At 49.3% G+C, this 57,671-nt stretch carries 52 protein-coding genes, 1 tRNA gene and 1 riboswitch (2 of these 54 cut by a window edge); of the genes, 11 read left to right on the plus strand and 42 right to left on the minus strand.

The features are described from left to right. The 7 genes from WBM30_RS08140 to WBM30_RS08170 form a co-directional block, all read right to left on the minus strand. Positions 1-135 carry the 5' portion of a protein-glutamate methylesterase/protein-glutamine glutaminase gene (locus WBM30_RS08140; protein ID WP_424900236.1) on the minus strand. The gene continues 885 nt to the left of window position 1, outside the view, so only the first 135 of its 1,020 coding nucleotides appear in the window; it begins with the start codon at positions 133-135; the stop codon falls past the left edge of the window. Between the two features lie 20 nt (positions 136-155). Further along, positions 156-638, minus strand: coding sequence for a chemotaxis protein CheD (locus WBM30_RS08145; protein ID WP_424900237.1), 483 nt, complete (start codon positions 636-638; stop codon positions 156-158). 34 nt (positions 639-672) lie between these two features. Continuing rightward, positions 673-1,116: a chemotaxis protein CheW gene (locus WBM30_RS08150; protein WP_424900238.1), complete on the minus strand. Its 444-nt coding sequence runs from the start codon at positions 1,114-1,116 to the stop codon at positions 673-675. A 187-nt stretch (positions 1,117-1,303) separates the two neighbouring features. Further along, complete coding sequence (locus WBM30_RS08155) at positions 1,304-3,061, minus strand: methyl-accepting chemotaxis protein (RefSeq protein ID WP_424900239.1); 1,758 nt, start codon at positions 3,059-3,061, stop codon at positions 1,304-1,306. 152 nt (positions 3,062-3,213) lie between these two features. Further along, positions 3,214-4,584, minus strand: a complete 1,371-nt coding sequence (locus tag WBM30_RS08160; RefSeq protein ID WP_424900240.1) for a CHAD domain-containing protein — start codon at positions 4,582-4,584, stop codon at positions 3,214-3,216. Between the two features lie 197 nt (positions 4,585-4,781). Continuing rightward, positions 4,782-6,164, minus strand: coding sequence for an MATE family efflux transporter (locus tag WBM30_RS08165; RefSeq protein ID WP_424900241.1), 1,383 nt, complete (start codon positions 6,162-6,164; stop codon positions 4,782-4,784). Positions 6,165-6,415: 251 nt separating this feature from the next. Beyond that, a complete protein-coding gene (locus WBM30_RS08170; RefSeq protein WP_424900368.1) occupies positions 6,416-7,234 on the minus strand; it encodes a MurR/RpiR family transcriptional regulator in 819 nt (272 codons plus the stop codon). A 146-nt stretch (positions 7,235-7,380) separates the two neighbouring features. On the opposite strand from WBM30_RS08170, the gene WBM30_RS08175 reads away from it, so the two are divergent. Continuing rightward, positions 7,381-8,070 (plus strand): N-acetylmannosamine-6-phosphate 2-epimerase, encoded by a 690-nt coding sequence (locus WBM30_RS08175; protein ID WP_424900242.1) that lies wholly within the window; start codon positions 7,381-7,383, stop codon positions 8,068-8,070. A gap of 12 nt (positions 8,071-8,082) precedes the next feature. Continuing rightward, positions 8,083-9,591, plus strand: coding sequence for a PTS transporter subunit EIIC (locus tag WBM30_RS08180; RefSeq protein ID WP_424900243.1), 1,509 nt, complete (start codon positions 8,083-8,085; stop codon positions 9,589-9,591). Between the two features lie 77 nt (positions 9,592-9,668). Here WBM30_RS08180 and sstT read toward each other — a convergent pair whose 3' ends face one another. Next, entirely contained in the window at positions 9,669-10,889 is a 1,221-nt protein-coding gene (sstT, locus tag WBM30_RS08185; protein ID WP_424900244.1) for a serine/threonine transporter SstT, read from the minus strand. 218 nt (positions 10,890-11,107) lie between these two features. Here sstT and WBM30_RS08190 point away from each other — a divergent pair. From WBM30_RS08190 to WBM30_RS08205, 4 genes are all read left to right on the plus strand, one after another. Next, a tRNA-Ser gene (locus WBM30_RS08190) sits at positions 11,108-11,197 on the plus strand. Positions 11,198-11,659: 462 nt separating this feature from the next. Continuing rightward, positions 11,660-12,331, plus strand: a complete 672-nt coding sequence (locus WBM30_RS08195; protein ID WP_424900245.1) for a class D sortase — start codon at positions 11,660-11,662, stop codon at positions 12,329-12,331. Positions 12,332-12,343: 12 nt separating this feature from the next. After that, positions 12,344-13,261 carry a hypothetical protein gene (locus WBM30_RS08200; protein ID WP_424900246.1) on the plus strand — a complete coding sequence of 306 codons (918 nt, stop codon included), beginning with the start codon at positions 12,344-12,346 and terminating at the stop codon, positions 13,259-13,261. A gap of 44 nt (positions 13,262-13,305) precedes the next feature. Then, positions 13,306-13,719: a hypothetical protein gene (locus WBM30_RS08205; protein WP_424900247.1), complete on the plus strand. Its 414-nt coding sequence runs from the start codon at positions 13,306-13,308 to the stop codon at positions 13,717-13,719. Between the two features lie 188 nt (positions 13,720-13,907). On the opposite strand, the gene WBM30_RS08210 is transcribed toward WBM30_RS08205, so the two are convergent. The 3 genes from WBM30_RS08210 to WBM30_RS08220 are packed head-to-tail and all read right to left on the minus strand — an operon-like array spanning position 13,908 to position 15,608. Continuing rightward, the gene (locus WBM30_RS08210; protein WP_424900248.1) at positions 13,908-14,300 is read right to left on the minus strand and encodes a hypothetical protein; all 393 of its coding nucleotides are present in this window, start codon (positions 14,298-14,300) and stop codon (positions 13,908-13,910) included. Further along, complete coding sequence (locus tag WBM30_RS08215; RefSeq protein WP_424900249.1) at positions 14,297-14,812, minus strand: Panacea domain-containing protein; 516 nt, start codon at positions 14,810-14,812, stop codon at positions 14,297-14,299. The genes WBM30_RS08210 and WBM30_RS08215 overlap by 4 nt, the downstream gene beginning before the upstream one ends. 49 nt (positions 14,813-14,861) lie before the next feature. After that, positions 14,862-15,608, minus strand: a complete 747-nt coding sequence (locus tag WBM30_RS08220; protein WP_424900251.1) for an NAD-dependent protein deacylase — start codon at positions 15,606-15,608, stop codon at positions 14,862-14,864. Positions 15,609-15,995: 387 nt separating this feature from the next. Here WBM30_RS08220 and WBM30_RS08225 point away from each other — a divergent pair, with 387 nt between their 5' ends. Further along, positions 15,996-18,572 carry a vitamin B12-dependent ribonucleotide reductase gene (locus tag WBM30_RS08225; RefSeq protein ID WP_424900369.1) on the plus strand — a complete coding sequence of 859 codons (2,577 nt, stop codon included), beginning with the start codon at positions 15,996-15,998 and terminating at the stop codon, positions 18,570-18,572. 173 nt (positions 18,573-18,745) lie between these two features. Here WBM30_RS08225 and WBM30_RS08230 read toward each other — a convergent pair whose 3' ends face one another. Then, positions 18,746-19,987 (minus strand): MFS transporter, encoded by a 1,242-nt coding sequence (locus tag WBM30_RS08230; protein ID WP_424900252.1) that lies wholly within the window; start codon positions 19,985-19,987, stop codon positions 18,746-18,748. A 142-nt stretch (positions 19,988-20,129) separates the two neighbouring features. Here WBM30_RS08230 and uvrC point away from each other — a divergent pair, with 142 nt between their 5' ends. After that, positions 20,130-21,914 (plus strand): excinuclease ABC subunit UvrC, encoded by a 1,785-nt coding sequence (gene uvrC, locus WBM30_RS08235; RefSeq protein ID WP_424900253.1) that lies wholly within the window; start codon positions 20,130-20,132, stop codon positions 21,912-21,914. A 139-nt stretch (positions 21,915-22,053) separates the two neighbouring features. Continuing rightward, positions 22,054-22,905 carry a DegV family protein gene (locus WBM30_RS08240; protein WP_424900254.1) on the plus strand — a complete coding sequence of 284 codons (852 nt, stop codon included), beginning with the start codon at positions 22,054-22,056 and terminating at the stop codon, positions 22,903-22,905. A 65-nt stretch (positions 22,906-22,970) separates the two neighbouring features. On the opposite strand, the gene WBM30_RS08245 is transcribed toward WBM30_RS08240, so the two are convergent. The 9 genes from WBM30_RS08245 to WBM30_RS08285 form a co-directional block, all read right to left on the minus strand. After that, positions 22,971-23,474 carry an AbrB family transcriptional regulator gene (locus tag WBM30_RS08245; RefSeq protein ID WP_424900256.1) on the minus strand — a complete coding sequence of 168 codons (504 nt, stop codon included), beginning with the start codon at positions 23,472-23,474 and terminating at the stop codon, positions 22,971-22,973. Between the two features lie 137 nt (positions 23,475-23,611). After that, positions 23,612-25,612, minus strand: coding sequence for an HIRAN domain-containing protein (locus WBM30_RS08250; protein WP_424900257.1), 2,001 nt, complete (start codon positions 25,610-25,612; stop codon positions 23,612-23,614). 169 nt (positions 25,613-25,781) lie between these two features. Next, on the minus strand, positions 25,782-26,972 hold the full coding sequence (locus WBM30_RS08255) for an iron-containing alcohol dehydrogenase (protein ID WP_424900258.1): 1,191 nt from the start codon (positions 26,970-26,972) through the stop codon (positions 25,782-25,784). A gap of 322 nt (positions 26,973-27,294) precedes the next feature. Next, on the minus strand, positions 27,295-29,508 hold the full coding sequence (locus WBM30_RS08260; protein WP_424900259.1) for a heavy metal translocating P-type ATPase: 2,214 nt from the start codon (positions 29,506-29,508) through the stop codon (positions 27,295-27,297). 197 nt (positions 29,509-29,705) lie between these two features. Beyond that, positions 29,706-30,590, minus strand: a complete 885-nt coding sequence (ypfJ, locus tag WBM30_RS08265; RefSeq protein ID WP_424900260.1) for a KPN_02809 family neutral zinc metallopeptidase — start codon at positions 30,588-30,590, stop codon at positions 29,706-29,708. A gap of 334 nt (positions 30,591-30,924) precedes the next feature. Next, positions 30,925-31,674: a hydrolase gene (locus WBM30_RS08270; RefSeq protein ID WP_424900261.1), complete on the minus strand. Its 750-nt coding sequence runs from the start codon at positions 31,672-31,674 to the stop codon at positions 30,925-30,927. Positions 31,675-31,720: 46 nt separating this feature from the next. Then, entirely contained in the window at positions 31,721-32,548 is an 828-nt protein-coding gene (locus tag WBM30_RS08275; RefSeq protein WP_424900263.1) for a DUF975 family protein, read from the minus strand. A gap of 116 nt (positions 32,549-32,664) precedes the next feature. After that, on the minus strand, positions 32,665-33,039 hold the full coding sequence (locus tag WBM30_RS08280; RefSeq protein WP_424900265.1) for a zinc ribbon domain-containing protein: 375 nt from the start codon (positions 33,037-33,039) through the stop codon (positions 32,665-32,667). Continuing rightward, positions 33,039-33,590 carry an O-acetyl-ADP-ribose deacetylase gene (locus WBM30_RS08285; RefSeq protein WP_424900266.1) on the minus strand — a complete coding sequence of 184 codons (552 nt, stop codon included), beginning with the start codon at positions 33,588-33,590 and terminating at the stop codon, positions 33,039-33,041. Before WBM30_RS08285 ends, WBM30_RS08280 begins: the two co-directional genes overlap by 1 nt. A gap of 190 nt (positions 33,591-33,780) precedes the next feature. On the opposite strand from WBM30_RS08285, the gene WBM30_RS08290 reads away from it, so the two are divergent. Continuing rightward, a complete protein-coding gene (locus WBM30_RS08290) occupies positions 33,781-34,986 on the plus strand; it encodes an MFS transporter (protein WP_424900267.1) in 1,206 nt (401 codons plus the stop codon). A gap of 65 nt (positions 34,987-35,051) precedes the next feature. Here the strand turns inward: WBM30_RS08290 and WBM30_RS08295 are convergent, their stop codons facing one another. The 12 genes from WBM30_RS08295 to WBM30_RS08350 all read right to left on the minus strand — a co-directional run bounded on the left by WBM30_RS08295 (position 35,052) and on the right by WBM30_RS08350 (position 46,268). Continuing rightward, positions 35,052-35,261, minus strand: coding sequence for a YdbC family protein (locus WBM30_RS08295; RefSeq protein WP_119094125.1), 210 nt, complete (start codon positions 35,259-35,261; stop codon positions 35,052-35,054). A gap of 194 nt (positions 35,262-35,455) precedes the next feature. Beyond that, positions 35,456-36,817, minus strand: a complete 1,362-nt coding sequence (locus WBM30_RS08300) for an MmgE/PrpD family protein (RefSeq protein ID WP_424900268.1) — start codon at positions 36,815-36,817, stop codon at positions 35,456-35,458. Then, entirely contained in the window at positions 36,805-37,971 is a 1,167-nt protein-coding gene (locus WBM30_RS08305; RefSeq protein ID WP_424900269.1) for an amidohydrolase, read from the minus strand. Before WBM30_RS08305 ends, WBM30_RS08300 begins: the two co-directional genes overlap by 13 nt. 179 nt (positions 37,972-38,150) lie before the next feature. Beyond that, positions 38,151-38,894, minus strand: a complete 744-nt coding sequence (locus tag WBM30_RS08310; protein ID WP_424900270.1) for an amino acid ABC transporter ATP-binding protein — start codon at positions 38,892-38,894, stop codon at positions 38,151-38,153. A gap of 11 nt (positions 38,895-38,905) precedes the next feature. After that, positions 38,906-39,577: an amino acid ABC transporter permease gene (locus tag WBM30_RS08315; protein WP_424900272.1), complete on the minus strand. Its 672-nt coding sequence runs from the start codon at positions 39,575-39,577 to the stop codon at positions 38,906-38,908. Between the two features lie 27 nt (positions 39,578-39,604). Continuing rightward, entirely contained in the window at positions 39,605-40,450 is an 846-nt protein-coding gene (locus tag WBM30_RS08320; RefSeq protein ID WP_424900273.1) for an amino acid ABC transporter substrate-binding protein, read from the minus strand. 15 nt (positions 40,451-40,465) lie between these two features. Then, on the minus strand, positions 40,466-40,966 hold the full coding sequence (locus WBM30_RS08325; RefSeq protein WP_424900274.1) for a GNAT family N-acetyltransferase: 501 nt from the start codon (positions 40,964-40,966) through the stop codon (positions 40,466-40,468). Continuing rightward, on the minus strand, positions 40,963-42,348 hold the full coding sequence (purB, locus tag WBM30_RS08330; RefSeq protein WP_424900276.1) for an adenylosuccinate lyase: 1,386 nt from the start codon (positions 42,346-42,348) through the stop codon (positions 40,963-40,965). Before purB ends, WBM30_RS08325 begins: the two co-directional genes overlap by 4 nt. 241 nt (positions 42,349-42,589) lie before the next feature. Beyond that, positions 42,590-44,041 (minus strand): UDP-N-acetylmuramoyl-L-alanyl-D-glutamate--2,6-diaminopimelate ligase, encoded by a 1,452-nt coding sequence (locus WBM30_RS08335; protein WP_424900277.1) that lies wholly within the window; start codon positions 44,039-44,041, stop codon positions 42,590-42,592. A 223-nt stretch (positions 44,042-44,264) separates the two neighbouring features. Next, on the minus strand, positions 44,265-44,930 hold the full coding sequence (locus WBM30_RS08340; protein WP_424900278.1) for an SIMPL domain-containing protein: 666 nt from the start codon (positions 44,928-44,930) through the stop codon (positions 44,265-44,267). A gap of 104 nt (positions 44,931-45,034) precedes the next feature. Beyond that, the gene (locus WBM30_RS08345) at positions 45,035-45,268 is read right to left on the minus strand and encodes a hypothetical protein (RefSeq protein ID WP_424900279.1); all 234 of its coding nucleotides are present in this window, start codon (positions 45,266-45,268) and stop codon (positions 45,035-45,037) included. 226 nt (positions 45,269-45,494) lie between these two features. Beyond that, entirely contained in the window at positions 45,495-46,268 is a 774-nt protein-coding gene (locus WBM30_RS08350) for a hypothetical protein (protein WP_424900281.1), read from the minus strand. A 253-nt stretch (positions 46,269-46,521) separates the two neighbouring features. After that, a riboswitch (Fluoride riboswitch) is annotated at positions 46,522-46,597 on the plus strand. A 44-nt stretch (positions 46,598-46,641) separates the two neighbouring features. Between WBM30_RS08350 and WBM30_RS08355 the strand changes: the two genes are divergently transcribed. Then, on the plus strand, positions 46,642-47,844 hold the full coding sequence (locus WBM30_RS08355; protein WP_424900370.1) for a cation:proton antiporter: 1,203 nt from the start codon (positions 46,642-46,644) through the stop codon (positions 47,842-47,844). 48 nt (positions 47,845-47,892) lie between these two features. Here WBM30_RS08355 and WBM30_RS08360 read toward each other — a convergent pair whose 3' ends face one another. From WBM30_RS08360 to WBM30_RS08400, 9 genes are all read right to left on the minus strand, one after another. Continuing rightward, entirely contained in the window at positions 47,893-48,600 is a 708-nt protein-coding gene (locus WBM30_RS08360; RefSeq protein WP_424900283.1) for a response regulator transcription factor, read from the minus strand. Then, a complete protein-coding gene (locus tag WBM30_RS08365; RefSeq protein ID WP_424900285.1) occupies positions 48,590-51,325 on the minus strand; it encodes a DUF4118 domain-containing protein in 2,736 nt (911 codons plus the stop codon). The genes WBM30_RS08360 and WBM30_RS08365 overlap by 11 nt, the downstream gene beginning before the upstream one ends. A gap of 25 nt (positions 51,326-51,350) precedes the next feature. Then, a complete protein-coding gene (gene kdpC, locus WBM30_RS08370; RefSeq protein WP_424900286.1) occupies positions 51,351-51,908 on the minus strand; it encodes a K(+)-transporting ATPase subunit C in 558 nt (185 codons plus the stop codon). 9 nt (positions 51,909-51,917) lie between these two features. Further along, a complete protein-coding gene (gene kdpB / locus WBM30_RS08375) occupies positions 51,918-53,975 on the minus strand; it encodes a potassium-transporting ATPase subunit KdpB (RefSeq protein WP_424900287.1) in 2,058 nt (685 codons plus the stop codon). Between the two features lie 20 nt (positions 53,976-53,995). Then, positions 53,996-55,681: a potassium-transporting ATPase subunit KdpA gene (gene kdpA / locus WBM30_RS08380; protein WP_424900288.1), complete on the minus strand. Its 1,686-nt coding sequence runs from the start codon at positions 55,679-55,681 to the stop codon at positions 53,996-53,998. Then, positions 55,678-55,776 (minus strand): potassium-transporting ATPase subunit F, encoded by a 99-nt coding sequence (locus tag WBM30_RS08385; RefSeq protein ID WP_424900289.1) that lies wholly within the window; start codon positions 55,774-55,776, stop codon positions 55,678-55,680. Before WBM30_RS08385 ends, kdpA begins: the two co-directional genes overlap by 4 nt. Before the next feature lie 161 nt (positions 55,777-55,937). Then, on the minus strand, positions 55,938-56,693 hold the full coding sequence (locus WBM30_RS08390) for a class I SAM-dependent methyltransferase (RefSeq protein ID WP_424900290.1): 756 nt from the start codon (positions 56,691-56,693) through the stop codon (positions 55,938-55,940). Positions 56,694-56,739: 46 nt separating this feature from the next. Then, positions 56,740-57,378 (minus strand): NAD(P)-dependent oxidoreductase, encoded by a 639-nt coding sequence (locus WBM30_RS08395; RefSeq protein WP_424900291.1) that lies wholly within the window; start codon positions 57,376-57,378, stop codon positions 56,740-56,742. Between the two features lie 171 nt (positions 57,379-57,549). Further along, positions 57,550-57,671, minus strand: the 3' portion of a protein-coding gene (locus WBM30_RS08400) for an MATE family efflux transporter (RefSeq protein WP_424900292.1). It continues 1,279 nt past the right edge of the window; the window shows 122 of its 1,401 coding nt (coding positions 1,280-1,401); its start codon lies beyond the right edge, outside the window; it ends in the stop codon at positions 57,550-57,552.

A 57,671-nucleotide genomic window follows, 5' to 3' on the forward strand; every position in this document is an offset into this window, starting at 1 on the left:
TTTTATTTTTTGAAAAGCTTCTTGGCTATTCCTTGCTGTTGCGACAACATTCAGCCCATCAATTTCCGATATTTTCTCTTTTAATATCTGCCGCATGAATGCTGAGTCATCCACTAATAAGATGTTTATTTCCATTACTGTTCCCCCGTTGAACGTCATAAATCAAAAACTTCTCGATTCCCCATCCTAACTTTCACTTCCAGCGTGTGAAGGTCGAAGAACATAGATCTACCCATTGAGCCTCCCGTATGATTTGCCAGAATAGGGATTCCTTGTTGTTTAAGAATGGTTTCAACAGCCGCTACGTTGCGTAACCCGATATTCGCTTGAGGTGTATTCAAAGAGTTTTTGAACATGCTTGAGCCCCCAGCTATTTTCGCAACTAACCTTCTTTTTGGTGTTTTTTTGGCAAGTTCCGAAACCATATGCGGAATGGCCAAATCAGCAAACTTTTCGATTTTTTTTTCCCCATTGAACATACTGCTGTCCGGGAGCATAATATGACTTAATCCGCCTACGCGCGTGGTTGGATCATAAATCGCTATGCCTACACATGACCCTAGTCCGATGGTAAATAAGGACTGTGGTGCTTCCCCGATCTTGTAATCAGAAATCCCGACCTTTAGTTCCTTCTCCAAAGTACGTAATCAACCCCTTTTTGAACTTAACCCGTTATCCATTTAACGCAGCTAACTCTTGCATGCCATCAGAATGGAATAAAGCATTGATGTCGATATGGATGATGATGTCTGTATCAGTCTTGAATAGGTGCTCGATATATTGGACTTTATTTTCGAGACTGCCGTTTACGGTCGGAAGTTCTTCATCGAATTCACTGACTGAAACGACACTGTCCACTGCAATTCCAAATCTCAGTTCTTTGTCCGACACCACAATGATTTTGGAGTGTTCCGTAATCTCCATATCGTTATCGAAGAGCCGCTTGCTCAAATCGATGATAGGCATTGTGGTCTCAGCGTATTGGATAACACCACTGACGTATGGTGAAGCTTCCGGAATTAGTGTTAGCTTTCCTAATGGTAATATTTTCTCAATGATTTCAATTGGAATGGCGAATTGCTGTTGGTTACAGATAAACACGATAAATTTTTTCATGATGTGACTCCCATCAATTTTTTGGTATATGATTCATACTATTTATGATTCTGGTATTCTTATCTTAATCGGCAGACTTTTGAAATTATTTAGTCCTTCTGCATAATTACAGTTCTTCATAAAAAGTAAAAGAGAGGCAACCGTCTTATTAAGAACAGTTGTCTCTCTTTTATAGGAATCAATTTTATTACTGAAATTTAAAATGGTTAACAATCGCATGCAGCATTTCTGCCAACCCAGAAATCTGTTCAGAATTGATTGATACTTCCTCCATGGAACTGTTGATTTGCTGTGTAGCAGCGGAAGTCTCTTCGACACCAGCTGCAGACTCTTGGGAAATGGAAGCTATTTCCTCTATCGCCACACTCATACTTGCTGTATTTTCAGTCAAACTGGACATTTTATCGGAAACAAGCAGAATATTCTGAATCATATCATTTAATGAATTTTCCATTTCATTCAACATATCTGTTGTTCTTTGAATTTGTTCCGCTCCTGCTTTAACCTCCGTATATCCTTGCTCCAAAGATACACTCACATCTCTGGACTCGCTCTGAATCTTCCCGACAAAGCCAGTAATGTCTTTTACAGAAACTGCAACTTGCTCAGATAATTTTCGGACTTCATCCGCAACGACTGCAAACCCTCTACCATGTTCCCCTGCTCGGGCTGCTTCTATTGCTGCATTTAGAGCAAGAAGATTGGTCTGATCCGCTATATTTTGGATCAATCTCACTAGCGTGGTGATTTCTTGTGTTTGGAATTCCAAAGATTGCATTTTGCTTACAGCTTGCTTCATGATTGTTTCTATTTTTTCCATTTGTTGACTTGACAGATTCATCAACTGTTCACTCTCATTTGATTGATCGATCACCTGACGGGAAGCATCTGCAATAATCAAAGAATTTTCGTTAACGGCTTTGAATTCTTCATTAAAGGTTTCCATCACATTTGCAAGTGCGCTAGCATTGCTTGCTTGAGCCTCGGACCCCGTTGCCAATTCTTGCATGGTTAAAGCAACTTGCTCAGATCCAATTTTCACTTCATTTGCAGATTGAGTCAATTCTTCACTATGACCTGCTAATTGTTTAGATGAATCCAGGATATTGACAACAATTGCAGTTAATTGCTCATGCATTGTATTGGTTGCAATTGCCAACTCAGCCAGTTCATCTCGGCCTGATATTTCTATCGGTTCGACATTTAACCTACCATCAGCAATTAATCCCATACGCTCCTTGATCAGCTTGATTTTGCTGGAGATTTCATTTGAAAGCACGAATGCAATAACGATACTCATAATTACAGCAGCCCCAGAAAGTAAAACAACCAGCCTCAGCGAATTTTGGCCTCTCGCGATGATTGCTTTTCCATTTTTATCGATTGTCTGAACTTTTTGTTCAATCATGGTGCTTACAGATTCGATTTGCTCTCGAACGGCAGGATCCGCAACGTTCACCATAGTAAGTACTGCTTCTTCTGTATTACCCGCTTGATAAGATGTAAGAACCTCTGATTCCATTACTTCTGCCCATTGGTCATTCGCTTCAAATAACGCGGCTACTTCTTTTGAATTGTCTACAGCCAGTATTTCTTCTTTAGCAGCATTGCTCTCTTCACTAAATTGTGTAAACATATCTTTGAAAGCCACATCTCCGGTCATCAAGTATGCCCGCGCTACTGCTATACGTTGGGAAATCAGAAATTTGAACTCTTCCCCGCTCTCTAAAACAATAACATCCTTTTCAATAATGTCCTTTGTATTATCGTTGATTTCTTTCGTCGTTACGTAACTATTGATTCCTAAGACTGCTATCAAAGTAATGATAGTGAAGTACCCAGCTAACAATTTTATGCGGATACTTTTAAAATTCAATAGTTTTGACAGATTTATTTTCTTACTGTTGCTCATGATATTACTGATAAAAGTTTCTCTTACTTCCAAATTTCCCACTCCCATTTCTATGATGCTTCTGTTTGCCTTTTATGTAATCGGTATCTTTTTGATTTTGTTTATATCTGGATGGATATTTTATTGCAACAAAAAGATCCATAACCCGTAACAGGTATGGACCAAAGCAACTATTCTTAAATTTTTCAATCCGCTTCGTCGGCCAGGATAGCTTCCCTGCGCTGGAATTGGTGTTCGCTGAGCTTTCTGAAGTGGTGCTGCAAATCGGGATCATCGGTCTTATCGGCCATCTCCAAAAGCAGGTGCCCATTGATGTCGAGGTCGCAGAGCGTACCGAGTGCGGTCTGCACTTTCTTCATCTCTTTGATAGTGTCCTTGTCCTTCTCTCCCAGGATCGGTGCGAGGTAAGTCGCGGCATAGCGCAGTTTTTTGGCGTTGATGCGCAGGCAGTGGGTCTGTTCATGGTTTGAGAAATCGACTTCTTCCCACTTGCGCATCAGGCGTTTCTTCATTTTTTCCAGTTTTTTGATTGTCGCTTTTTTCTGCTGTTCATCATCCAGACTGATGGATTTCAGGAAGTGGGCTGTTGCTGCTTCCGCATCGAGGATGCGTTCGGTGAGGGCACCGCTCGTGATCAATTCATGAATGCTGGCTTGTTCGCCTTGGCGTTCTTTCATCAACCAAGTCATGACTTGGCCATCCTCGGCAAGCATGTCCGGATACAACCCGCGTAGCTCACGGCACTCTTCCATCAGCACATCCAGCTCGCGTAGGTATCCGAACGTAGTGGCGATATCCCGCCAGTCTTCGCCCGCTTCCCGGTAATATTTCTCTTCACCGTTCGCTTTGTTAAAGTTCAATAGCGCCCGCAGTTGGCGGATTGCGACGCGCAGCGCATGCGCCGATTCCGGCTCGACGGGGTCTTGCTTATAGGTGGAATAGGCGTGCTGAATCCCGGCTATTTGTTCGTTGATGATACCGGCGTACACCGTGTCTTCCCCATCGCACGGGCCACAATCAGCTCCCCCTTCATGCTTGTCAGCCGCATGTTTTTTATCGGCGGCATCTTCATGTTTGCGTTTCGCCGATTCGCCTGGCGCCAGGAGCCACTCCAGATTGCCGATTGGTTCTGCGGTCATGTCGACTGTAAAGAAGGCGACTGCCCCTTTTTTAAACGGAATCGCAGCACCAATCAATTCTTTCGTCCAGATGCTCATGTAAGGTTCGTGCCCGACAAGCGCCAAATTGAAGCCATCATCCTCCTGTTTCAACGCCTCCATAAAAGCGGCAGAATCACCGGTCTCCAAAAATTCTTGCGGTTGGATCACTTCGACGGCAGTGGCTTCAGCCACCAATTCAGCAGTCTGACGCGCCCGGACCAATGGGCTTGTCCATATCTTCAGGTTTCCGCTCTCAATCAATAAGGGTGCGATGTCGGGCAGGAATGCACTCAGTTCCTCTACGCCTTCGTCCGTCAGTTTTCTGTAGAAGTCATCCCCTTCCGGTGTGCGCTCCTCCGCGATTCCATGCCGAATCAGTATCAGTTGTCCTCCCATACTGCTCATCCTCCTTTATATTGGCCTCTTCATTACGGCTAACAGATCACACTTTGTAACCGTTCTCTCATTGGATAGTATACCATTTTTCAGCAAAGCATGTGAAAAAAATCCCCCTCTTTTTCAGAAAGAGGAGGACAAATTGTAGCTTGTTGAATTTTTGGAGGACGAACAGATAGCTCTTTCTCTTGGTCTATTTACGCCAGTTTCATCTTTTTCCATTTTCCTGAGCGGAAGCGCATCGCAATCAGGAACCAACGGATGATCTGATCCAACATAACGGCCAGCCAGGCACCGAGGATACCCAGTCCGAGCACCTGAACGAAGAAAGTGGCGGCTGCGACGCGGATGATCAAAATCCCAAGGAAAGTTGAGATGAGGGGAAAAATCGTATCCCCGGCCCCACGCAATGAACCCGCGACGATCAGTTGATGCGACTGGAAAGGCTGCGTGATAGCAGCAACCCGGATGGCAATTGCGGCATTCCTGATGATCTCCGGATCGCTGGAATAGAAGCTGACGATGTACTCGGCGCCGAAAAAGAAAGCCACCCCGAGGATTGCACCCCACAGACTGCCGATTTTACCGGTCCGCGAGGCATATTTTTCGGCCAGATTTGCGTCACCGGCACCCAATGCCCTACCGACCAAAGCGGACGCCGCAATACCGAAGGCTTGTCCGAGCGTGAATGACAGGGACAGGATATTCATGCCGATGTTATGGGCGGCAAAGACGACGGTCCCCAAGCCTGACACTATCTGGATGAACAGAATCATCCCAGATCGCAGCGCCAGTTGTTCCAGTGCTGAAGGCAGTCCGATTTTCGCCAAACTTTTCATCGTTTTCATCGAAAAGTGGAAAGGATGCGCGAAGGAAAAATTTAGCTTGCTCTTGCCGGAACGCAGGTAACGGATCAGCAGGAAATTCGCCACAAGATTGGCGATGACGGTCGAAATCGCCGCGCCCTCGATGCCCAAAGCAGGAACCCCGAAAAGTCCATAAATCAGCAAGGCATTGCCGATGACATTCAGGAAATTCGCTTGCAAATTCACGCCCATCGGAATCTGTGTTTCGCCGATCCCGCGCAAGGACCCGGAAATGCTGAAGTTGAAGGATTGCAGCAAGTAACTGATACAGATAATGCGGAAATAGAGCCTCCCGACTTCGACCGTATCGGGCTGCGCACCCATAAAGGACATGATCTGATCGGAATAGACAAAGGCGGCCAGGGCTAATGGGGCGGAAAGGATCATGCTGATGATCATGACATGCTTCATGACGTTTTCCATCCGGTCGTGTTTTCCGGCTCCGAAGTAACGGGCGATCAAGGCTGTGCCTCCGATGTTCAGCGCCTGTACTACGGCCAACCCGAGGAACAGCGGTTGGTTCGTCACGCCGACCGCCGAAACGGCCGCCGCGGCATAGGCATGGTCTGTGATGTTCCCTAGCATCATCATGTTGATCATCCCGAACAACGAACTCAAGACCAGTTCGATCAGAACCGGCCACGCGATGTTCATGATTTCCTTGTTGATCGGACTTTTCAGCTGTTTTATGTCCGTTTGCTTCTCTTCCCCCATAATCAACCTCCTACGACTCGTGCTCTGATGCAAAGTACCGAACACTCACTTATCCATCCTCATTCTTTCTTCAAGTATAGCATATTTTTGAGCAACTATTCTTCTCAAAAATTTCTGTTCAACAAAGTGTCACAAACGACCTGTTCCCTTCCATCCATGCAAAAATAGCGCGCCTGCCCATAATATAATTACACTATAGGCTGCGTCGCTAGTGACTGTTTCAGAGACAAGTGGATGATGCCGCTGCAAAATTAATCCAGTATTTTATCAATAATGGAACGCAATACTTTTTCCCGTAATTCGACCGTTTTGATTTTATTCTTAATTTCATATCCCCGCACCAGAGTCTCCGAAATGTACAATTGTGAAATTTTCCCGGCCAGCGATCCTCCATCAAAAAATTCCTCATTGGCGGTTTGCAGGACAATGTCACCCAATTCAGCAATAGGCGAGGATTTGAAATTGGTGATGGCAATAATAGGTGTATGATTTTCTTTGGCTATTTTCAAAGAATCGTGGATATCCTTTGTACGACCGCTCAAAGAGAAACAGATCACGAGATCTTCCGGTCCCAGCAAGGCTAAGGCATGGGCTTGAAAATGCGGATCAACGATATGGTTCGCATGCACCCCTACCCGGAGCAACATCTTTTCCAATGAAGAGGCCGACAAGCCACTCGATCCAACTCCAATGATGTATATCCGTTTGGCTTTGGTGATGGCTTCGATTGCTTGCAAGACCACTTCCGAATCGAGCAACTGCCGAGTCGATTCCAAAACTTTGATTTGGTTCTCCAAAATTCGGTCGTAAAATTGATGGTCATTATCAGCTTCATACTGACTGGTGAATTCCTCTTTGGCGATGGCGATTTTCAAGTCAGAAAAACCATTAAACCCAATCTTTTGGGAGAAACGGATAAGAGTAGCATCTCCTACCTTCACCGCTTCGGTTACATCCTTCATTGTTTGATACACGGCTTGTTCTTTGTTGGTCAGCAAATAATCCGCAATCCTTTTCTCGGATTTCGTCAACGCATGGTATTTTTCTTGGATCAGGTGAGCTAGTCCCATAAAGTCAGTCTTTTTCATGTTTATGTCTCTCATTATACACGAACTTTTATAAATGCAAATTCCCTATTTACAAACATGAAAGCGTATGCTATATTTCATTTACGGAGATAAACTCCGGAATAAAATAAATAACGGAGGAAATATCCATGAATAAAGAAGCATTCATCAAGCAAATCCGTGGCGGCATCATTGTTTCTTGTCAAGCGCAGCCAGGAGAACCTTTATACACCGAAGAAGGCGGCATCATGCCTTTGATGGCTCTTGCAGCTGAACAAGCTGGTGCAGTCGGCATTCGCGCTGAATCGGTACGAGATATTCGTCAAATTCAGGAAAAAGTTGATTTACCGATCATCGGGATCATCAAACGTGATTACCCTCCTCAAGCGCCATTCATTACGGCTACCATGAAGGAAATAGATGAATTGGTTGAAACGGGGGTAGAAGTCATTGCATTGGATTGTACCTTGAGGGAACGCTATGATGGCAAAACAATCAATGCCTTCATCAAAGAAATCAAGGAAAAATATCCCGATCAATTGTTCATGGCGGATATCTCCACTTTTGAGGAAGGCCTCAATGCTTTCCAGGAAGGAATCGATTTTGTCGGCACAACGCTAAGCGGTTACACTGAGGAAAGCACCTCACAGGATGGGCCGGATATCGCCTTGATGAAAAAACTGGTGGAAGCCGGTGTGGATGTCATCGCTGAAGGTAAAATCCATACGCCTGAACAAGCTAAAGCAATCCAGGAATTGGGTGTTGTGGGAATCGTCGTAGGAGGGGCAATCACACGGCCAAAAGAAATAGCAAAACGTTTCATTGACAACTTAAAATAAGGAGTGATAAACATGTTTAAAAAATTCTCTCAAATCGGAAGAGCCATGATGCTCCCGATCGCCATTTTACCTGCTGCCGGTCTCTTGCTTGGTTTTGGTGGCGCATTGACCAATCCAAGTACATTAGCTGCTTATCCTTTCCTTGATATTGGCTGGTTACAAGTGATCCTGAGCATCATGAGTTTTGCCGGAAATGCCGTCTTTGCCAATTTAGCGCTCATCTTCACCATCGGGGTCGCTGTCGGTCTCGCGAACGGAGATAAAGGGACTGCTGGTTTGGCCGGCGGTGTGGGTTACGTTGTTTTCGTCGCAACCATCAGTGGTTTTCTGCAATTATTTTCCGCAGAAGGTGCTTCGATCGACACTGGGGTTGTTGGTTCAATAGCTGTCGGAAGTACCGTTGCCTTCCTGCATAATCGTTATCGTAAAATCGAATTACCGCAGTTTTTGGGTTTCTTCGGAGGCTCGCGTTTTATTCCGATTGTAGCATCATTTGCAGCTATCATTCTTGGGGCATTCTTTTATCTGATTTGGCCACCGATCCAAGGCGCACTGACATCCGCCGGTACAGCCATAGCAGCTATGGGCAGTTTTGGAACCTTTTTATATGGATTTTTGCTTCGTTTGACAGGCGCGGTCGGTTTGCACCATACCATTTATCCGCTGTTTTGGTATAGCTCTTTGGGCGGAACCGAAGTTGTAGCGGGTGAAACCATTGCTGGTGCCCAAAACATCTTCTTCGCGCAATTGGCCGATCCAAATCATACAGGTCTTTTCACTTATGGAACGCGTTTCTTCGCAGGTCGTTTCGCTACAATGATGTTCGGTTTGCCGGCTGCTTCTTTAGCAATGTACCACTCCATTCCGAAGCAGAACCGCCAAAAAAATGCCGGTCTGTATTTCAGTAGTGCTCTTACTTCATTCTTGACCGGTATTACCGAACCACTTGAATATATGTTCTTGTTCGTCGCACCTTGGTTGTATGTGGTTCATGCCTTCCTTGATGGTGTTTCCTTCTTCGTTGCTGACTTGTTGAGCATCCGTATCGGAAATACTTTCTCCGGTGGACTGATTGACTTCTTGCTGTTTGGTCCGTTGCAAGGCAATGCCAAAACAAACTGGATATGGGTGATCCCGATCGGAATCGTTTGGGCATTGATTTATTACTTCGTATTCCGCTTCTTCATTACGAAATTCAAAGTAATGGTGCCTGGTATGGATGAGTCAGAATCTGACGCAAGCGTTCCGCTTACAGCTTCCGGCAAGGCTTCTACTTTGAATGATGAAGCGCATATCATCATTGAAGCATTAGGAAATGAAGCAAATATCGAATCCGTCACTGCTTGTGCAACCCGTCTGCGTGTTTCCGTTAAAGATGGTTCAATCGTTGATAAAAATTCCATCAAGAATCTCGGAGCAACTGCTGTATTCGAAGTTCAAGGCGGCATCCAAGCTGTATTTGGCGGCAAGGCAGACTTGTTGTCACAAGAGATCAATCAAATTTTAGGGACAGAAGACTGATTCAAATATTAATTGACCATAAAAAAACCACTGATCCGAAATGGGATCAGTGGTTTTCTTTGCTGTACGGTCTTCAATCAGGCTTTGATGCCTTCCTTGCGTCGTTTCGCGAATTCTGCAGTCGCAGTGAAAAGGACATCTGTTGATGAGTTAAGGGCTGTCTCGAATGAATCCTGCAGGACACCGATGATGAAACCGACGCCGACTATTTGCATCGAGACATCGTTCGGGATGCCGAACAGACTTGCTGCCAAAGGAATAAGCAGTAGAGAGCCACCGGCAACACCCGATGCCCCGCATGCGCTGATCGCTGCCAGGATACTAAGGATGAAGGCTGTTGCGAAATCCACAGGGATATTCAAGGTATTGACCGCTGCCAAGGTTAGGACGGAAATCGTTACCGCCGCACCGGCCATATTGATTGTCGCACCAAGCGGAATGGATACGGAATAAGTGTCCCTGTCCAATCCAAGGTCCTCACACAGCGTCATGTTCACGGGAATGTTCGCAGCAGAGCTTCTTGTGAAGAAAGCTGTGATGCCACTTTCTCTCAAGCATCTGAAGACGAGTGGAAACGGATTGGAACGGATATAGATGTAGACGATGATTGGGTTTACGACCAATGCGACGAACAGCATACAGCCGATCAAAACAGCAAGCAGTTTTCCATAGCCCAACAGAACGCCGATTCCACTTGTCGCGATGACATCGAAGACAAGTCCCATGATCCCTAAAGGAGCAAAGGCAATAACGATCCTGACCATTTCCGTCAGCGCATCAGAAACATTGGACAGCATCAGCTTTGTTGAAGCTGCGGCATTCTTCAGGGTAAAGCCGAGCATGAGAGCCCATGACAAGATGCCGATATAATTGGCATTGTAGAGCGCCTTGACCGGATTGTCCACGACGTTCAGAAGCAGTGCCTTCAGGACTTCCACTACCCCGCCTGGAGCTGTGACATCCTCGGCTCCGGCCCCCAATGTCAAAGTCACCGGGAAAATGAAGCTTGCGACCACTGCTACGAGTGCCGCCAAGAATGTCCCTAAAAGGTAGAGCACGATGACAGATTTCATGTTTGTCTCTTGGCCTTTTTTGTGTTGCGAAATCGCGGATGCAACCAAGAAAAAGACCAGCATCGGCGCGATTGCTTTCAAAGCACCGACAAACAGCGCTCCAAAAATAGTGATCGGTTTTGCTGTATCCGGAATAGTTACGGCAAGAATAATACCTATTATCAGCCCAGCGATGATACGTTTGACAAGGCTCAGCTTGTACCAGTGATTCAATAGTTTATACAATTCAAATTCCTCCTGATGTATGTAAAAAATTACAATGAAATGAGTACATAGGGTTCCATATTACCATAATTTAATCCCTCGCGGAAGAAAACCGTTCAATTTCCGGTTTAGCGTAATACTTCAACAGGTCCCCTTCCCAGAAATGTTTCTGCTTTTTTTAGTACTTTTTGAAAAATATTCTTTTCTGATTGTCCGAAAAGCGTTATAATATCATTTATGGAGAATTACTCAAGTCCGGCTGAAGAGGACGCACTCGAAATGCGTTAGGTGTCGAAAGGCGCGCGGGGGTTCGAATCCCCCATTCTCCTTAAAAAATTTTAAATATTTTCTGATCAAAAGGCCAGCACTCCCGAAAGGGGTGCTGGCCTTTTGTTTTTTTGAAATAAACATGTTCCCTCTATTTTATGTTGACTTGGAGTCCACTTCAAGTGCTAGTTTGACCCAAATGATGGGATGCCACGGATACCAGTACTTCCTTACTTTAAGGCTTAAAAATGCTGTTGTAGCAAGGTTAGTAATAGTCATTTGATACTGTATGAATTATTCAGTTGGGCTATAGCCTAATAAGATAATTTAGGTAGAAGTCGTTTATAGTCCTATATGACTATAAACGGTAGGAATCATGATATCCATGGAATAATATCATTACATTTGAAAGTAAAACGTCATTTTCTGTTTCATTTTATTTTTCAACAAATACCAAATAGAGGGAAATCATTTTTTGATAAAATAGCATGCTCTGCATGACCTAAAATGAATGGAGTGGAATGATGGGAAAAAAAATAAGTCAAAAGAATCGGGCAAAGCGAAGTAGGATCGGTATGCTGATTGGTATCCCGGTACTGCTCTTCGTATCCGGCATTACGCTGCTTTCCTTGGCTTTTTTTGATAATGTCTCCTACGCTTTTTACATGTCGCGGATGTTTTTCCCGCAGGAAGTCGCCATTGCTCAGACGAATCTGAGCGACAGCAGCACGGTTGTGGAAGAGACAACCACAACGACCCAACTCTCATTCCCGAAATATGGGGATGAATACGGGACGCTGCGCGTGGATGCGGCAGGCATCGTCTCGCCTGTTTTCGTCGGCGACGGTGCAACCCAATTGTTAGATGGTGCCGGCCAATATTATGGTTCCGTTTTTCCGGGGGATATCGGAAACACCGTCATCACCGGGCACACCAATTCGGTCTTCAAGACGCTGGATGAAGCGCAGATCGGTGATGAAATCCGCCTGGAGCTGACTTACGGAACCTACGTGTATGAAATAAGCAACATCGAAATCAAGAGCAATACCGACGAAAGTATTCTGGCACCTTCCGAAGAGCAAATTTTGACTTTGTACACTTATTATCCTTTCGACTACATCGGTAACACACCTGACAGATATGTCGTGACCGCAAAATTGGTCGAAGGTAAGCCGCTGTCGGAAATCAATTTTTAAAGGAGGAACTTGATGCGAAAAATAAAAAAAATTGGCAGAGTGATCCTCAGCTTTCTCCTGATGTTTGTAGTGATTGCCTTGATCGGAGTCATCTTCATGAAACAGGTGCTGATGAGCGCAAGCGCCCTCAATCAGCAGTTGGAAGACAGCTCCTATTACACTCAAATAGAGGAAAGCCTGTCCGCTGAATTCAAGACGTTGAGCTTGGAAACGTCCGTACCTGAGGAAATCTTCGTGGAAGCCGCGATGGACCAATATGGCCTGCAACAGCTTGCCCGCACGAACAATGAACAAGCACTCAACTATCTGATTGATCCTGGCGCAACTTACGCAACCACGATCGATCGCAGAGTATTTGTGGAACCCGTGACGACTTATGTTGAGAGTTATGCCGCAGAGCACAACCAGCCATTCGATGAAAGCTTGCAAGCGCAGACGGATACTATCATTGAAGAAGCCACCGCCATTCTCGGTAGCCACACTACCTTGTTCAATCTGGATCACGTCATTGCCTACCCGCAATTCCAGGCCGGACGGAAAATGCTGCAAATCGTTCTTTCGTATTTCTATCTCGTCCCGTTGACCTTCTTTTTGATTATCGGGGCGCTCATCGTCTTGAACTGGAAACTGCCTCACCGCTCCTTGATCTGGATCGGCAGCGGCTTAGTTTCCGGATCTGCCTTCGTCATCATCCCTGCAATCGTAGCATTGAGTCTTGAAGTTCCGCAGCGCATCACTGTTTCAACGGATTATATCAACACCGCCCTGCGCACGTTGGTTATGCATTACACTACATTTTTATTGGCCGCCGGGGCACTGGTCTTCTTTTTGGGGATAGCTTGCCTTGTTGGCTACAATATGATCAGCAAAGCCAAGCGAACGACCTACCGCCAAAATCGCGAATATGGGACCGAAATGGACCAATACTGATTCATCTTCGGAAGACAGATGCATGGAAAGGAGGTGAAAAATATATGAAAAAAGTCATCGTATCTCTCTTGTTTGCATTCGTGTTGTTCGTCGGAGCGCAACCGAATGTTGTTGCTGCAACTGAAAATGATATCATCGGCACTTTGGTAGCCAGTAGCTTACCCTCCAATTATGTGCAGCAAGCAAAAAATTATTTAAAGTCCAATAATGTGACTACTGAAGAAGCGGATCAGATTATTGTCCACATCAATAATGCACAAGCTATCGTGAATGCACGTGGAGCGAAAAGCATGAATCAGCTTACTAAAGCTGATAAACAAGCCATTTTGGCTGAGCTTACTGCAACTGCTGCTGTATTGAATATTACTGTTACTGTGACTTCAAAACAAGTCATTTTTAATGATTCAGTAGGCACTGTTGTCGCTGCTTTCCCGACAAAGGGAAATGGTGTTAAATAGACTGGAACAAACAATTTCTACTTGGCAGGCGGAATCTCTTTATTGGAAGCTTTGGCGCACGTCGCTGAGTTTGCATAAACGCTTGTAAAACACCCCCGCATAGAATGGAGGCTCCATCATGGGCCTCCGCTATGCAGGGGTGTTTTTTTGCGTGGCAATTTTCAGTTCGGGGCCGTAGGCTGGCTAATTCAGAATAGCCCTCCGGAAAAATCCCGGTAAGCTGCCTTCAATTCCACATAAAAATCTGGGTAGGTCTCACTCAATGAGGACAGGATTCCGATCGCAAGCTGGGAGCTGTGGATCGTCTGGATTTTATGGACGCGGATGTAGGAGACTTCCGCATTCAGGCTAAGTTTGGGGTAGCGTTCCTTTTCGACTTTGATGTCGTGGACGGGGTCGATGTTTTGGCTCGTCGACACTTTCGAAATCGGAAAGGCCGTAAAGTCGCACGGCAGCGTATCGTATTCGGCACCGATGATCAGGAATGGGCGCGATTTGAAGGCGATTTTGTCCGTTTCAAGGTCATGATAGGCAAAACGGGTCTTCACAATGGCACCGATGTAGGCTTGCGTTTCATTCATGGCTCCAGCACCTCCCCTTCGAATTCCTCCAATTCATCCAGATAAACATCGAACAACGTGTCATAAATCCGCACTTTTTTCGCGTCCTCGAAGATATCCGCAAGTTCCAGGAATTTTGGTTCGGTAGATTCCGTGGCGGCATTATTCCTGCTGTTGCGCCAGGATGTTTCGCGGCGCGCCAAATCCGACAGATACCAGCCTTCATACTGTCCGTATGCAAATACGATTCGGTCGAGGATGAACTGTTCGCGCTCCGTCAACTTTTTCATCTCCAATGGTTCGAAGGGGTCGTAGCCTTCCTCGAAGAAGAAATGCAGTTCCAGCAGCACCGGCCCCTCTTCCCAGCCTTCAAAACTCTCCTCGAACAACGGCTCCCCGACCACAGCCAGACATTCCCGTTGCGCGAAATAGAGCATCGCCTGCAGCTTCAGTTCATTGTCTCCGAACCGGGCTGCCACATGGTTTTCATAGGAATAGACCAGATAGCTCGCCAGCTGTCTAAGCTTCGGCATAACGACTTCCCCTTTCAAGAATCCTCTTTTTGTTAGAGCGCCATATTATTCATTTTGCAAAATATTCTTCCCATACGTCCGCCAAAAAGGCACCTGCATCGGTCTGTACGGCCAATTGGAAGGACAGCGATTGCGGTACGGGCGTACGGTTCAGCAGCACTGCATAGGGTCCTTTGAAATAGTGGACGAAGCTCGCGGCCGGATAGACGGCCAATGAGGTACCGATGACGACCAACATATCTGCCGCGCCAATTGCCGCGGCCGCGCGCTCCATCGCCTCCTCGTCGAGCATTTCGCCGTAGAGCACGATATCTGGACGCACCATCCTCCCCTTGGGATCGCGTTGGATGCCTTCCGCGTCCAGGATGATCCCGGTGGCATCGGCGGGTTCGGCCGTGTCGGACGTCCGCCATCTCGTCCCGTTGCCGTGCAGTTCGATAACAGTGCTGCTGCCGGCTGACTGGTGCAGATTGTCGATGTTCTGGGTGACGATGGTGACTACTTTGTCTGTCTGCTCGAGATCCGCAAAGAAATGGTGCCCGGCATTCGGGAGCGCCTGCAAAAAATCGAAATGCGCCGCATAATTGTGGAAGAATAGTTCGGGATACGTCTCCAGAAACCCGATGCTGAGCGTCTCCTCGCCGGTAAAATGGCGGCCGCTCAGCCGATCAAACATCCCGCCCGCCGAACGGAAATCTGGGATCCCGCTCTCGGTGCTGATACCCGCCCCCGTGAAGGCGACGATGCGCTGCGAATGGCGGATCATGTCCGCGAAGCGTTCTTTATCATCATTCATGCTTGAGCTCCTTTCTTTTGTTGTTCTTTCTGCTTTCATTATAGCTTTCGCGAGGGTTGAGTGGGTACTATTTCGCATTATGGGCAGGATCGGATTTTCTGGGGTTATCGAATACAAACAACGGCTTGTCATCTCGGCTGTTCGGCATTCATTCTTTCCTCGACAGTCGTCAACTACATCCCGACGCGCAACGTCCTCTTCTTATTGGCCGATATATTTTTATAAACGCATCCCCTTCCATCCAAACAACGTTTTCATTCGTTTGCATGCTCCAATTCTCTGCCTGTTCCCCTTGATTTATCCGGTGAACAGAATTAGTATATATGGTATGAGAAATAAACAAACAGCACAACATCTAGTGTTTTCGCCATAAATAAGGGAGTGATTATTGTGGATGCAACAAAAACCACATTTAAAGCAGGATTCGAAAAATTGAACAAGGACATCGAGCGGTTTCCACATGTATTTCCGATCACAGATGATATGCACGTCACCTATGAGGGCGTGTCCCGCCTCGTCATGCTGGATCGCTACTCCTACAAGGATTCCACCAAGGAGACCCTATCCGAAGGCGATCTCGTCATTCTGACGGTCAAGGAAGATCCGAAATATCCAGCCCGCGGAACAGGAACCGTCCTTTCCGTAAACCACAAGGAACAGACTGTACGCATCAAAGTTTCTGAGGAATACCAGCACAACATCGATGATTTCGAAGTCGAGGAAGGCGGCATCGTGACGCGCCGGATCCTGACGTTGGACAAACCACTGGAGCTTTTCTACGAACAGATCGCGATGCGCAACGCCCATGGCTTGGCCGAGGTCGAAATCACGCCGGAACTTCGCCATGAAGCATTTCTGAAGTTCTACGAAGAACAAAAAGCCTTGAACTTCATCCCGGCCGGGCGCGTGCTCTACGGCGCTGGCTCGGGTACCGATGTTACCTATTTCAACTGTTACGTTATGCCTTTCGTACCCGACTCGCGCGGAGGCATTTCCGATCACCGCAAAAAAGTCATGGAAATCATGAGCCGTGGTGGCGGCGTCGGTTCGAACGGTTCGACGCTGCGTCCGCGCCACACGTTGGTTAAAGGCGTCAACGGGCGCTCTTCCGGCTCCGTTTCCTGGATGGACGACATCGCCAAGCTGACGCATCTGGTCGAACAAGGCGGTTCCCGACGCGGCGCGCAGATGATCATGCTGGCCGACTGGCATCCGGATATCTTCGAATTCATCATTTCCAAGATGCAGAATCCGCGCATCCTGCGCTACATCATCGAAAATTTCGAGGATGAACAGATCCGCATGTTGGCGAAAGAGAAACTGCATTTCACGCCGTTTTCATCAAAGGACATCAACATGTATACAGGCATCGTCAACTACAAACACATCCCGGGGCATGGCGGTTTTGACGCCTCGGTCATCCATGAAGCCGAGAAGAAATTGCGCGATGGCGGAACCTATACAGTCAACAATCCTGAATTCCTGACTGGCGCCAACATTTCCGTCTGCATCACCGACGACTTCATGGACGCCGTGATGAGGGGTGAAGAATATGCGCTGCGTTTCCCGGATGTCGAACATTACGACGCGGACGCGATGGCGCACTATGACGCCGAATGGACCAACTGCGGCGATGTCCGCGAATGGGAAGCTACCGGCAACGCTGTCCGCACCTACCGGACCGTCAAAGCCCGCGAATTGTGGCGGCTGATCAATGTCTGCGCCACTTACGCGGCAGAGCCTGGCATCTTCTTCATCGACAACGCCAACAAAATGACGAATGCAGTCGCCTATGGTCAAAAAGTCGTCGCGACTAACCCTTGCGGCGAACAGCCATTGGCAGCCTATTCCGTCTGCAACTTGGCCGCCGTCAATCTGGCTGAAATGGTGAACAAGGACCTGCAGATGGTCGATTTCGCCAAATTGGAACAGACTGTCCGAACCGGCATCCATATGCAGGATAACGTCATCGACTCCACCCCTTACTTCCTGGAGGAGAACAAAAAACAAGCACTTGGTGAACGACGGATTGGCTTGGGTATCATGGGCTTGGCGGACATGCTGATCTATTGCGGCGTCCGCTACGGTTCACTGGAAAGCCTGCAGCTGATCGATCAAGTCTTCGAAACGATCGCAGTGGCGGCCTACGAGGAAAGCATCGAGTTGGCTAAGACACGTGGCAGCTTCCCGTTCCTGGTCGGACAGACCGGAAAAGAGACCCAGATCCTGCGCGAGCGTTTCATCAACACAGGCTACATGAAAAAAATGCCGGAGCATGTCCGTGAAGGCGTCCTGAAATACGGCATCCGCAACTCGCATCTGTTGACGGTAGCACCTACCGGATCGACAGGCACGATGGCCGGCGTTTCCACCGGTTTGGAGCCCTACTTCTCGTTCACGTATTACCGCAGCGGCCGTCTCGGCAAATTCATCGAAGTGAAGGCGGATATCGTCCAAGAATATCTGGATCGTCATCCGGATGCCGATCCGAATCAGTTGCCTGATTATTTCGCGACCGCCATGACGCTTGCTCCTGAAGAGCACGTCGATGTGCAGACGACGATCCAGCGCTGGGTCGACAGTTCCATCTCGAAAACGGTGAACACGCCGAAAGGCTATACCGTCGATCAAGTCGAAAAAATCTACGAGCGCCTTTACCTGGGCGGAGCCAAGGGCGGAACGGTCTACGTCGACGGCAGCCGCGATTCGCAGGTGCTGACGCTGAAAGCCGAAGAAAACGTTTGGGATGACGAAGCCAAGCTTGAGGAAGAAAAAGAGCACGTCAAAATCAACAAGGACAAAACTTTCCTGGTTGATTCGATAGCCAATCTCACGTCAACCGATGTCACAATCGGCAACGAAATCGGCGACACCTGCCCGATCTGCCGACAAGGTACGGTCGAAGATCTTGGCGGCTGCAACACCTGCACCAACTGCGGCGCGCAGCTGAAATGCGGATTGTAAACTGATCAAATGAAGAAGAACCCGTCTGATTTTTGGACGGGTTCTTCTTTGTGGTTTGCCGACAATTATGCTTTGTTGCTCGTCTTGCGCTTCAGTGTCCGATAACTATAAAGTATCAGACAACCATAAAAAAGAGCTGCCCGATGCGGCAGCTCCAGTCTTTAGCTTCATTCTTATTCGATGTCAGAAGGTTCTGGCTTGCCGGCTTCCAACAGGACCCGGTCGCGGATAGCGAAGAAGGCCACGACCATCAGGAACACGCCCGATACGGCCATCAGGATTTCGATCGCCATCCGGTCCGCCAGCGGTCCGAAGATCAGCATCCCTAAAGGCATCATCGAGCTTGCGACCATGCTTTGGACGCCGAAGACGCGGCCAAGGAAATCTTCCTCCACCTTTTCCTGCAGCAACGTCATGCTCGGAGCGTTCAGGAGCGGGATGACGAGACCGATGAGACCCATCAGGAAGAGGTAAATCCAGAAATTCGGGATTACACCCATTCCGAAGGTACACAAGCCCATCGCCCCGATTGCAAATGCGATTGAATGGATACGGTTCTTGAAGCCGCCCCATGACGCAATCCAGAGGCCGCCGCCTATCATCCCGATGGAAAAGGCAATTTCGATCGCCGTCAAGCGCCAAACATCTTCGCCGAATGAGCGGGCCACCTGCAGTGGCGAAAGGAACGACACCGGAGCGGCCATCAAGAACGCCAAGGAAAAATACAAGAACAGCCTTTTGATGAAGGCGTGATTTTGGATATAGCTGAAGCCAAGCTTCATGTCCTCCAGATAATTGCTGACCTGTTCTTTGCTGGCTTTTTCATGTGTAGGGACTTTCAAAAAGATCACCATGATGGCGATCGCCAAAGCCGCGGTCACGATATCAATCATGAAAATACCTTCCATAGGCGCAAATTGGTAAAGCGCGCCGCTGATCATCGGTGAAATCAGCATGATGACTGCCTGGACGCTGCCGTTTAGTCCGTTGATCCGGGTCAATTCCTTTTCCGGCACAATCTGCGGCAGGATGGCGCCGACCGCCGGCATCTGGAGGCCCGCCCCGACCGCGCGGATGGCCGATGTCGCCAGCAGGATCCAAATCGAACGCTGCCCCGCCAGAAACAGCAGGACCAGCACCAAGGTCGAGAGCGCGGTGATACCGTCGGAAAGGACGATCAGGCGCTTCCGGTTATAGCGGTCGGCCCACACCCCGGCGAAAGGCGAGATGAAGAAAGTCGGCAGAAAGCCGAAGATGGTCGATAAGGTCATGATGACGCCGGACTGCGTTTCCAAGGTAAGATACCAGAATATCGCGTATTGGACAAGTGATGAGCCGAACAGGGAAATCGTCTGGCTGCCCAAAAAGAGAGCGGTTTGACGCTGCCACTTTTCATATTTCATTTGCTTGATCACACAGTTTGCACTTCCTTGCTGGAGAAACGGTTATTTTCCCCTGAATGACTGCGTCCACCGTCCTTTTCGGAATCAAACGGCTGAACGTGTGTTTCCATCCATGTTATACTATAATCAACAAAAAGTAAAAGGATTGAAACGGATGAGCAGAGAAGAAATCAACCAAAAATTGGCGTTGCTGCCCGACTTGCCCGGCTGCTACATCATGCGGGACAAGGATGACGAAATCATCTACATCGGCAAGGCCAAAAATTTGAAGAACCGTGTGAAATCCTACTTCCACAGCAAACACGAAGGCAAGACGCAGCTGTTGGTCGCGGATATCGATCGGTTCGAAACGATTGTCACCAAAACGAACAAGGAATCGCTGCTGTTGGAGATCAACTTGATCAAGCGTTACCAGCCGAAGTACAACATCAAGCTGAAACAAGGGACGATGTATCCTTATCTGAAGGTCACGAACGAAAAAGATCCCCAGCTCCTCATCACCTCGACAGTCGAGGATGACGGCGGCCTTTACTTCGGTCCCTATCCGCACGTCTACGCCGCGACGGAGACGCAGGAGTTCATCCAGAAGATCTACCCGCTGCGTAAGTGCGCCAAAAATTCCAAACGCGCCTGCCTCTATTACCATATGGGCCAATGCATCGGCTGCTGCGACCATGAAGTTTCGAAAGAGGAATACGATGCGCAAATCAAACGGATTGCCGCTTTCCTGAACGGCGAGGTCAAGGAGATCAAGAAAGATCTGCGGGAAAAAATGCACCGTGCCGCCGACATCCTTAACTTCGAACAGGCCGCCGATTACCGCGATCAGATCAGCTACATCGAGGCGACCGTGGAAAAACAGACAGTCATGTCGCGCGACTACACGAACCGCGATGTCTTCGCCTTCCATATGGACAAAGGCTGGCTGTCTATCCAAGTCTTCCTGTTGCGCCAATCCTCGATCATCAAACGCGAAGCCGCCCTTTTCCCCTGCTATGACACGCCTGAGGAAGAGTTGGCTTCCTTCATTATGCAATTCTATCAGGATCCCAATCACATCCTGCCGCAGGAAGTCCTTGTACCGAAAGGCGTCGACACGGAGCTGCTGCAGGAAGCACTCGGAACGAAAGTGCACACCCCAGTCCGCGGCAGCAAGCGCAGCATCCTTGAACTGGCGATCACAAATAGTGAGTTGGCATTGACTGAGAAGTTCATGCTGATCGAGCGCGACACCCACAAGACGGTCGGCGCCATCCAGGAACTTTCCGAAGCACTCGGCATCGAATACTTGGAGATAATCGAGTCATTCGACCATTCCAACATCCAAGGCACCAATCCGGTTTCGGCGATGGTCGTTTACAGGGACGGCAAGCCGGAACGAAAAAACTACCGCAAATACAAAGTCAAAACGGTCGAAGGCAGCAATGAATTCGCGACGACACAGGAAGTCATCCGCCGCCGCTACAGCCGTTTGCTGCGCGAAGGACGCGCCATGCCGGATTTGATCCTGATGGACGGCGGTAAAGTCCAGGTACATGCCGCCAAGGAAGTGCTGCAGGACGAGCTCGGACTGGACATACCGGTGGCGGGCATGGTCAAGGACACGAAGCACAAGACTTCCTCACTCATCTTCGGCGAGAAGGATGAAATCGTGGAGTTCAGTCCGAACAGCCAGGCCTTCCATCTCGTGCAACGGATCCAGGAAGAGGTCCACCGCTTCGCAATCACTTTCCATCGCCAAGTGCGCGCCAAGAACAGCATCTCTTCGCAATTGGACGAGATCGAAGGCGTCGGACCGAAAACACGCACGAAGATCCTTAAGCATTTCAAGACGATGAAGAACATCCGCGAAGCCAGCTACGAAGACCTCAAAGCGTTGGGCATCCCGGAAAAGACGGCACTGCTGATCAAGGAGGAACTCGGCGAACTGGACGATTGACCAACTTTTTCGGCATCCGCTCCGTACCACTTCATGAAGCGGTAGCGCTGAAATTTTCCAAACGGCTGAAACGTGCTATACTGTAGAGTAATCCACGGAATATCCCGTGATAGAACTCGCGCTAGAGGAGGCGTTAATTATGAAAATATTTACCGATAGTGCTTGTGATTTGGCTTATGACTTTCTGCAGGAAAATGATGTGGAAGTCTTCCCGTTGACGACTCTGCTGGATACCGGCGAATACGAAGATATGATCGGAATCCAAGCCGACAAAGTCTATGAAATGATCGCACGCGGCGGTCATCCAAAAACGAGCCAAGTATCCTTGGAAAAATTCCTTTCCGGTTTCCGGAAAGTAGCCGAAGCCGGCGAATCGGGCATCTACATTTCCCTTTCCGCCAAGCTTTCCGGCACCTACCAAGCGGCCTTTCTGGCTTACCAGCAACTAAAAGAAGAGTTTCCAGGCTTTGATCTGCGCTTGGTCGACTCCATGAGCGCCTCTGTCGGTGAAGGCTTGTCCGTCGTCGAAGCGATCGAGATGCGCGAGGCCGGTTTTACTTTGGATGAGATCGAATCGCGGGTTCGTTTCACGGCTGCCAACGTCGTGTCTCTGTTTACGGTCAAGGATCTGAATTATCTTGCCGATGGCGGCCGACTTTCGAAGTCCAGTGCCTTTCTCGGGGGACTGTTGAATATCCAACCTTTGCTTGAAGTGGTGAACGGCGAACTGATCCCCGTCGAAAAACTGCGCGGACGCAAAAAAGTCATGAACCGGATGTACGAACGCTTGCGCGATGAAGCGGATATGATCCAGGAACAAAACGTTTTTCTTTGCCACAGTGACGATCCCGAAGCCATTGAGGAAATGCGCCAATACATCGAAGAGCATTTCCATCCGCGCCGCATCTACGTGAACACGATCGGTTCCACAATCAGCTCGCATACCGGGCTGGGGACATTGGGATTGTTCTTCCTGAAGAAATACGAATAACAGCAATTGTAAAAAAAAGTGAGGCGGAGAATCCGATTCGGATTTTCCGCCCCACTTTTTTTTGCTTATTTATTGACGTACGTGCTGATGATCCGGACAAAAATCGGCATCAACAGGATAACCGAGAAGAGCCGGACGAGATGGATGGAGGAAACGATGATCGTGTCCGCCTCAAAAGCCGCCGCGAGGATGGTCATGTCCGTCAATCCACCCGGGGAGGTCCCCAGCAAGGCCGTGATCAGATCGATTCCGGCCACTTTATGCAGGATATAGCCCGCAATCACTCCGACCGTCAACAAAATCAGGACGGAAGTGACGGCGGGGAAAAACACCTGTTTCATTTCTGTTAAGCTGCTCTTCGTGAAATTCATACCGATGGTCCCGCCGATGATGATCTGGCCGACGATCTTCAGATTGGCCGGCATATAGCCCATCTGCGAAAAATAATTGTAGATGGCGACTGCGACCAACGAACCGATCATCCCTCCTGCCGGCACACGGAAACGGATCCCTGCCCAGCCTCCGATGAATGCCACAATCAATGTACCCAATAGTTTCCCAAAATTCATATATGTACGCTCCCTTATGTCAGAATGACTCTCTCTCTTCCCATTTTCGACTTTCCAGCGAAATAGTCAAGTTCATTTCCGCGCAAAAAGAGGAACACCCTGTTCTTTCGGTGTTCCTCTTCGTTCCGCTTTTCTTCTTATTCGTATTTCTTTTTCTTGGGCGGTGGGAACGGCAGGATGATGCCTTGGCCCTGCTCATTCGGTTGCGCTTGGAAAAAGGTGCGTTTCAGTACGATGGTGATTTTCGGCCGCTCCATCTCGACTGTCGGCGATTCAAGGATCGCGTAAAGGCGCTCTTCGGCATCCAACAAGTTGGCCAGAACAGCATTCTCCGACCGTGGCACATAACCCAACATGTAGCCGGCTTGCGTCGCAACGGCGATGGCATTCGCGTCATAAGCATTATCGGTCTCGCGGACGAGTTGCAGCAGGTCCCCCGGTTTCAGGAAATCAGCGACACCGCTCAACTCCTGGAATTGCGTGCCGGCGATATACGTATGCAGCAATTCCTTATCCGTATGGGCATGGCTCAATGGCGGCTGCTTTACCTTCAGATAACGGCTTTCTTTTTTATTCTTCAGATTTTCCGGTTGCAACAGTCTGTCGATTTGCCGCTTCAGTATGATGTTCGGCTCTCTTTCAAGCGCAACCTGGAGTTCGTGTTCCACCTGGTCGGACCATTTTTTTCTATGTTGTTGCAGTACTTGGACTGCCTTTTTGCGCACGCCGGCATGGCGGTAATGGATACCGCGGATGCACCAGGCTTCATTGTATTTGCGTTTCTCGCTCATCACTTCGAACAGGCGCAGCAACCATTCGTCGGCGCGCATCAGATCCGTTACGCTCGAATTTTCCGGCTCTTCGATTTCCAAAGGGAGCGCATAGAGATCCGGATTCAGAATCGTTTCGAGGTATTCACAGACATCGTCGAAATAGAATTCGGGATTGATTTTCAGGAAGAAATCGAGCATGTTGAATCCCAAAGGTTGCCGACTCAGCACTTCCATGAAGGCCGGAAAATCGGGATGCATGTTCAGATAAACGAGCACTTTCATGATCAGGCTATCCGATTCATTCGGGGCGGAAATCTCTTGATAAACGATATGACGCCATTTGGGTTGGTGCAGGAAACTTTCGACTTTATGCACCAACTTTTCGTAGCGGGCGATGCGGGTATCCCACATGGTTTTGGTACGGCGGTATTTCGTCTCATTTTGACTAATGAAGTCGTAATCCTGCTGCCAAAAGTCGACTACCTGATACCAGATGCTGACGAGCGCGCCCAGATCGATGAAGCCTGCCGCATAATCGCGTTTGTCGATGAACCTATACAGGAAGTCCAGCTGGGCATCAATGGTCAAACTATCATTGTTGAAGTCCGCATAACAGATCAGATACGCGAAATCCGTGAAATTGGCTGCAGTGATTTCGGTCTTTTTGAAGTAGGCGCGCATATCCGTTTTCTGGATGCAGAGATTGGCGTAGATGTTGGCGAGGAAATCGCTCTTGATGCCTTCATGCATCATCCAGTGTTGCTGCTCCCACCTGACCGGCTTCAGCAAGAACATGGCCGCCAACTTTCCATAGCCGACCGTGTGCTTGGCCAGTTCAAAGATGAAATTGTTCTGCAGGGGGAAAATGAACTGGATGCTCTCGAGCACGTACAAGGTGTACTCGCTGTGGTAGCCCAGTGTGCGCATGATTTGTTTGGTCGTATCGTACGGAAAGAAACCCAAAAGGATGATGCCCAATTTCACCTGTTCCGGATCGGTACCGCTGCGTGCGAGCCGCATGCCGAGGTGATAAAGACGCTCCCGCGCTCCTGATTCCGCTTCCAAAGTAATGCGCACTCTTTCGCGCAATTCCAGGAAATAACTGCAGATCGGATAATGCTCCAGAAAATGGCGCAGGACAGGATCTGTCAGGATTGCTTCTTCTTTGTTGACGAGGTCCTTCAGGATGCCGCAGCACTCCTTCGCCAAGTCCTCTTTCCGCCAAAAAGGGATCCCTTCAGATGCAAGTACATAAAGCACATCTTTTTGTCCAGCCGTCCGCTCATCCTGGAATCGATAAGGTAGACCAGGCTGTTCTTCCCGCAACCGGCAAATCGTATCGAAAATGCTCTGGTTATTTTCCAATTGGCAATCCTCCTTTCCATTGACTCCGATGCTCTCTTTCTTCAATATTACCATATAATGCAGAGTGTCACTATGCTAGTTTTAAAAATCATTAAATTAACATGAGCAAGATGCACAAAAAAACTCCCCGGTTGAAGGGAGTTCGATGTGATGAAAGATAGATAAGATTTTAAAGTGCGGCTGTATAGACGGCTCTTGCATCCTCTGTGGTGAAATCACCTCGTTCGGAAATGTTCTCTTTCTTGTGGCGGACGAGTGCTTCCACCAGCTCCGGAATGTCGCTCTCACCCAGCTCGACATCGGAGAAGCGAATCGGTGCGCCAAGACTGGCGAAGAAGTCTTCGGTCTTTTTGATCGCCAAAACGATTTTTTCTTCATCGGTCAGATTGGATTCGCTGCGGATATCCCACACGCGTTCCGCATACTGAAGCAGTTTGTTCCATTTCTGTTGCTTGCGGACTTTCATCATGGCTGGAAGGACAATCGATAAAGTGCGCGCATGGTCAATCCCGAATGCCAACGTCATTTCATGGCCCAATTGATGCGTCGCCCAATCCTGGGGAACACCTGGGGAAATGAAGCGGTTCAGCGCATTCGTGGCCGTCCACATGAAGTTGGCGCGGGTCGCATAGTCGTGGTTGTCCTCCTCGACAACGTCCGGGCCGATTTCGATCAATGTCTGCAGCAGCCCTTCCGCCCAGCGATCCTGGACCTTTGCATCGATTGGATAGGTTAGATAGGCTTCCATCACATGGATGAAGGAATCGATGACACCGTTGGCCAGTTGGCGTTTCGGTAACGTGTAGGTCGCTTCCGGTTCCAGGATGGAGAATTGTGGATAAGTATGTGGACTGGCGAAACTGATCTTCGCTTGCTTTTCCACAAAGGTGACAACCGAATTGTTGTTCATTTCCGATGCCGTGGCCGGCAGCGTCAATACAGTCCCGAAAGGCAGCGCTTTTGTGACAGGCAATCCCTTGCCTACGCCGCTTCCGAAGATATCGACAGGATCGCCCGCGAACACAGCAGCGGCCGCAACGAATTTCACTCCGTCAATGACGCTGCCGCCGCCGACCGCCAATAAGTAGTCATATCCTTCCGCTTTGATCTTATCGACTGCTTGTATCAGCGTTTCATAGGTCGGATTCGCTTCAATGCCGCCGAATTCAGCCCACTCACGGTTTCCCAAGGCTTCGATGACGCGGTCAAATGTGCCGAATTTCTTGACGCTGCCGCCACCGTATAAAATCAGCACTTTCGCATCTTGCGGGATCAGGCTGCCGATATGCTTAATCTGGTCTTTGCCAAAAACTATTTTTGTAGGATTTTGAAACTCAAAATTGCGGATTCCGTTTTCCAATCTCATCACTCACTTTTCGTATATTATTTTCTAATTGTAGCACAGCTATGATTAGAAACGGCTTTGGACGCTCAGGCAGTCGCGGATGCCGGCATCGACTTGCGCGAACTTCGGTGAACATGACCCTCACCGGAGGACAGATGCCCCTTCAAGACCTCACCTCCGATGAAGGCAGCTTCCCCGGAGTTCAGCCAAATTTGCTTCGCACTACGTTCAGTGAGCCATGCGCTCATCGGAGCTGACGCCCTTTTGCAACGCGGTGCTCCGGCGGGCGCCTGAGCAGACAAAAAAGGGGCCGCTGGCGGCCCCCACATACGAACGATTATTTTTTCAAGATGCGGATGCTGTTGAGGACAGCTAGCACGGTCACGCCGACATCGGCGAAGACGGCTTCCCACATGGTGGCGACGCCGAACGCGCCTAGAACGAGGAACACCCCTTTGACCGCCATGGCGAAAATGATGTTCTGCCAGACGATTTTGCGTGTTTCCTCAGCCACGGTTATTGCGGTCAAAATCTTGGATGGTTTATCATCCATGATGACGATATCGGCCGCTTCGATGGCGGCGTCGGATCCCAATCCACCCATCGCCATCCCGATGTCGGAACGGGCCAGCACCGGCGTATCGTTGATGCCGTCGCCCACGAAGATAACTTTTTCGCCTTTTCGTTTACTTGCCAACACTTCCTCCAGCTTTGTCACTTTGTCCTGCGGAAGCAATTCCGCATGGACTTCATCGATGCCGATTTCTTTGGCGACCGCTTCACCTACCGCACGGGAATCCCCGGTCAGCATGATGGTGCGTATGCCTCTCGCCTTCAAACCGGCGATTGTGGCCTTCGCATCAGCTTTGATGGCATCAGAGATCAGGATGTAGCCTGCATATTGTTTATCCACAGCGATATACACAACCGTCCCGGTTCCATGAGCCGGCGTATGAATGATGGCGAATTTCTCCATCATTTTGGCATTGCCGACCAGGATCTCTTGCCCATCAACGACGACCTGGAGACCGTGACCTGGGATATCATTTGTGGTGGCGGTCCGGTCTTCAGCTATCGTTTTCCCGTAAGCTTCCTTGATAGAATCGGCAATCGGGTGGCTGGAATGCAGTTCCGCATAGGCTGCCAGTTCCAGCAAACGATTCTCCGTCAGTTCGCCGGCGCTTTCGATCCGGGCTACGGCGAATTTGCCTTCCGTCAAGGTGCCGGTCTTGTCCATCACGACCGTTTTGACATCATTCAGGCCTTCGAGGAAGTTGCTCCCTTTGACAAGGATGCCTTTGCGCGAGGCCGATCCGATGCCGCCGAAGAATCCGACCGGAATCGAAACGACCAAAGCGCACGGACACGAGATGACCAGAAAGATGCTGGCCCGGTAAAGCCATTCATTGAAGCTTTCGCCCGGGAACAACAGCGGCGGCACGACTGCCAGCAACACGGCCGCGATGACGACGACAGGCGTGTAGTAGCGGGCGAATTTGGTGATGAAGTTTTCCGTAGGCGCTTTTCTCCCGCTAGCGTTCTGAACCAAATCCAAAATTTTGACGACGGTCGACTCAGCAAACGTTTTTTCTACCACGACTTCGATGACACCATTTTTGTTGATGAAGCCGCTCAAAATGTTGTCACCGACTTTGACGCTACGCGGAACCGATTCGCCGGTCAGAGCCGAAGTGTCTACAGCAGAGGTTCCGCTCACGATTTTTCCATCCAACGGCACTTTTTCACCGGGCCGGATCAGGATGATGTCGCCGATTTTGACGGTTTCTGGAGCCACTTTCTCGATGCCGGCAGCTGTCTTCACGTTTGCATAATCAGGGCGGATATCCATCAGTTCGGCGATGGAGCGGCGGGATTTGTCGACCGCGATGTCCTGGAACAGTTCCCCCAATTGATAGAACAGCATGACCGCCACCGCTTCCGGATACTCCTGGATGTAGAAAGCGCTCAGTGTGGCGATCGTCATCAGGAAGTTTTCGTCGAACAACTGGCCGTTCTTGATGTTCAGGAGCGCGCTCCAAACGATTTCATAGCCCGCAACTAGGTACGCGGTCACATACAATGCCAACGAAACCGTTCCGCTGACCGGTGCGAAAATCGCCGCCAACAAAATCCCAAAGCCGACGATCAAGCGGATGAAGGACTTCCGGATTTCATCCTTATCCCCTTCGCCGTGCGCATGCGTGTGTTCATGTGCAGCATCATGATCGTGATGTCCGTCAACAGTTGCGGATGAGTCATCTTGGAAATGTTTCGCTCCCATCGGAAACCCATCCGCTCCGATTGGTGTTCCGCTTTTTTTCAGAGTCGGATGGATATCCGGCTCCAATATACTTAGCTTTTGTTTTACTTTAGGTAAAACAAAAGCCTCTTGATCCTCTTCGATTTCGATCCGCAATGTCTTCGTCATGAAGTTCACGTTGCTTTCCAGGATCCCTTCTATTTTCGCGATGCCGGTTTCGACTTTACTGGCGCAATTGGCGCAATCCAATTCGTCCAGATACCATTCAATCTGCTTTACCTTCTCAGACATAGCTTTACCTCCTCAGCCCTAAGCATTCGTATTATTTATTCGAAAACGGAATTATTACGCATTACATATGAACAACCATTCATGTATTGGTCATATTATAATACTACAGACTGCTTGTGTCAATCGGATAGAAATACCCTGAACACCAAAAGAAAAGCCTGCCGCAGCGCGACAAGCTCAACTATATTTATTAGAAGTTAAAGTTCATCATACCCAATATTGAATGTATCTCCACCGCTCAGATTACCGGTTTCGAAACCTTTCGTGAACCAACGCATCCGTTGCTCGGAGGTACCGTGCGTGAAGCTGTCGGGTACGACATAGCCTTGGTACTGTTTCTGCAAGGTATCGTCCCCTACAGCATGTGCTGCTGTTAAAGCTTCCTCGAAGTCGCCTGCCTCCAGAACGCCCTGCTCCTGGACATAATTTGCCCAGACACCGGCCAAGTAATCGGCCTGCAGTTCCAAACGAACATTCAACTCATTGTATTCCGTTTCGCTTAACTGATTACGACTACTCTGCACCTGATCCATGATGCCCAGCAAGTTCTGGACGTGGTGTCCGACCTCATGAGCAACGACATAGGCCATTGCAAAGTCTCCGGACGCGCCGTACTCTTGCGAAAGCTGGTCATAAAAACTCAAGTCGATGTATAATTTTTGATCGGCCGGACAGTAGAACGGTCCGACTTGGGAACCAGCCACACCGCAAGCAGATTGCACCTGCCCGCTGAAAAGCACTAGTGTCGGGTCGACATATTCCATATTATTGTTGGCAAATTCCTGTGTCCAAGCATCTTCTGTATAGGCCAACACGACGGATACAAATTCAGCCATCTCATCCTCGGTCTTGTTGCTCGTTTCCGTGATGCCTGTCTGTGGCGTTTCAGTCGGTGTGCTTCCGCCACCACCGCCGAACAGGTCGCCGCCGCCGAAGAGGGCGATGATAATCATAATGATGATCCCAAAAATCCCGCCACCTGCCATGCCGCTCATGCCCAGTCCGCCGCCCCCCGTCGAAAACCCGCCACTGCCGCGTCGGTCTTCAACATTGGAACTTCGCCTTCCACCCTTCCATTTCATAGAAATACCTCCAATATTCTATTTTCCGCATCGCTGGCTCTGGTTCTGCCAATCCCCGCCCAGACTTTTACTGCAATCCGAAAATCGATTTCATTTGATACCCTTATTATATAGTATCGACGGTTATTTTTAAAAAAATACACCTGATAAGGACGAATGTTGGCTGGCATCCAATGATTCGAGCTACTCGACTGGCTCGCAATTCGTCGTCGACGGTGGCATGGTTTCAGATTTGTAGGATTCTTGTGAACAATAAAAGTCTCATGATACCAAAAAAACGAACAAACAGTTGCCGGGACAGTCCCGGTCGCTGTTTGTTCGTTTTTTCAATAGGTTAATCTCTGTGATCTTCCAAGTCTTCGACTTCTTCGATCGTCAAACCTTGATGCTCCTGCATGTAGCGCTCGCGCTCTTTGTTGCGGTACTTGTCCATCTTGCGGCGGAACAACTCACCGTTGGAAGGCGGCGTCCAGCTGATGGCATTGGCGCCGGCATTGATTGCATCCAGAATCGTTTCATCAGTTGGGCCGCCCGTCGCGATGATCGGAACATCCGGGAAATTTTCGCGGATGCGGCTCACAATATAGGCTGTATCTTTCCCGCCGCTGACATTCAGGATGTCGACGCCGGCATCAAGCCTTGCTTGTATATCCATATATTCCGTCACGATGGTACAAACGATCGGAATATCCACAGTTTCTTCAATTTGTTTGATCGTCTCTATTGGAGTCGGCGCATTGACGACTACCGCTAAAGACCCTTGCGCTTCGGAAAATAAGGCGATATTGGCGCTGCGTTTCCCTTGCGTGGTTCCCCCACCGACACCGGAAAGGATCGGAATGGTTGAGACATTGGCAATGCTTTGGATAACCGCCGGATGCGGGGTAAATGGATAAACCGCGATGACGGCATCCGCATCGTTATTCAGGATAATGGCGATATCCGTCGTGAAAATCAAGGATTTGATTCGTTTTCCAAAAATCCGGATTCCCGAGCAGTTCCGGATTACGCCAGGGACTTGCACTGTATCACTGCGCAAGTCGGTTGTGATGCTTGGTGCTTCTCTTTTTATTCTTTGCTCCATTATTTCGCTCCTTCTCTGAAAATTTAGATAATAAGATATGGGCCGATCAGATGATGCTGAAGTTCTCTTCCTTCAGGACTTCCGAATAGAAGACCGCGCGCGCAGCTTTCCTTCTCGGTTCAACGATGAAGGTCAGGATTCCGAAGATGGCGAACGCCGCCAACATCAACCCTACCAACAACAACGCTTGATACAATAACGCATCGGAATCAGCCGTTGACGCTCCGGCATACATATTGAACGCAGCTATTCCGACACCAAAGAACAACGCCACAGGAATCAGGTAAACGACAAAATAAGTCAGATCCAATTGGAAAAGTCTCATCTTCTTGCCTTTCATGAAGGATTCGCTTTGTCTCAGAATGTCCGTCGTTTTCATATCCGGATTATCGAAATAAATGAAGTTCGATAATGCCAGAGCGTAAAGCTTCATGATGCCCGGTATGATCAGCAAAACGGACCATAAAATTACATAGAATGCCTGCAGCGCCAAAACGCCAAGCGTCTTGAACAACTGATTTTCGAACGGTTTGAGCAGATGTCCCGACGAAAGTGGTGTACCGTCCAGCATATCCAGATAGCCCCATTCATTCCCCATCTGCATGGAGCCGATGATCAGCGCCACGATGATCGATAGGACCACATTCAGGGTCGTTTGGAAAGGCGAGGATTGCATCGAGAAGACGGAATCCCAATTCGGCAAAGTATCCCCTGTCATCTGCATGTTCAATGCGCTTTCACCCGTCAGCGTTCTGACTACTGATTGCATGATACTGTTAGCGATCGTGATAAGAATCAGGTTGATGACCGCCATTTTATAATTGCCGCGTAAATATTCTCTGGCTGTGGATCTGACTTCCTTGTTCGTTAACATATAATTATGACCACCCCTTACAATTTTCGATAGTGATAGTATACCATAATTGTACAATTTGTAACGCTTACAGATAATCGTCTTTCATTTCTTTCATCGGCGGTCCTTTCAATGACCTATTCATCCACTTTCGTTCCGCAATTCGGGCAAAAATGCGCGCCTTGAGGATAGGAGGCACCGCAGTTAGGGCATCTGTTTTCGAGCGGTTCGCCGGTTTGATACAGCTGCAAATCGCTGTCCCGAATCATGATTGTTTCTTTCCGTTCGATTGCTTTTCCAATTTGCGGATCCAGTAAATACCACGTGTCGCAACAGGTCGTGCGGACAAGGTATTTTTTCCCGAAGGTGATGACCGGGATGAAAAAAAGCCGGAAACGATTGCCCACGAGGTAGACTTCATAGCGTCCGAAGTGTCCACAGCGGCTGCATGTAATGGTCTGGTTGTATTCAAGTTGCTTTCGGAACGGTAATACGTCAAAAAATAAAAACATCAGTCAGTTCCCCTTTCAAATTCTTCAAATGCCTGCTCGTAAGCGTGCACTGTCGCATCGTCAAAGCAGACAAAGGTTATTTCTGTGATGTCGGATTCCGGCTGATTTTCCAGATATTTCAGAACGGTACCGACAGCGATTGTGGTCGCCTGTTCCAGCGGATAACCATAAATGCCAGTGCTGATTGCCGGGAATGCAAGCGTTCGGATTCCGGAGGCATCAGCCAATTTCAACGATTTTCGGTAGCACGAAGCCAGCAACTTTGCTTCACTGAACGTTCCACCTCGCCAGACCGGACCGACAGTGTGGATGACATGGGCGGCTTTGAGCCGGAAACCGGGCGTGAGCTTCGCATCGCCGGTACGGCACCCATCCAAAAGGCGGCAGGCAGCCAACAGTTCCGGACCGGCGGCATGATGGATGGCGCCGTCTACCCCGCCTCCGCCGAGCAAACTTTCATTAGCGGCATTAACAATGGCACCTACTTCGCAACGGGTGATGTCGCCTTTAACCACATGCAACGTTGTTCGATTGAACTGCAATTTATTCATTCCAATTCCTCCCTCTGATTCTGTTCAGTCCGGGCATCTCAACACGTACACTTTACCAAACTTCCGGTTCATTATCCATTTGGCCGAATCGCGCTGAAAGGATCTGCCTAAGTGGTCGCTCTGCTAGACTTTTTACCCGAAAAGGAATTAAATGGAGTTGACGAAATAACTCAGAAGGAAGGGTTTCGAGATGGTGGGTAATCTGAAAAAGAAAAAGCGGATCCTCGGCGTCGAAAGCAATATCTTCTTTGTCGGCTTGACCAGTTTCCTGACAGACACGACGACAAAGATGGTCTACAGCATCCTGCCTTTGTTCCTGACAACATTAGGCGCTTCAAAAACGGAAATCTCCCTGATCGAAGGGATCGCCGAAAGCACTGCTTCCGTCCTGAAATCTCTCTCCGGCTGGTGGAGCGACAAGATTGGCCGCAACAAGCCCTTCATGATCATCGGTTACGGCATCACTGCCCTCCTTTCTCCACTCTTCGCTTTCGTGACGACGCCGCTGCAGGTCCTGTCGATCCGCTTTGTTGAACGCGTCGGAAAAGGCATCCGAACAGCTCCCCGGGACAGTCTTGTGGCCGGCTCTTCGGAGGAAAACAACAATGCCGGGCTGAATTTTGGTTTCCATAAAGCGATGGACAACAGCGGCGCCATCGTCGGCCCACTGATCGCCTTTGCCGTTTTGGCTGCCTTCCCCGGAGACTACCGGCGCGTGTTCCTGTTTGCGGCTATCCCGGGTTTTTTGGGGCTTTTGTCGATCATCTTTTTTGTTAAGGAAACCAAACGTGCCAAATCGGAACGGCTAGAAAAAATATCTTTCCGGGATTTCCCCAAGGACTTCTATCTTTTTCTGGCTATCGTTTTCTTTTTTACGTTAGGAAATTCGACGGATGCTCTGCTCTTGATCAAAGCCAGTGACGTCGGCGTCAGCGATGCGTTCATCCCGATTATGTATCTAGTATTCAACGCGGTTTCGGTCGCCTTTGCCGTTCCGCTCGGTAAATTATCCGATAAAATTGGCCGCAAGCGTATCATCATCGGCGGCTATCTGATGTTCTCGCTGATCTATTTTGGTTTCGGCAAGGCCACTACTCCCTTCGCCATCGTCGGTCTATTCGCTTTTTACGGTCTCTACAGCGCAGCAACGGACGGCATCCAAAAAGCTTTGGTATCCGACATCATCGGCAAAGAAAAGAAAGGGACCGGTCTGGGCCTCTACAACGCCATCTTGGGGATGACGCTGTTGCCGGCCAGTCTGATTGGAGGCTGGCTCTATGACACGTTCAACAACCAGGTACCTTTCTACTTCGGTTCCGCAATGGCTCTGTTTTCCGCCTTTTTGATGTTCCTCTTCTACCGGCGCGGAAGTAGAAACGGAACGGCCCACATTTAACTTCAGTGCACCACCGCAATCGAAAAACCAGCTGAAGACAATACGCTTCAGCTGGTTTTTTCCGGTTATTTCAGGATTTTGGCGAGGGCCGCCATTTCTTCTTCGCTGAATGTCAGTCCTTTGCCCATCTTTTCGTGTTCTGGACTCCATTCGCGGATGTCGTATTTTGGTGGTCTGCCGTTCCAACTTACCAAGTTCAATTCTTTCGTCCAACCTTTTGCGGATGTGGACAGGACGCCGAGTTCTTCGACGATTTCAAATGTGATGTCTGCCATAGGAATGATCCTTTCTTTTTTGGAGTTTAGGTTCGCTGCCCAGATGCCTTTCAGATCGGTAGCTTGCCACTTAATTATAACGCAAACGAAGGTTCATTTAAAATATCCGCGAATTTTTGAAAGATGCATTATCAGAATAAAAATGCAAAAGAGGAGCCGGAACATTTATGTCCCAGACTCCTCTTTTGCATACATCATAAAAATCCTTCCAATTCGCTCATATTGCTATTTTCCAGACCGCGAATCGCCTGCATCATCCGCTCCGCTTTTTCCTGATCGGGCGCGGATTCACGCCATTTGCTTTCGAGGTCAGCATCCGTCAACGGCGCTTGCGGCGAACCCTTTGGAACGCACACTTCGCGGCTGTAGACGGCGCCATCAGCCAACGTGAGCCTTACGATTGTAAAGCGTCCTTTCGGGATGGCTTGCGCGGCCGGCTTGTGCTCTGCGTCATAGCTTCTGGACATTTTCCCCATCAGCTCTTCGGCCTCAACCGAAACAGCGGCGGTTCCGAAATTTCCGAGCGTGAACGGCTGCCCCAGCAACGCCAAAGCGACGACATATTCGATGCTGAAACGGCCTTGTTCGCCGGTCTTCGGGCGTGTGTGGATCAAAGCCGCATCGCCGCCGGGCGGAAAAACGATGTCTACCTTTTGGATAGTTGCGCTATCCATGTGCAGTTGCGCCAACTCCAGCGCGGCGTCCGCGCCATGGGAAGCGGCTGAGCAGAACGGATTGCGTTTGAACCAGAGTCCAGGCTCGGCTATCCGCCACGTTTCCCCCCATCGTTCGGTCAAGGCTTCCCGGACTGCTTCATCCGTTTCATTCCCGCTGTACACATGCAAAAATCCGATTTCCGAATCGAGTGCCGCATCGGTCCCATGGAAATCCTGCTGGGTCCATTCGATTGACTGGACCGCTTGCTGCGCAGCCAAGCCGGCATGCAACGGCTTCATCTCCGTACCGAACTGCACCCGCAGTCCGCCAGCCTGACTGACGGCAATCCCTACGGCATTCTGTATTTCGGCAGGTGTGAATCCGAGCAATCGTCCACCCGCGAAGGTGGCCGCGATACCTCCGAGTAAGGAGGTGTTGTGCCACCCATTCAGGTAACTGGCCGTCCCGATTGCCTGCCCGAGCCTGGCCATAACTTCGACACCGATGATATAGGCATTCAGAAACTGTTTCCCGGAAATATCCCGACCTGAAGATAAAGCAAAAAGCACGGGCAGAATGACCGAACTGGGATGGCCGCGGACATCGGAATGGACATCGTCATAATCTAGTGCATGGCCCATGAATCCATTCAGGAGTGCTGCTTGGCCCCGGCCTGCCCGTTTATTTTGGCCAATCAGCGGCGTGACGGGGTGGCCACCTTCCGATTCGATCGCCTGCAACAGTTTGATTGTCCCGGAATCCTCCCGGCCAGCAAAAGCGCTAGCCAGATAATCCAGTATCCCGCGTTTGGCTTCGCGCAAAGCGGCTTCGTTGTCGATCGGAGTCGCCTTCAAAACTTCCTCCGCCATCATTTCAGTGACTACTGTCAGGTTTCCCATTGATCCAACACCTTGATCGCCAAAGCCGAGAAATAATCCGCGGCGACCGTCAAGGCTTCTTCTTTGAGGTTGAATTCAGGATGGTGCCATTCGCGCGTGCCATCGACGCCCATGAATACGAAAAATCCAGGGATCAATGTCTGATAATGCGCAAAATCTTCCCCTCCAGCGACCGGTTTCGGCTCCACGAAACGATAACCTTGTTCGGTAGCCGTTTCCTCCATGATTTCTTTGAAGCGGACATCATTGTCCACGATGGAAACGTACGGGTGCCAACGAAAATCGGCTATTGCGCCGAAACCGGACGCGATCCCTTCAGCTGCGCGGCGCATCAAGGCTGGGATCTTCTCGCGGTCTTCTTTTTGGAAAGCGCGGACGGTCCCTTCCATGTAGACTTTCTCGGGAATGACGTTCCATGAGTTGCCGCCGTGGATCTGTGTGATGCTGATGACTGCGTTATGGAATGGACTTGTATTTCTGCTGATGATCGTCTGCAGACCGATGATGATCTGGCTTGCGATGACGATCGGATCGATGGTCGAATCCGGAATGCCGGCATGTCCGCCGACTCCGTGGATTTCCAGTTCGAAACGATCTGCGCTGGCCATCAGTCCGCCTTCACGAATGCCAATCGTGCCGACAGGGAGATCCGGCTTGTTGTGCATGCCGAAGATGGCGGAAACGCCATTAAGAGCACCGGCTTCTTCAACCCACTTGGCGCCTTGGGCGATCTCTTCAGCGGGCTGGAAGATGAATCGGACTGTGCCTTTCAGTGACGCTTTTTTACCCTGAAGCATGATTGCCGCCCCAATCATGGAAGCCGTATGATAATCATGGCCGCAGGCATGCATGAGCCCTTCAGTTTGGGAAACGAACGGCAGATTGGTCGCTTCATTGACCGGCAAAGCGTCGATATCCGCACGCAGCGCGATAGTCGGACCCGGCAGTGCGCCCACGACCTCCGCAATCAGACCGGTCTCCAATGGGTACTCCAGGATAGTGATTCCTTCCTCCGACAGCCAGCGGCGGATGCGCTCAGTCGTTGCAAATTCCTTTGCCGAAAGTTCCGGGTGCGCATGCAATTCACGCCGGTAAGCGACCAACTTTTTGTAGAGTCCTGTTTTGGTTTGTGTTTCCGTTTGCGTTGCAGTCATCGTATCATTCTTCCTTTCGATGGTTCACTATTAAATCAGGGCTGGGCAAACCCGTTCAGCTTTTCTTGTCCAGCTTCACGGGTTAGCCCTTCGGAATTTAGATAAATCGCACCTATTGCGCTCTACGATGCTCATACGGCACGATTTCCTAAAATTCTTTCAGGGCTGGGCAAACCCGTTCAGCTTTCATTGTTTCCCAGTTGTTTGAGGAATTGTTTGGTGCGGGCTTGTTGTGGATTGCCGAAGAGGCTTTCCGGCGGCCCTTGTTCCACGATGTTGCCGTCCGCCATGAAAATGACGTGATCGGCGACTTCGCGGGCAAAGTCCATTTCGTGCGTGACGATGATCATTGTCGTCTGCTGATTGGCGATTGATTTGATCACCTGAAGCACTTCAGCAACCAATTCCGGATCCAACGAAGAGGTCGGCTCATCAAATAGGATCGCGTGCGGATTGACCGCCAAGGCCCTTGCGATGCTGACACGTTGTTGCTGTCCACCCGAAAGTGTCGCAGGATAATTGCCGGCCTTCTCCTTCAGCCCGACTTTAGTCAACAGCTCCAGGCCGGTTGTCTCCGCTTCAGCTTTCGGTATTTTTTTGGCAACGATCAGTGCTTCGGTCACATTCTGCAGCACGGTTTTGTTCCGGAACAGGTTGTAGTTCTGGAAGACCATGGCCGTTTGTTGGCGTAGCTGTTGGACTTCTTTGGTGGTATAGTTTTCGGCATTCAGTGTGGCCTCGCCGATTTCGATAAGCCCCGCATCCGGCTGCTCAAGGAAATTCAGGCAGCGCAAAAAGGTTGATTTACCGGAACCGGAAGGCCCGATGATCGCCAGGACTTGCCCTCGTTCCACTACTATATCGATTCCGTTCAGTACGGTCAACTCATTAAATTTTTTCTTCAAACCTTTTACTTCAATCATCTGACTTCCTCCTAGGTCCGGTACGGCTTGCTTAGTTTTTCTTCCAACACGCGCTGCAGATATGAGTAGATGATGATCAGTACCCAATAGACCAATGCGACCGCCAAGTAGCTTTCCAGGAATTTGTAGGAGGAGGAGGCCATCATTTTGGCTTCGGCAAAGAGTTCCGTGACGCCCAGTGAGAACGCCAATGAAGTTTCTTTGATCAGGCTGATGAAGGTGTTTCCTGTCCCCGGCAAGGCATTTTCGGCGGCTTGCGGCAGAATGATCCGGTAAGCCGTCTGGAATTTTGACATTCCCACAGAAAGGCCGGCTTCCATCTGTCCTTTGTTGACGGAGATGATGGCCGCGCGGAAGATTTCCGCCAAGAACGCGCCTTGTTTGATGCCCAAGCCGATGACCGTTGCTGTCACAGCCTGCATCGCGGTCAAAGCGGGGAACAGTTGCGGAAGGCCATAGTAAATGATGAATAGCAGCACCAATGTCGGAACCGATCGGAAGAAAGACAGGTAGAGACTCGTGAAGCCGCGCAACACCGCCTTCTGGCTTTCTTTCATGACCGCCAACAGGATCCCGATCACGATGGCGACAGCCATCGCCAGGACCGACATGAACAGAGTCAACGGAACGTATTTCATGATCGCAGGGATCACTTCCAGGACATAGGCAAAATCAAAATTCATCTGTGCTTCACTCTTTTCTTTGTGTTTCTATTCTGCTTTTATGGTGATGTCTTCTTGGCTAAAGTATTTTTCGGATAGTTCTTTCAGGGTGCCGTCTTTGCGCAATTCTGCGATTTCAGCGTTGATTTCGGCTTGCAGTTCTTCACCGCGCTCTGTCTTCGTGAACGGGAAGGCGATGTCTTCATAGACGAACGGCTCACCGACGAATTTCAGCGGCAAATCATTTTTTTCGATTTCCGCGATCAAGGAAGCTTTGGAGTTCACGTAGCCTTCGACACGTTTGGCTACCACATCGCTCATCGCGCCGTCGCGTGTTTCATAGGTGCGGATTGTGATTTCGCCGTTAGCGTCGAAGTTCTGGAGGTTCGTTACATTGTTTGAGCCCAAGACGCCCGATACAGATTTACCCTTCAGATCATCGAGCGTGTTAATGTCGGTGTTATCCGTGTGTGTCACGATCGTTGCCCCTGCGTAGGCGTAGGTATCCGAAAAGAGGAACTTCTCTTCGCGTTCCGCTGTTTTCGCCACGAAGTTCGCTACTGTATCGATTTTGTCCGTCTCTAATTGACCCATCACGCCGCTGAAGTCGGAAAGTGTCCACTCAACTGTGTACCCTAAATTTTCAGCCGCGGTCTCGATCACTTCCACGTCGAAACCGACCAACTCTTCACCTTCGCGGTATGCGTTTGGATAACTTTGTCCGGTCGCTCCGACCCGCAGCACTTTTTCTTCCGTCGCTGTCGAAGAACTTGCTTCCTGAGAACTTGTTGCACTGCTTGCCGCGCTGTCCGCTGAACTATCCGTTGTCGTGCCGTTTCCGCATCCTGCTAATACGACTGTTGCTGCAAATGCCAATGCCATCAATTTTTTCATCTTCTATTTCCCCTTTTATTTGAATGATTTTATGATTATTTTTTTGAAATAAGCGGTGATATGCCCCAAACCGAGGTCTGTCTCCGCGATTTTTTTATAGCCTCTTTTTTCATACAACTGCGGCAGCCATGGATGCTCGACTGCCGTGCCCAAGGTGACTGCCGGACATTTCAGTTGGTCGCGCGCGATGTCTTGTTCGATGAAATCCAACAAACGGCTGCCAATCCCTTTTTTCCCTGCGGTCGGCGAAACTGCCAACCAGCCGATGTGCGGTAACCCTGCCGGACCCGGATTCGGTCCCCAAGGCATCCGCAACGAGATCGTCCCCAACAATTTACCATCCTCCTCCAAAAGGTAGCAGACATTGTTGGTTATGTGTTTTTTCGCGGCTTCCGTGTCCGCATTCGCCGCGGCAAAGTGGATGCCCAGCTCCGTATTGGAAACATAGGCTTGACGGAGCAGTTCCGCCAGTGCGGGCGCATCCGCTTCCTGCGCCAAACGGAAATTTTGCGTCATTGTGCATCCGCTCCTTCTGCGCTGTTGTTCAGGCCGGTTGCTGCGAATCGCTGTAGCACCTCGTCGACTTTTTGCGGAGCCGAACCGAGATAGGTTTCCGGATCAAGCAAATCGTCGATATTTGTTTCGGTCAGATGCTGACGAACCGTTTCATTTTCCACCAAAACGTCGCGGAAGGAACGTTCCTCCTCGACCGCGGCCATAGACAATTCATAGACAAGATGGTGGGCCGTCTGTTTTCCCAATTGCTCGGACAGAACGAACATAATCCTTTCCGACAGCAGCAAGCCGCCTTGCAGGTTGAGATTGCGCAGCATATGCTTCGGTTTCACGACCAAACCTTTCAGGACGGCTTTCGTGGTGGCCAATTGCGAGGAAAGATAAATGCAGATTTCCGGCAAAGCAATCCATTCGCCCCTCCAGCTCATCGCATCGCGCTCGTGTTCGACCATCGTCGATTGTTGGATCAAGGAGACATTCGCCAAAATCGGACGCGTCAGACTGGCAATGCCTTCGAATGCCGCCGGATTGCGTTTATGCGGCATCGTCGAGGATCCGATTTTCCCGGGTGTGAACGGCTCTTCGACTTCGTCGATTTCGGTCCGCATCAGGTTGTAAAATTCATTCCCGACCTTTCCGAGCGTTCCGCTGATGAGGCCGATGATGCTGGCGTATTCCGCGATTCGATCGCGCGAAGACTGCCAGCAAATATCGGGTGTGTTCAGGCCCAAGCGCGTCAACGCAGCGGCTTCGATAGCGGGACCTTGCTCACCGAAAGAAGCATAGGTTCCGACCGCTCCAGCGATTCCGCCCACGAAAACCCGTTCTTCGGCTTCCCTTAAGCGATCCAGATGGCGCAGCACTTCGCTGAGCACGACCGCCATCTTGAAGCCGAATGTCGTCGGCATGCCTTGCATTCCGTGTGAACGGCCCGCCATCGGTGTCGTGCGGTATTCAGCCGCAAGCCGTGCCAATTCACGCGCGATTCCCTCCAGTTCGCTGATGAAAATCTGATGCGCTTCCTTCAATTGCAGCATTGTCCCCGTATCCACGATATCCTGCGTCGTCGCGCCGAAATGCACGTATTCGCCGTCCGCCCCGCTCAACTCCTGTAAGGCATTGATCGTCGGCATCAAAGAATGCTTCAGCTTAGCTCCACTGGCCGCCAGCGCCTCCAGATTGATGTATGCACTCTTCGCTTTCGAAGCGATCGTATCGGCCGCAGATTGGGGAATCAAACCCAGTTCTCCTTCTGCTAATGCCAGTGCCGCTTCAACGTCCAGATGCTTCTGAAGTCGGTTATCCTCCGACCAGACCCCACGCATCGCTTCCGTTCCGAAATTGTTCCTCATCATGATCATGTCTATCACATGTGATGCCATTTGTCTGATACCTCCCCAATTTATCTCCGCATTTTCATGCTATGCCTGACTTCTTCGGTCTGCGCACGCATTTTTTCCGTTCAAAATGAATAAAAAAACAGCTTATGCTAGCTTACCATTTCAAAGTGGCTTGGCATATTCCGCATTTCCGAACACGCTTGATAGGAAAAATCGAACACCCGAATAAACCAAAAAAGCCGCAAAACACTCTTTCTAAGTGTTTCACAGCTCTATAACCATTCTATTTTTCTGAATTTTTCAGGTACAGCACCGTTTCCTTGTCGGAAGCAGTCGGTAAGGCGTAGCCCGTCTTGTATTTCTCATGGCCTTTTCCGGTAACCAGAATCCAATCGCTTGCCCGAGCCTCATTTACTGCTGCTTGGATGGCCAATGTCCTGTCCATTACGATATCAATTTTATGCGTCCCAGCAAATTGGTGCTGATAATCAACATATTCCTGCCTCATCGCTTCTTCAGGAACGCTGTTCAAATCGTCGGTAGTTAAAATCACACGCGCACTCTGATCAGTCGAAGCCGTGATCATTTCATCCCGCTTCGATGCATCCCGGTTGCCGCGGAAGCCGAAAATGTGCGTGATTCTTTCCGCTCCGTCCTTATGAATCGATGTCAGAATCGAAGTGACCGCTTCCGGCGTATGCGCGTAATCGATGATACAGTGGATTCGATCCTTCAGATGGACGATTTCGTACCGCCCCGGCACACCCGCAAAAGAACGCATCTGTTCTGTGACATCCGCCAAAGGATAGCCGAGATCCTGAATCACCGCACTAGCCATCGCAATATCATAGAGATTGTGCTCACCTGGCATATGCGGATCCAACGCTGACGTCTCATCCGAAATATCCAAGGTGACCTCCTGATTGGTCATCTTTTTGATCGACAGCGCGGCATCTTCCTGATGACCCACGGTGATGACCGCTGCCCCCTTGGTGACCAGACGCTGCGCCAGTTTCAGCCCCCAGGCGTTATCGGTATTGACGACCGCTTTCCCATCCGGCTTCAGCTTGTCGAACAGCTGTGCCTTGGCTTCGAAATAAGCCGCCATCGTTTTGTGGTAATCTAAATGATCGTGCTGCAGATTCATGAACAGGGCGTAGTCGAAAGCGACGCTCTCCAGACGGTATTGGGTCAGCCCGTGCGAAGAGACTTCGATGACGACAAAGTCATCCTTTGACGCCGCAATCAGCTCATGCAGTTTTTCGGCATTCGGTGTCGTGTTGGGCGTCGGATATTGGATCCCGTTGATTTCATTGTAGATGGTACCGATCATGGAAACGGTAAAGCCCTGCTGCTCCAACAAATGCTTGAGGAAAAAAGCAGTCGTCGTCTTACCGTTCGTACCAGTAATGCCGATAATGCGTTTCCTGCCGGATGGATGATTATAGAATTTATCCGCCAATTGGCCCAGCACTCGGCGACTGTTGGCGACTTTTAGGTAAGGAATCGGCAATGCCTCTGGGCAATCGTGTTCGCCGACGATCAAAGTGGCTCCCTGCGCGATTGCATGCGGGATATAATCATGGCCATCCTTTTCAAAGCCAGCGATGGCGACAAATACCATTCCGTCCTTGATGTCCCTGGAACTATCGGTAATGCCGGTGATTATTTGTTCTCCATCCCACTTCGGCTGCTCTCCCAGCTGATAATCAGACAACATTTCTTTCAGTTTCATGGATATGCTCCTTTAGTGAGATTTCTAGCGGGCTTCAGTATACTTATCAAATGCGAATTTTTTATGATTTTTTGTAAGTACTACGCGTTGCCTTGTATAGGATATAACATCACGGCGCTTCTCTGTACTGTTATGTTGCAGAATTTTTTTTGCGTTGGACGGAAATATTATGATAAATATTCGACTTTAAACAATACCTTATCTAGTAAGGAAGAATTGCCCATCAAGCCATTTTTGGATTCAGTATTTCCCAGACGACCGTCACCGTATCGCTGTTGCTGATGTCTTCCGGTTCGAGATCGATCATCGGAGCGCTGTCATAGGCCATCTTCGCTGAAGCCGCATAGACTCGGGAGCGCACTTCTATTTCTCCCCAGTCATAATCGATCGACAAGATTTTCCCAAGCATGACACCACCCGCAGCGGCAAGTATCTGTGCCTTCCCCTTTGCGTCACGCACGGCATCCTCCAGTAAGGCTTGCTCTACCGCCTGCTGATTCTTCAGGAAAAAGTAGACCGAAAATTCCGGACTCGCTTCGCAAGTCGACAAAGCCCACAAAATTTCGCCAAGGCGCTTGCTGTCGTTTTCAAAAATAATTTTAAGATCATTCCGGTAGCGATAGCCTAGGAAGTAGCGCTTGTTTTCACCGCGGAAATCGTTCCTGTGCTCATACGCGCTATCGATTGAAAAGTGTGTGGACCGGATTTCCTTTTTTGAAAATCCGAGTGGCAACAACGTTTCCCGGACTTGCTCCAGCGCCAGGGCGGCATGCTGCATCGCCAATTCGTACGTGTCCTTGATACCCTCCAATTGCAGTGAAATGACGATAGCATCTGGTGGCGCGCTGGCGGAACCTTTGCCCTTGACAGTCATTCTTGAAATTTCCATGTTGGTTATCCCCTTTTTGAATGGATCTGGTTCATTCTCCTGAAGCTTAGTGATCGGAAAGCGGTTTCACAAGAATCAAGGCCTAACTACAAAAAAACAGTCGTTCAAGACGACTGTCCGGTTTCTTTCCCATTCTGTTCCTTTACCGCCAAGCGATCAACCAACTTGCGCACACCATACGTTAAAGGGATCGAAAGGTGCAAGGCGACCTGCAGACCGTGCAGCATCACAAATTCCACCGTATTGATCGGTACAGGCAAATCCATGCCCAGCTGATACAGCTGATAAGCCTGCTGTACCTGCAGCCCGGCCATCGCCAAAAGAAAGCGTTGCTCCAAAAAGGTCGGCGCGTATATTGGTCAAAAAAGACATTCCGATAGACAACGTTCACCAAAAAGAAAAGGGCACTGGCCATGATAATGGTCATAATTGCATTTTGGTAAGAAATCCCGCCAATTCTATCAACTGGCATAGATATATAAACAAGAAGTAACGCTGTCATGATCAACAAACTGTAAAAGCCGAATTTGTAACGAACTTTCTTTTGATTCTCATCGTAATATTTCAAAAAAATCCATCCACATCTTCCACAAAAGATCCGACCAATTCGTTCATTTCACTTTCCAGCATATCGATTTCGCAATAGGCAAGCGTCGGATTGTTCGCAGCGAAATAGCGGTAAACTTGGTTCACGCGCACGCGGAATTGTTTCGGGCTGATCGACAACTGGTTCGCGCGCTTCAAGCCGCCCTTCTCGCTCAAGAGAAACTGCCGGTTCAATGCATGAATGACCTGAACCCAGGAACAGGCAGCTTGGAAGAAGCTCCCGCTAGCGTAGTGGATGCCCCCTTGCATAGCAGCACTATGGCCATTTTTGAGTGACAGTGCTGCCTCCTTCATGAAATAAGCAATCGTCGCTTGGCGCAGTTTTTCCGGATATGCACCCTGCTCTGAAAGCTTTTCCTTCAGCGCCTTAATCGGTTGGTCCGGTTCTTCCCAGAGAATTCGGCCATAATGGATTTCAGCCGCGTAGCTGCTGTTTACGACGCCAAAAGGATGGCCGCTCTCGTGCTTGATCGTAATCTTCCCGGCGAGGCAATCAGAGATGGCGTCCACAACAGGATCGATCTCCCTTAGTCTGTAATGTAGGGGCCCCTCGATATCATCCAACCGACGGACCAGATATTCCAGTTCCTGATTGGTCAGTCCTCCAGCGAGATGGTACAGCAAGATAGCAGATTCCGTTGTATTGTCTCCACCTCCGTAACCCACGATACCTTTCAATCCGGGAATGCTTTTCAGTTCGCTTACAATCTTTTCTCTGTTCACTTGGTCCACGCATGCCACCTCACATTTTTCTGATGGAAAACATTATCGGAACGGCCGGTCGAAAAATCGAATAGCCCCACAACTAGTGGTACCTGGCCTTGGATCGTACAATTTGATTACTTTTATCCTATCATTTTTAGGCAATTATCGCAATTTTGACAATATCTCCGATATCGGAAAAATGTTGTGGAAACAGTACCCAATCACTGATGCGATTTCCATCCCCCCTTGTCTGACTTCTGAAAACATGCTATCATTCTATCTATAACGAGGGAATGAATGTCTCCCAAAGCAAATCGCTTAAACCGCTTATACAAGCTGATGACTTCTGCGCAATAGGCGCAGTCCGTCGTCAGCTTTTTTTAGTGGCAATAATTTGGAGGTGCAACTTTTGATTTACAGTCTCGCGCTTATTCTCATAATCAGTTTTCTTCTCAGTTCACTCTTTACCCGGTTCCAACTTCCCGGCTTGTTGGGCTTAATTTTGACCGGTATTCTGTTGGGTCCTTACGGAATGGATCTGATGGTGCCGGAATTACTGGCCATTTCCGCAGATATCCGAAAAATCGCCTTGATTGTCATTCTGGTACGCGCTGGCTTGACGATGGACTTAGGCGATCTTAAAAAAATCGGTCGCCCTGCTGTCCTGATGACCTTTTTGCCGGCGACCTTCGAAATCCTGGCGGTCATCCTGTTGGCGCCGAAATTGTTGGGTATCACTTTACTGGAGGCTGCCATCCTTGGGGCGGTTCTTGGGGCCGTTTCCCCGGCTGTCGTTGTTCCGCGCATGATTATGCTGATTGAGAGTGGCTACGGCAAAGCTAAAGGGATTCCGCAGATGATTCTGGCCGGTGCATCCGTCGATGACGTTTATGTCATCGTCCTATTCACCTCATTCATGGGCATGTATACCGGCAGCGGTTTCCAGGCGATTACGCTGCTTTCCGTTCCGGTTTCGATTGCCTTGGGTCTGCTTGGCGGTCTACTGGTCGGCTTGGGTCTGGTTTTTCTCTTCAGGACATTCCACATCCGCGATACGATGAAAGTGATGCTGGTGCTGAGCGCTTGTTTCTTGTTGGTGACGGCTGAGGATTCTTTGGCAAAATTCATTCCCTTCTCTGGGTTGCTCGGCGTCATGGCTGTCGGAGCCACTTTATTGAAAAGACGCCCGGAATTGGCCAAACGACTGAATAATAAATTCTCCAAAATCTGGTCCGCGGCGGAAATCTTCCTGTTTGTTTTGGTAGGATCGGCTGTCGACATCACAGCCTTGGGTGGCGCCGGCTTCGCGGCTGTTGCCTTGATTTTCGGAGCTTTGATTTTCAGGATGATTGCAGTCTTTCTGGCGGTTTCAGGCACAAACCTGAATGCGAAAGAACGCATTTTTTCAGCGATGGCGTATACGCCGAAAGCCACTGTCCAAGCAGCCATCGGCTCGATCCCTTTAGTCGCCGGAGTGGAAGCCGGCAGCATCATTTTGAGCGTCGCCGTTTTGGCGATCATCCTGACTGCGCCGATTGGTGCCACCTTCATTGATCGGACCTATAAAACATTATTGACGAAGGATGCCTCATCAAGAAACTAAGAAAAGATACGCCCTCAAGCGCATAAGCGCTTGAGGGCGTATCTTTTCTTATTCTTCCAATTCTTCGACCATACGGTAACCGACTCCGATTTCAGTCAGGATATATTCCGGTTCCGCTTGATTTTTTTCTATTTTTCGGCGGATATTGGCCATGTTAACCCGCAAGGTCCGGTTCTCATCCATATATGGCCCCCAGACCGCCTTCGTGATGAAGTCATGTGTCAGGACTCTTCCCGCGTATTGCGATAACAGGACAACGATTTTGTATTCGTTGGGAGTCAAATGGACCTCTTTCTTCCTTACGGCCACTTTCCTCTTTTCATAATCGATCGTCAATTCTCCGACACTGAAGCTGCCCGCTGGCAATGCCGAAGTATTCACTTGGTGCAGGCTATGCCGCAAGGAAGTACGAATGCGCGCCAACAATTCCGAAGTGCTGAATGGTTTGGTGACATAGTCATCCGCACCGCAATCCAACGCCTCCACTTTTTCCCGTTCATTGCCGCGCGCGGATACGACCATGACAGGCACAGCGGAGAAAGTACGGATTTTTTTCAGGACCTCCATCCCATCTATATCAGGCAAGCCCAAATCCAACAGAATCAAATCTGGATTGTAGGAGGTCATCAACGCCATCCCTTCCTTGCCACTCGCCGCTTTCAGAACGGTATAGTCATTTGAAAGCAGGATAGCGGTCAAAAAGTCGGTAATGTGCTGCTCATCCTCAATCAAAAGTATCGTGAGTTTATTTTGCATGCTTTTCTCCTTCTGTCAATGGGAGTGTGAATTCGAAGACAGCACCGCCTTCGAGACGGTTTACTCCCTTCATTTTCCCGCCATGCGCCTGCACAATCGTCATGCAGATGGACAGGCCAATTCCCATACCTCTGGATGAATCTGAACTTTTTTGGTTAGCAACCGAATTTGCTTCAAATAGGAAAGGAAATTGTTCATCTGAAATCCCCTCTCCATAATCGACTACGGCAAAGATTGCCTCATCTTTCTTTTCATGCAGATAGAGATCAATGACAGAATCATCCGGGGAATGCGTAATGGCGTTCTCCATCAGATTGATCAGTACCTGCATGATCAACGTGGCATCCATAGGTACAAACAGCGCTTTTTCGGGAATACTGACTCTGAACCTGCGTTTCGGAAACCTCTTTTTGATTCGGCTGAGCGCATCGGAAATGACCTCCTCAGCAATCTCATCTGTTTTATTTACGGACACGGAACCTTCTTGAATACGGGTAACTGACAGAAGGTTTTCCACAAGCCGAATCAGCCACTGCGCCTCGCTCTGGATCGAAGTCAGCAACTTATGCTGCGTTTCTTTGTCGAAACTTTTTTCGTTTTCCAGCATGGCGGAACTCGCCCCCAAAATCCCTGTCAAGGGTGTCCGCAAATCGTGGGAAATAGAGCGGAGCAAATTACTCCTCATCTTTTCCCTTTCATTTTCCACAATCGTTTCCCTTTGTTTATCGGACAGTTGTTGGCGTTCAAAAGCTAAAGCTATCAGCGAAGAAATCATCTGGAGTGTCGAACGGCTTTCTTGATTAACAATACCTTCTCTGCAGCCGATTCCGACTACGCCCAACACGTTCCTTTCAGATGCAACCGGCATGTAAAAACCATCCGCTCCGCTCAGCGTATCCGTACCTGATCCGGCAATTTTATTGTTCAAAAACACCCAATTGGCGACCGCTTCCTCGTCCCGGGTGAGCAGGTAGTCCGCCTCTGCTCTATTTGAGCTGCTGACTGAGGTCTTCGGGATTCCTCCCTTTTCATCGATGGCATAAAAAACAACTGGGCGATTGAACGAACGACTAATATAATCATTCACAATAGTAACGATGCTGTCGAGGCCGCGTGTTTTTAATAACTGCCTGTTGATATCATACAAGACCTGCAGGCGCTGCTCCCGCTCCACTATCAGTCTAGCTTGGATCCGTGAACTCGTGATGAGGCTTGATGTGATCAAAGCAATGATCAATAATATAAAAAAGGTGACCAAATACGATGGATCATCGGTTTTGAAATGGAAAATCGGATCTACGAAAAGGACATCGAACAAGAGCACACTGACCACGGAAGCAACAATTCCATAAGCATAGCCATCCGTTGCCCGCGAAGTCAAGATGACCGCAAGCAGATAAACCATTGCCAAATTATGCTGTTCCACTCCCCAGGATTTCAACAGATAAGAAATCACGGTTGTCACAAATAAAATACCCACCATCTTGTTCGTATGGGTGCTGGACATTGTCCACCAACTCAACCACCGCTTGAATGAAAAGCTGCGGAGCGCCGTCCCTTGGGAAGCATCGGGGTCGTTGTTGGAAAGGATATGGATCTCGCTTTTGTCCAACAAGGAAATGAGTCTGTCCTCAAAATCATGTTCCCATAGACTGCGGATACCTTTTTTCTTTTTGCTTTTTCCGATGACGATGTTCGTAATCCCCGACATATTAGCAAATTCTGCCAATGCTTCAGCAACATCACTCCCATGCAAAATCAATGTTCTGGCACCCAATTTGTCCGCCAGCTTCATATTTTCCTCTAAGTCATCCTGCTGTTGAGGAGACAGCTTGCTCTCGTCTCCGGTCGCAACATGGACGGCTGTCCATTTGCAATGAAAAGCCTCCGCCGTCCGTGCAGCCCAACGGATATTTTGCGCAGAAAAAGGCGAGGAGGTAACGCATGCCAAAATGTTTTCGTTCACTTGCTTATCCAAGGAACCAGCAGTCGCCTGCTGTTCAGCGCTGATCCGGTCAGCCAACTTGCGCATGGCGATTTCACGCAGCAAGCGTAGATTTTCTTTCGTAAAAAAATTCTGTTGGGCCAGCTTCACCTTGTCTTCCCGATAGATTTTGCCTTCCTTCAACCGTTGGATCAGTTCTTCGGAATCGATATCGATCAGCTCAATACTGTCGGCCCGTTCAAAAATATAATCAGGTATTGTTTCATTCACGATCACATTGGTTATTTGAGCCACGACATCCTTCAAACTCTCGATGTGCTGCACATTGACTGTCGTATAAACGTCAATGCCCGCCCGTAGAAGTTCTTCGACATCCTGATACCTTTTTTTGTTCCGGACACCGATTGCATTCGTATGCGCCAATTCGTCGACCAAAATCAACTCTGGGTTCCGTTTCAACGCGGCATCCAAATCAAACTCCTGAAGCTTGATGTTCTTGTAGCTGATTTCTTGCGGCGCAAGGACCGGCAACCCAGGCAAAAGGAGATTCGTCTCAGGACGGGTGTGCGGTTCGACGTATCCGACGACGATATCCACACCTGCAGCCAGTTGATCATGGGCGTCTTCCAGCATCGCATAGGTCTTCCCTACTCCAGCCGCATAGCCAAAAAATATCTTCAGTTTGCCGAATTTTTGGCTGGCCCGTTCTTCCGTTTGCTTGATCATTTTCAACAACTGCTCCGGATCAGGGCGCACATCCTCCTGTCTTCTCATTGCCATCCTCACTTTCCTGTGTTATTGCTTCTTATTCAGCGGCGGATGCTTCATCCAGCGCTAAGTTCACTTCCAGTACATTCACTGCAGGTTCACCGAAAATTAAGAAGGCCCGTCCGGACGTCTGTTCATCGATGATGTCTTGCACTTGCTTAGCATCCATTCCGCGTTCCGCAGCTATACGTTCCACTTGGTAGGCGGCTGCCTCCGGTGAGATATGCGGATCGACACCGCTTGCTGATGCCGTCACTAGTTCCATCGGGATATCTGCTTGATTCAAAGGATTCAACTCTTCCCAAAAGTCGATTCTTTCCGAGACTGCTGCCGCCTGCTCCCCGCTTGAAGGGGATATGTTGCTGACGGTTTGCGGCCGTCCGATCAGATATTGCGGTTCCGTGAATGCTTGCCCCAATAAGCTGGAACCCACAAGTGTTTCTGGACCTTCCTGTGTTTCTATGGTAATCATACTACCATTCGCTTTATCTTGAAAGAGCAACTGTGAGATCCCCGTTACAGCTACTGGATACAAAATCCCGCAGATGACGGTGAAGACAGCCAGCAATCTGATGCTTGTTCCAAATTTCTTCATGTTTTCCTCCTATACTAATCCGAATAACGTGATGATTAAATCGATCAGCTTGATCGCAATGAACGGCGCTACCAGACCGCCTAATCCGTAGATCAAGATGTTACGCTTCAGCAGTTTCCCGGCAGATATCTCTTTATAAGGTACCCCTTTTAACGACAACGGAATCAAGATAATGATAATCAACGCATTGTAGATGATCGCCGACAGGATGGCGCTGTTTGTGCTTGTGATGTTCATGAAGTTCAGCACGCCCAGCTCAGGGTAGATGCTGAGGAACAGCACAGGGATGATGGCGAAGTATTTCGCAACGTCATTTGCGATACTGAATGTGAACAAAGCTCCACGCGTCATCAGCAGTTGCTTCCCGATACGGACAATTTCAATCAACTTCGTCGGACTTGAATCCAGATCGATCATGTTTCCGGCTTCTTTGGCTGCCTGCGTCCCGGAATTCATCGCCACGGCCACATCGGCTTGTGCCAATGCGGGGGCGTCATTGGTCCCGTCGCCCGTCATGGCCACCAGATGGCCTTCCCGCTGATATTCGCGGATCAGGTTCATCTTATCTTCAGGTGTCGCTTCCGCCAAAAAATCATCCACGCCCGCTTCGGCTGCAATCGCCGCAGCGGTCATCGGGTTGTCGCCGGTAATCATGATGGTTTTGATGCCCATGCTACGCAAATTATGAAATTGCTCCTTCACGCCGTTCTTCACGATATCCTTCAAGTAGATGACGCCCATAACTTCATAGTTCTTCGCTACCACAAGCGGTGTCCCGCCTTTTGTGGCGACTTCCCTGACGATGGCATCGCACTCTTCGGGAAAGGATTCACCGTGGTCAAGCACATAAGTCTTGACGGTATCGGCTGCTCCTTTGCGTATTTCATTCCCTTGATAATTGATTCCGCTCATCCTCGTCTTCGCGGTGAATTCGATGAATTCTGCCTGCAGCGCGCCCATATTGCGACCGCGGATATTGAACTTTTCTTTCGCCAAAACGACGATGGATCGGCCTTCCGCAGTTTCATCCGCTAGTGACGACAGCTGCGCAGCATCTGCCAAGTCCTCGATGCTTACGCCAGCAACCGGATAGAATTCAGCGGCTTGGCGGTTACCCAAGGTGATGGTTCCAGTCTTATCCAGCAGCAAGATGTCGACATCCCCGGCCGCTTCTATGGCACGGCCACTCATTGCCAGTACATTCGCTTGATTCAAACGGCTCATCCCGGCGATACCGATCGATGACAGCAGCGCACCGATCGTCGTCGGAGCCAAACAGACAAGTAAGGCGATGATGTTCGTGATCGTAATGGCATTCCCTTGACCAGTCACTTGTGCTGAAAAGGCGGTGAAAGGAAAGAGCGTGCCGCTCACAACCAAGAAGATGATCGTCAGCGTGACCAGAATGATTTGCAGCGCAACCTCGTTCGGCGTCTTCTTTCGCGAAGATCCTTCAACCATTGCAATCATCTTATCCAGGAAACTTTCTCCGGCCTCCGCAGTCACTGTAATGACCAGCCAGTCGGACAAGACGGTTGTCCCACCTGTCACAGCACTTCTGTCGCCGCCAGATTCCCGGATGACCGGCGCTGACTCGCCAGTAATGGCACTCTCATCAACGGATGCAGCCCCATCAACGACATCTCCGTCCATCGGTATTTGACCGCCGGCTTCCACAAAGACCAAGTCGCCTTTCTTCAGGCTGCTCGAAATGACCCACTCAAACGTGTCATGGTTTTCCTTCGTCAATAACCTTTTCGCTTGGACATCGGAGCGGGCACTGCGCAGCGTATCAGCTTGTGCGCGGCCGCGTCCTTCGGCAATCGCCTCCGCAAAATTCCCGAAGAGCACAGTGAACCACAGTATCAGCGTGATGATGAATGTGTAACCTGAAGACTCATCCTTTGTTCCCGTCAATGAAAGAAAAAACAGGATAGTCGTGAAGATGGCACCCAAGTATACGACCAACATGACCGGATTGCGCACTTGTATTTTCGGTGACAGCTTCTTGAATGACTGTTTGACCGCATCCAGCAATATATCTTTTGATATGGCATTATTTTCCATTTTTTAATTTCCCCTCATCGTTATCGTGTGGCAAAAAAATCTGCAATCGGACCCAGCGTCAATGCCGGCAAGTAGCTCAGCGCCCCAATGATGAGGATGACTCCCAACAGAAAAGCCGTGAACAGGCCATCACTTGTGGAAAGCGTTCCTTCGGTTACAGCGACTTGTTTTTTCCCGGCGAAATTACCGGCTAAATAGATGGACGCAATCATCGGCACGAATCGCGCAATCACCATGATGCCTGCCCCGGCCAAATTTGTGAATAACGTATCCGACTCGAAGCCCGCAAAGCTGCTCCCGTTGTTGTTGGCGAGTGAGGTGTAATTATAGAGCGCTTCTGTAAAGCCGTGCGCACCAGAAGTATGGAGCCACTCCGTGATCATCGGCAGCATAATGGCGACAGCGGTACCGATCAAACTCAACAGCGACGGCGTCAATATGATAACGCTCGCCATCTTCATATCGAATGGTTCGACTTTCTTGCCCAGATATTCTGGCGTCCGTCCGACCATCAATCCCGCTATGAATACGGTCAGCAACACGAATGCCAGCATCCCATAGATGCCTGAGCCGATGCCGCCGAAGACGATTTCGCCTAACTGCATCAAGAACAAGGGCGCTAGGCTTCCCAATGCGGTATAGCTGGACAAGCTGGAATTGGTCGCTCCCGTAGAAGTCGCCGTTGTTGCTGCAGTCCACAGCGCCGATCCGCCAATTCCATGGATCACTTCTTTCCCTTCCATGTTTCCGCTAACCTGCACGCCTTCAAATAGGGGGCCCAACGACCATTCACTGTAGGTCACCAAGGCCAGCAGACCCACGAATAATACCGCCATCGTTATGAAAAGGGCCCGTGCATGCAATCTGTCCTTCACGGCTTTTCCGAAAGTGAAGAGCAAGGATACCGGGATCAGCAAAATGGAAAGCATCTGCAGCACATTCGATAAGGCTGTCGGATTTTCCAAAGGATAGGCTGCATTCGTTCCGAAGAAACCTCCCCCATTTGTTCCCAGAACCTTAATGGCTACTTGGCTCGCTACCGGCCCTAAGGAAATAGAGAACAGCTTTCCGGACTCCAACGCGGTTGCTTGTTGTGCGCCTTGAAAAGTCTGGATGACGCCCTGAGATGCTAGTAAAACGGCCAAGACAGTAGCCAATGGCAGCAGGATGTATAGGACGGCCCGCGTTAAATCCTTCCAGAAATTACCGATTGCTTCGCTTTCCTTTAAGACCAATCCACGCATCACTGCAAAAAGAACAGCAAGTCCGACACTTGCAGAAAGGAAATTTTGCACCGTCAACCCCAGCATCTGCGATAGATAGGACAAGCTCACTTCACCGGCGTATGCTTGCCAGTTCGTATTGGTGATGAAGCTTGCTGCGGTGTTCAACGCTAAGTCCCAAGACATCCCGGCTTTCCCTTCCGGATTCAATGGCAGGAAGCCTTGAAACATCAAGAGCATCCATAAACCGGCAAACCCAGCTAGCGAAAATTGGACGACTGCAAGGGCATACGACTTCGCATCCATCTGTTTTTCTTCATCGACTCCTATGAAACGGTATACAGCCTGTTCTATCGGTGAAAGGATTCGCGTCAGCAGCATTTTTTCCCCTGCCATCACTTTATAGATTCCATTTCCGACAACAGATGCAAGCAGCACCAACAGTACGAAGAAAACGACATATTGCACAACTATCAAGCTCATAGATCTTCACCCCTAAACAACACATAAAATAAATACAGCAATAAGCTCAATCCCAATAAACAGGCAAATATGGACACAATACCCACTACTCCCACTCCCAACTTTCAATTCTTAAGTTCTTACTATGTCAATCATACTGCCAAAGTGTGTTAAGAAAGTGCTAAGGAAATGGACGGCGGTGTTAAGATTGTATATAGATGACGGTTTCAGTCAAAAAAAAGATTCCCTCTTTCGAAGGAATCCGTCTCTGGTCTTACTATTTTGTTTCCCGTTTCTGCAAAATATAGAAAACATAGTTGTAGTAGGCACTGTATTTTTCGAAATGTTTCATTTCCTGGCGGTTCTCTTCCACCAATGCTTTTGCGTCCTCGCTGTGGCCGTGCCTTTCCAGGAATGCCGCTTCATTGGTTTCATAGTAATGGTAGTAGTGGCTCGTCCAGTCCGATTCGGGCAGGATGAAATGCGCCACCGGGATGTAGCCAGCCTCCTCGATTTGAGCGGTCTTCTCAGCGATCGTCCCCATTTCTGGGTAGACTTCGGTCCAATATTTGTCCACGATTTGAGGACGTTCCGGTGTCAGCCAGGAAATTTCGGAAACGACCAAGTAACCGTCTTTTTTCAGCAACGGACGCCATTCCCGGATGCCTCTGGAAAAGCCGATGTTGTAGATGGCGCCTTCCGCCCAGATGACGTCCAAAGATTCCGGAGCGAAGGCAAGCTGTTCCATATCCATTTCCTTGACCGTCAAGCGGTTTGTAATGCCATGTTCCAGGACTTTGTGCTTGAGTATGCTCAAAAATTCCTTGCTGCTGTCAACCGCCGTGATGTGGGCTGGCGTCTGTTCACTCAGCACCATGGTCTGCGCGCCGGTTCCGCAGCCGACGTCCAACAATTGCGCTTGCGGGGTCAATTGAGGCAGAAACTGCAGTGCTTTGATGGTGCTCTGTTGGCTGCCAGGACCTTGGCGCGGGTTGTTTTTATGAAAATCGATGATCAAATCCAATGTTTCCATGAATTCTCCTCCTGATCTACGTTGTCGTACCTGTCAGCGTAAAAATCTATTGCCGTTCGCCGACGACTGTGTAGCGTTGCCTTAGATGTCTTTGCCTTTCAATCTCGTCCACAAATGCGATCGCATAATCCGCGTAACTGATGTAGCTCTCACCTTCGCTGTTCAGCAGTAACGTTTCTGCCCCTTCGGCGTATTTCCCGGTCCGGTTGCCGTTCGGGTCAAAATAAGCGGATGGCGAAAGATAAGTCCAATTGACGTGGCTTTCCTTCAGTAGACTGAGGGCTTTGGCCATGTTCGTCGCAGTCGGTTTGAAAGCCTCAGGAAAATTGGCCGTTTCCATCACCCGGATCGTTTTTCCGGGATCTGCATAAAGGCTGCCGGCTCCACCTACGACTATCAAACGCGTTTCCGGTAGGTGCTCCAATTCATCGATCAAGGACTGAAGCGAGGTGACGTGCTCCTCTTCCATCCCCGTCGGCGCATTGAAAGCATCCACAATCACATCGAATCCTTTCAGATCCTCCACCTGCACATCAAAGATGTCCCTCTCCATGATGGATACGTCTTTGTCGGCGAGCTTGGCGGGATTCCGGATGATGGCTGTCACCTCATGACCCCGGGCATGCGCTTCCTCCAAAATCAACCTGCCTTGCCTGCCTGTCGCTCCGATGATTCCGATCTTCACTGAAACCCCTCCGTCCTGTTCTCAAACATCCTTCTGTCTCCTTCATTTTAGGATTCCGGGGAATAAAAGTAAAGCCGGACACATATCCGTAACCGAAAACAAACCATCCCGCGAATCCATAAAAAAAGCCCCACAGAATCCTTTCGGCTCTGCAAGACTTCTTTTTTCTGATTATTCCGGGATAGAGTCCCCAATTGTATGCGGGTAGATGTTCGCAATGACTTCTTTGTCGATTTTCTTGTTGAAATAAATGCTCATGACCAATGCGAAGACTTCCGCAATCGGAAACGCCC

It is taken from the genome of Trichococcus sp. (assembly GCF_049684335.1).
GTDB lineage: Bacteria > Bacillota > Bacilli > Lactobacillales > Aerococcaceae > Trichococcus.

Bases quoted from the DNA above. Each gene is read 5' to 3' on its own strand.
- WBM30_RS08325 (WP_424900274.1), bottom strand. From the start codon at position 40,966: ATGACGCAAAATTTCCGTTTGGCGCAGGAAGCGGATGCGCCCGCACTG.
- purB (WP_424900276.1), bottom strand. From the start codon at position 42,348: ATGGCATCACATGTGATAGACATGATCATGATGAGGAACAATTTCGGA.
- WBM30_RS08340 (WP_424900278.1), bottom strand. From the start codon at position 44,930: ATGGAAATTTCAAGAATGACTGTCAAGGGCAAAGGTTCCGCCAGCGCG.
- kdpA (WP_424900288.1), bottom strand. From the start codon at position 55,681: ATGAGCTTGATAGTTGTGCAATATGTCGTTTTCTTCGTACTGTTGGTG.
- ypfJ (WP_424900260.1), bottom strand. From the start codon at position 30,590: ATGAAATGGAAGGGTGGAAGGCGAAGTTCCAATGTTGAAGACCGACGC.
- WBM30_RS08335 (WP_424900277.1), bottom strand. From the start codon at position 44,041: ATGAAACTGAAAGAAATGTTGTCTGATTATCAGCTGGGAGAGCAGCCG.
- WBM30_RS08295 (WP_119094125.1), bottom strand. From the start codon at position 35,261: ATGGCAGACATCACATTTGAAATCGTCGAAGAACTCGGCGTCCTGTCC.
- WBM30_RS08300 (WP_424900268.1), bottom strand. From the start codon at position 36,817: ATGGGAAACCTGACAGTAGTCACTGAAATGATGGCGGAGGAAGTTTTG.
- WBM30_RS08180 (WP_424900243.1), top strand. From the start codon at position 8,083: ATGTTTAAAAAATTCTCTCAAATCGGAAGAGCCATGATGCTCCCGATC.
- WBM30_RS08205 (WP_424900247.1), top strand. From the start codon at position 13,306: ATGAAAAAAGTCATCGTATCTCTCTTGTTTGCATTCGTGTTGTTCGTC.
- WBM30_RS08220 (WP_424900251.1), bottom strand. From the start codon at position 15,608: ATGAATGATGATAAAGAACGCTTCGCGGACATGATCCGCCATTCGCAG.
- WBM30_RS08360 (WP_424900283.1), bottom strand. From the start codon at position 48,600: ATGCAAAATAAACTCACGATACTTTTGATTGAGGATGAGCAGCACATT.
- WBM30_RS08390 (WP_424900290.1), bottom strand. From the start codon at position 56,693: ATGGAAACATTGGATTTGATCATCGATTTTCATAAAAACAACCCGCGC.
- WBM30_RS08150 (WP_424900238.1), bottom strand. From the start codon at position 1,116: ATGAAAAAATTTATCGTGTTTATCTGTAACCAACAGCAATTCGCCATT.
- WBM30_RS08310 (WP_424900270.1), bottom strand. From the start codon at position 38,894: ATGATTGAAGTAAAAGGTTTGAAGAAAAAATTTAATGAGTTGACCGTA.
- WBM30_RS08165 (WP_424900241.1), bottom strand. From the start codon at position 6,164: ATGGGGGAAGAGAAGCAAACGGACATAAAACAGCTGAAAAGTCCGATC.
- WBM30_RS08305 (WP_424900269.1), bottom strand. From the start codon at position 37,971: ATGACTGCAACGCAAACGGAAACACAAACCAAAACAGGACTCTACAAA.
- WBM30_RS08175 (WP_424900242.1), top strand. From the start codon at position 7,381: ATGAATAAAGAAGCATTCATCAAGCAAATCCGTGGCGGCATCATTGTT.
- WBM30_RS08285 (WP_424900266.1), bottom strand. From the start codon at position 33,590: ATGAATAAATTGCAGTTCAATCGAACAACGTTGCATGTGGTTAAAGGC.
- WBM30_RS08195 (WP_424900245.1), top strand. From the start codon at position 11,660: ATGGGAAAAAAAATAAGTCAAAAGAATCGGGCAAAGCGAAGTAGGATC.
- WBM30_RS08365 (WP_424900285.1), bottom strand. From the start codon at position 51,325: ATGGCAATGAGAAGACAGGAGGATGTGCGCCCTGATCCGGAGCAGTTG.
- WBM30_RS08260 (WP_424900259.1), bottom strand. From the start codon at position 29,508: ATGTCTGAGAAGGTAAAGCAGATTGAATGGTATCTGGACGAATTGGAT.
- WBM30_RS08290 (WP_424900267.1), top strand. From the start codon at position 33,781: ATGGTGGGTAATCTGAAAAAGAAAAAGCGGATCCTCGGCGTCGAAAGC.
- WBM30_RS08210 (WP_424900248.1), bottom strand. From the start codon at position 14,300: ATGAATGAAACGCAAGCCTACATCGGTGCCATTGTGAAGACCCGTTTT.
- kdpB (WP_424900287.1), bottom strand. From the start codon at position 53,975: ATGGAAAATAATGCCATATCAAAAGATATATTGCTGGATGCGGTCAAA.
- uvrC (WP_424900253.1), top strand. From the start codon at position 20,130: ATGAGCAGAGAAGAAATCAACCAAAAATTGGCGTTGCTGCCCGACTTG.
- WBM30_RS08245 (WP_424900256.1), bottom strand. From the start codon at position 23,474: ATGAATTTTGGGAAACTATTGGGTACATTGATTGTGGCATTCATCGGA.
- WBM30_RS08240 (WP_424900254.1), top strand. From the start codon at position 22,054: ATGAAAATATTTACCGATAGTGCTTGTGATTTGGCTTATGACTTTCTG.
- kdpC (WP_424900286.1), bottom strand. From the start codon at position 51,908: ATGAAGAAATTTGGAACAAGCATCAGATTGCTGGCTGTCTTCACCGTC.
- WBM30_RS08275 (WP_424900263.1), bottom strand. From the start codon at position 32,548: ATGTTAACGAACAAGGAAGTCAGATCCACAGCCAGAGAATATTTACGC.
- WBM30_RS08270 (WP_424900261.1), bottom strand. From the start codon at position 31,674: ATGGAGCAAAGAATAAAAAGAGAAGCACCAAGCATCACAACCGACTTG.
- WBM30_RS08200 (WP_424900246.1), top strand. From the start codon at position 12,344: ATGCGAAAAATAAAAAAAATTGGCAGAGTGATCCTCAGCTTTCTCCTG.
- WBM30_RS08280 (WP_424900265.1), bottom strand. From the start codon at position 33,039: ATGTTTTTATTTTTTGACGTATTACCGTTCCGAAAGCAACTTGAATAC.
- WBM30_RS08170 (WP_424900368.1), bottom strand. From the start codon at position 7,234: ATGGGACTAGCTCACCTGATCCAAGAAAAATACCATGCGTTGACGAAA.
- WBM30_RS08160 (WP_424900240.1), bottom strand. From the start codon at position 4,584: ATGGGAGGACAACTGATACTGATTCGGCATGGAATCGCGGAGGAGCGC.
- WBM30_RS08320 (WP_424900273.1), bottom strand. From the start codon at position 40,450: ATGAAAAAATTGATGGCATTGGCATTTGCAGCAACAGTCGTATTAGCA.
- WBM30_RS08215 (WP_424900249.1), bottom strand. From the start codon at position 14,812: ATGCCGAAGCTTAGACAGCTGGCGAGCTATCTGGTCTATTCCTATGAA.
- WBM30_RS08315 (WP_424900272.1), bottom strand. From the start codon at position 39,577: ATGAATTTTGATTTTGCCTATGTCCTGGAAGTGATCCCTGCGATCATG.